At 36.5% G+C, this 57671-nt stretch carries 44 protein-coding genes and 1 tRNA gene (1 of these 45 running past the window's edge); 28 read left to right on the forward strand and 17 right to left on the reverse strand.

Annotated features, from left to right (window positions below):
* Positions 1-2: 2 nt before the first annotated feature.
* Positions 3-76 (reverse strand) — tRNA-Arg (locus tag NQ163_RS14150).
* A 426-nt stretch (positions 77-502) separates the two neighbouring features.
* Between NQ163_RS14150 and NQ163_RS14155 the strand changes: the two genes are divergently transcribed.
* The 3 genes from NQ163_RS14155 to NQ163_RS14165 all read left to right on the forward strand — a co-directional run bounded on the left by NQ163_RS14155 (position 503) and on the right by NQ163_RS14165 (position 3068).
* Entirely contained in the window at positions 503-1102 is a 600-nt protein-coding gene (locus NQ163_RS14155) for a YceI family protein (RefSeq protein WP_268190964.1), read from the forward strand.
* 164 nt (positions 1103-1266) lie between these two features.
* Positions 1267-2451 carry an alpha/beta hydrolase-fold protein gene (locus NQ163_RS14160; RefSeq protein ID WP_268190965.1) on the forward strand — a complete coding sequence of 395 codons (1185 nt, stop codon included), beginning with the start codon at positions 1267-1269 and terminating at the stop codon, positions 2449-2451.
* 56 nt (positions 2452-2507) lie between these two features.
* Positions 2508-3068, forward strand: coding sequence for a heme NO-binding domain-containing protein (locus NQ163_RS14165; RefSeq protein WP_268190966.1), 561 nt, complete (start codon positions 2508-2510; stop codon positions 3066-3068).
* 80 nt (positions 3069-3148) lie between these two features.
* Here NQ163_RS14165 and NQ163_RS14170 read toward each other — a convergent pair whose 3' ends face one another.
* The 6 genes from NQ163_RS14170 to ligA form a co-directional block, all read right to left on the reverse strand.
* Positions 3149-4561 (reverse strand): COG3014 family protein, encoded by a 1413-nt coding sequence (locus NQ163_RS14170; RefSeq protein WP_268190967.1) that lies wholly within the window; start codon positions 4559-4561, stop codon positions 3149-3151.
* Positions 4562-4609: 48 nt separating this feature from the next.
* Positions 4610-5194, reverse strand: a complete 585-nt coding sequence (gene lpoB, locus NQ163_RS14175) for a penicillin-binding protein activator LpoB (protein ID WP_268190968.1) — start codon at positions 5192-5194, stop codon at positions 4610-4612.
* Positions 5195-5261: 67 nt separating this feature from the next.
* Complete coding sequence (dapA, locus tag NQ163_RS14180; RefSeq protein WP_268190969.1) at positions 5262-6155, reverse strand: 4-hydroxy-tetrahydrodipicolinate synthase; 894 nt, start codon at positions 6153-6155, stop codon at positions 5262-5264.
* Between the two features lies 1 nt (position 6156).
* Positions 6157-6699, reverse strand: coding sequence for a DUF6913 domain-containing protein (locus NQ163_RS14185; protein ID WP_268190970.1), 543 nt, complete (start codon positions 6697-6699; stop codon positions 6157-6159).
* Positions 6700-6805: 106 nt separating this feature from the next.
* Positions 6806-7393 carry a 3'-5' exonuclease gene (locus NQ163_RS14190; protein ID WP_268190971.1) on the reverse strand — a complete coding sequence of 196 codons (588 nt, stop codon included), beginning with the start codon at positions 7391-7393 and terminating at the stop codon, positions 6806-6808.
* A gap of 14 nt (positions 7394-7407) precedes the next feature.
* Positions 7408-9417, reverse strand: a complete 2010-nt coding sequence (gene ligA, locus NQ163_RS14195) for an NAD-dependent DNA ligase LigA (RefSeq protein ID WP_268190972.1) — start codon at positions 9415-9417, stop codon at positions 7408-7410.
* 298 nt (positions 9418-9715) lie between these two features.
* Here ligA and NQ163_RS14200 point away from each other — a divergent pair, with 298 nt between their 5' ends.
* The 13 genes from NQ163_RS14200 to NQ163_RS14260 all read left to right on the forward strand — a co-directional run bounded on the left by NQ163_RS14200 (position 9716) and on the right by NQ163_RS14260 (position 31770).
* Positions 9716-10054 carry a LiaF transmembrane domain-containing protein gene (locus NQ163_RS14200; protein ID WP_268190973.1) on the forward strand — a complete coding sequence of 113 codons (339 nt, stop codon included), beginning with the start codon at positions 9716-9718 and terminating at the stop codon, positions 10052-10054.
* Between the two features lie 31 nt (positions 10055-10085).
* The gene (locus NQ163_RS14205) at positions 10086-10808 is read left to right on the forward strand and encodes a LiaF transmembrane domain-containing protein (RefSeq protein WP_268190974.1); all 723 of its coding nucleotides are present in this window, start codon (positions 10086-10088) and stop codon (positions 10806-10808) included.
* A gap of 5 nt (positions 10809-10813) precedes the next feature.
* A complete protein-coding gene (locus NQ163_RS14210; protein ID WP_268190975.1) occupies positions 10814-11869 on the forward strand; it encodes a sensor histidine kinase in 1056 nt (351 codons plus the stop codon).
* A complete protein-coding gene (locus tag NQ163_RS14215; protein WP_268190976.1) occupies positions 11866-12612 on the forward strand; it encodes a LytR/AlgR family response regulator transcription factor in 747 nt (248 codons plus the stop codon). The genes NQ163_RS14210 and NQ163_RS14215 overlap by 4 nt, the downstream gene beginning before the upstream one ends.
* 263 nt (positions 12613-12875) lie before the next feature.
* On the forward strand, positions 12876-15311 hold the full coding sequence (locus tag NQ163_RS14220) for an outer membrane beta-barrel protein (protein ID WP_268190977.1): 2436 nt from the start codon (positions 12876-12878) through the stop codon (positions 15309-15311).
* Between the two features lie 163 nt (positions 15312-15474).
* Positions 15475-20136: a hypothetical protein gene (locus NQ163_RS14225; protein ID WP_268190978.1), complete on the forward strand. Its 4662-nt coding sequence runs from the start codon at positions 15475-15477 to the stop codon at positions 20134-20136.
* Positions 20137-20194: 58 nt separating this feature from the next.
* Positions 20195-24352: a hypothetical protein gene (locus NQ163_RS14230; RefSeq protein WP_268190979.1), complete on the forward strand. Its 4158-nt coding sequence runs from the start codon at positions 20195-20197 to the stop codon at positions 24350-24352.
* A gap of 126 nt (positions 24353-24478) precedes the next feature.
* A complete protein-coding gene (locus tag NQ163_RS14235) occupies positions 24479-25186 on the forward strand; it encodes a DNA alkylation repair protein (RefSeq protein WP_268190980.1) in 708 nt (235 codons plus the stop codon).
* Between the two features lie 36 nt (positions 25187-25222).
* Positions 25223-25882 carry a DNA alkylation repair protein gene (locus tag NQ163_RS14240; protein WP_268190981.1) on the forward strand — a complete coding sequence of 220 codons (660 nt, stop codon included), beginning with the start codon at positions 25223-25225 and terminating at the stop codon, positions 25880-25882.
* Positions 25883-25911: 29 nt separating this feature from the next.
* The gene (locus NQ163_RS14245) at positions 25912-26244 is read left to right on the forward strand and encodes a cupin domain-containing protein (protein ID WP_120239589.1); all 333 of its coding nucleotides are present in this window, start codon (positions 25912-25914) and stop codon (positions 26242-26244) included.
* 166 nt (positions 26245-26410) lie between these two features.
* Positions 26411-27769: an MATE family efflux transporter gene (locus tag NQ163_RS14250; protein WP_268190982.1), complete on the forward strand. Its 1359-nt coding sequence runs from the start codon at positions 26411-26413 to the stop codon at positions 27767-27769.
* Between the two features lie 122 nt (positions 27770-27891).
* Positions 27892-30507, forward strand: a complete 2616-nt coding sequence (locus NQ163_RS14255; RefSeq protein ID WP_268190983.1) for a T9SS type A sorting domain-containing protein — start codon at positions 27892-27894, stop codon at positions 30505-30507.
* Positions 30508-30669: 162 nt separating this feature from the next.
* Positions 30670-31770 carry a lactonase family protein gene (locus NQ163_RS14260; RefSeq protein WP_268190984.1) on the forward strand — a complete coding sequence of 367 codons (1101 nt, stop codon included), beginning with the start codon at positions 30670-30672 and terminating at the stop codon, positions 31768-31770.
* A 47-nt stretch (positions 31771-31817) separates the two neighbouring features.
* Here the strand turns inward: NQ163_RS14260 and NQ163_RS14265 are convergent, their stop codons facing one another.
* The 6 genes from NQ163_RS14265 to NQ163_RS14290 form a co-directional block, all read right to left on the reverse strand.
* Complete coding sequence (locus NQ163_RS14265) at positions 31818-32132, reverse strand: ASCH domain-containing protein (protein ID WP_268190985.1); 315 nt, start codon at positions 32130-32132, stop codon at positions 31818-31820.
* 110 nt (positions 32133-32242) lie between these two features.
* On the reverse strand, positions 32243-32692 hold the full coding sequence (locus NQ163_RS14270; RefSeq protein ID WP_268190986.1) for an NUDIX hydrolase: 450 nt from the start codon (positions 32690-32692) through the stop codon (positions 32243-32245).
* A gap of 9 nt (positions 32693-32701) precedes the next feature.
* Complete coding sequence (locus tag NQ163_RS14275) at positions 32702-33127, reverse strand: VOC family protein (protein ID WP_268190987.1); 426 nt, start codon at positions 33125-33127, stop codon at positions 32702-32704.
* Between the two features lie 101 nt (positions 33128-33228).
* A complete protein-coding gene (locus NQ163_RS14280; protein ID WP_268190988.1) occupies positions 33229-34293 on the reverse strand; it encodes a Kelch repeat-containing protein in 1065 nt (354 codons plus the stop codon).
* A gap of 147 nt (positions 34294-34440) precedes the next feature.
* Positions 34441-35868, reverse strand: coding sequence for an SDR family oxidoreductase (locus NQ163_RS14285; RefSeq protein WP_268190989.1), 1428 nt, complete (start codon positions 35866-35868; stop codon positions 34441-34443).
* Between the two features lie 10 nt (positions 35869-35878).
* Positions 35879-36892: a TolB family protein gene (locus tag NQ163_RS14290; RefSeq protein ID WP_268190990.1), complete on the reverse strand. Its 1014-nt coding sequence runs from the start codon at positions 36890-36892 to the stop codon at positions 35879-35881.
* Positions 36893-37157: 265 nt separating this feature from the next.
* Between NQ163_RS14290 and NQ163_RS14295 the strand changes: the two genes are divergently transcribed.
* From NQ163_RS14295 to NQ163_RS14320, 6 genes are all read left to right on the forward strand, one after another.
* Positions 37158-39341, forward strand: coding sequence for a GH92 family glycosyl hydrolase (locus NQ163_RS14295; protein WP_268190991.1), 2184 nt, complete (start codon positions 37158-37160; stop codon positions 39339-39341).
* 48 nt (positions 39342-39389) lie between these two features.
* Entirely contained in the window at positions 39390-40208 is an 819-nt protein-coding gene (locus NQ163_RS14300; RefSeq protein WP_268190993.1) for an endonuclease/exonuclease/phosphatase family protein, read from the forward strand.
* Positions 40209-40303: 95 nt separating this feature from the next.
* Positions 40304-42853, forward strand: coding sequence for a phosphoenolpyruvate carboxylase (locus NQ163_RS14305; RefSeq protein ID WP_268190994.1), 2550 nt, complete (start codon positions 40304-40306; stop codon positions 42851-42853).
* 98 nt (positions 42854-42951) lie between these two features.
* Entirely contained in the window at positions 42952-43569 is a 618-nt protein-coding gene (locus NQ163_RS14310; protein ID WP_268190995.1) for a hypothetical protein, read from the forward strand.
* Positions 43570-43980: 411 nt separating this feature from the next.
* Entirely contained in the window at positions 43981-44712 is a 732-nt protein-coding gene (locus NQ163_RS14315) for a Crp/Fnr family transcriptional regulator (protein WP_268190996.1), read from the forward strand.
* Positions 44713-44816: 104 nt separating this feature from the next.
* Positions 44817-45524: a ferric reductase-like transmembrane domain-containing protein gene (locus NQ163_RS14320; RefSeq protein ID WP_268190997.1), complete on the forward strand. Its 708-nt coding sequence runs from the start codon at positions 44817-44819 to the stop codon at positions 45522-45524.
* On the opposite strand, the gene NQ163_RS14325 is transcribed toward NQ163_RS14320, so the two are convergent.
* Complete coding sequence (locus tag NQ163_RS14325) at positions 45476-46150, reverse strand: Crp/Fnr family transcriptional regulator (protein ID WP_268190998.1); 675 nt, start codon at positions 46148-46150, stop codon at positions 45476-45478. The genes NQ163_RS14320 and NQ163_RS14325 overlap by 49 nt on opposite strands.
* 187 nt (positions 46151-46337) lie before the next feature.
* Between NQ163_RS14325 and modA the strand changes: the two genes are divergently transcribed.
* From modA to modC, 3 genes are read left to right on the forward strand one after another with little or no spacing between them, the layout of a single operon-like run.
* A complete protein-coding gene (modA, locus tag NQ163_RS14330; protein WP_268190999.1) occupies positions 46338-47099 on the forward strand; it encodes a molybdate ABC transporter substrate-binding protein in 762 nt (253 codons plus the stop codon).
* Position 47100: 1 nt separating this feature from the next.
* Positions 47101-47796, forward strand: coding sequence for a molybdate ABC transporter permease subunit (modB, locus tag NQ163_RS14335; RefSeq protein ID WP_268191000.1), 696 nt, complete (start codon positions 47101-47103; stop codon positions 47794-47796).
* 23 nt (positions 47797-47819) lie between these two features.
* On the forward strand, positions 47820-48914 hold the full coding sequence (modC, locus tag NQ163_RS14340) for a molybdenum ABC transporter ATP-binding protein (RefSeq protein ID WP_268191001.1): 1095 nt from the start codon (positions 47820-47822) through the stop codon (positions 48912-48914).
* 172 nt (positions 48915-49086) lie between these two features.
* On the opposite strand, the gene NQ163_RS14345 is transcribed toward modC, so the two are convergent.
* Both NQ163_RS14345 and mnmA read right to left on the reverse strand, forming a co-directional pair.
* The gene (locus NQ163_RS14345) at positions 49087-49329 is read right to left on the reverse strand and encodes a DUF3820 family protein (protein WP_171593887.1); all 243 of its coding nucleotides are present in this window, start codon (positions 49327-49329) and stop codon (positions 49087-49089) included.
* A gap of 62 nt (positions 49330-49391) precedes the next feature.
* Positions 49392-50489 carry a tRNA 2-thiouridine(34) synthase MnmA gene (gene mnmA / locus NQ163_RS14350; protein ID WP_268191003.1) on the reverse strand — a complete coding sequence of 366 codons (1098 nt, stop codon included), beginning with the start codon at positions 50487-50489 and terminating at the stop codon, positions 49392-49394.
* Between the two features lie 176 nt (positions 50490-50665).
* Here mnmA and NQ163_RS14355 point away from each other — a divergent pair, with 176 nt between their 5' ends.
* Together NQ163_RS14355 and NQ163_RS14360 are read left to right on the forward strand one after the other, a co-directional pair.
* Positions 50666-52705 (forward strand): M13 family metallopeptidase, encoded by a 2040-nt coding sequence (locus tag NQ163_RS14355; RefSeq protein ID WP_268191004.1) that lies wholly within the window; start codon positions 50666-50668, stop codon positions 52703-52705.
* 646 nt (positions 52706-53351) lie between these two features.
* On the forward strand, positions 53352-54134 hold the full coding sequence (locus tag NQ163_RS14360) for an RNase H family protein (RefSeq protein WP_268191006.1): 783 nt from the start codon (positions 53352-53354) through the stop codon (positions 54132-54134).
* 608 nt (positions 54135-54742) lie between these two features.
* On the opposite strand, the gene NQ163_RS14365 is transcribed toward NQ163_RS14360, so the two are convergent.
* Entirely contained in the window at positions 54743-55489 is a 747-nt protein-coding gene (locus NQ163_RS14365) for a hypothetical protein (RefSeq protein ID WP_268191008.1), read from the reverse strand.
* Positions 55490-56687: 1198 nt separating this feature from the next.
* Here NQ163_RS14365 and NQ163_RS14370 point away from each other — a divergent pair.
* Positions 56688-57671, forward strand: the 5' portion of a protein-coding gene (locus tag NQ163_RS14370; protein WP_268191009.1) for a DUF6051 family protein. It continues 177 nt past the right edge of the window; only the first 984 of its 1161 coding nucleotides appear in the window; the start codon lies at positions 56688-56690; its stop codon lies beyond the right edge, outside the window.

Genomic DNA, 57671 nt, shown 5'->3' on the forward strand with positions numbered 1-57671 from the left:
AGTGAACACGGAGGGAGTCGAACCCCCAACCTCCACAGCCGTAATGTGGTGCACTATCCAGTTATGCTACGCGTCCGTTTTCCTTAAAGGCGCTGCAAATATAGGGGTTTTAGCTTGGTTTATGCAAGCCTTTTTTCTCTTTTTTTTGAAAGTTTTTGTCAGAAATATTCTAAGCGGTTTGTAAGTAGAAACTTACAAAATAAATTTTTTTTGGGTTTCACAGGATATTCTTTGTTCAGCTTCATTTTTAACATGGCATTAACAAGAATTCATAACCATTGCTAAGGAATATTTCCTTAAATTTATTTGGAATAAAACGAGCTTGATTTAAATAATTATTAAAAAAAAAGGACAATAATTATTTTAATCTTGCGGCTTCCATCTGGCAAAAGAAAGAAAATTATGACCAGATGAAAACAAATAGTGTATCGAGATTGTATTCCATACTGTGAATCTCTCATTCAAATCGATTCAAAAATCTTAATTATTAAAAAACGGAAATATGAAACGAACCATTTTAAGAAAAACAGCATTCCTTGTGGTATTGGCCTTTGTTTTTACACTTAGCGCTAGTGCAGATGGTGGAAACAAGAAATTAAATAGCGAAAAGAGCAAAGTTGAGTGGTTGGGTAAAAAAGTAACTGGTGAACACTCTGGCACCATAAAAGTATCGGAAGGAAGTTTGATGCTAAATGGAGACAAGCTTGAAAAAGGAAGCTTTGTAGTTGACATGGGTACAATTGTGTGTACGGATATCAAGGACGACGGGTACAGAGCCAAACTGGAAGGACACTTAAAATCGGATGATTTCTTTGGTGTAGAGAAATATCCTGAAGCAAAATTTGAAATGCTTAAGGCCAGGAATTTAGGTGAAGGGAACTATGAAGTACATGGCAATATCACCATTAAAGACATTACCAAGCCAATTAGCTTTAAGGTAAATATGCATCAGCATGGCAATAATTTGCATGTAAGTGGGAAAATTGTGATTGACCGAAGTAAGTTTAATGTACGATATGGATCGGGTAGTTTTTTCGATAATTTGGGAGACAAAACCATATATGATGATTTTGAGTTGACCTTAGACTTGTATCTGCAGTAGGTAGATTGGTTAGGAATTGAAACCGGATTCGAACTGAATTCGGTTTTTTCTTGATAATATCTCTGCATTAATCATCTTAAATAATTAGTTAATAAAGGAATGCTTTTTTCATATTGTAAATAATTGTATTTTAATAAGGTTAAATTCACTTAAACCCTACTTGTATGAAGCGAAGTATTTTTGCTGCATTATTATTGATTTTTTGTGTGAGTAGTTTATTTGCAAAGGTTAATCCCAAAAACCTTATTAATGCCAATGTTTATTCTACAATTTTAAAGGAAAAAAGAGATTTGAGAATTCTATTGCCAAATGAATTCAAAGATACTTATTTCAGTTACCCGGTTATTTATTTACTGGATGCAGAGTCTAACTTTGCTACAGGAGTTGAGGTGCTAAGTTTTCTGATGGACAATCATTTTATTCCACCGCATGTTGTTGTTGGTATTCCCAATACCGATCGATTTAGAGATATGACACCTGTTGATTCGGTTTTGAATAAAACCATATTTCCAAGCAGAGGTGGAGCCGATACCTTTTTACAAGTTCTGGAAACGGATATCTTTCCATTTGTAGCGAAGGAATACCGAGGCAGCTCTCGTCGTTTGGTAATGGGGCATAACTATAGTGGATTGTTTGTAATGCATGCATTCCTTTCACGTCCCGAATTGTTTGATCGTTACATGGCTTTTAGTCCAATTTTATGGTGGAACGATACCGCCATGCTTCATGATATGGACCTGTTTTTGACAAAAAAATCCAGTGTACGCAAGCATTTGTTTATGAGTTTTGCCAAAGAGGCCAAGAACATGCTGGAGGCTTGTAAAGAGCTTGCCAAATTATTGGAAGAGAAAGCTCCTGTAGATTTAAAGTGGAAATATGAATGGATGCCCGATGAAGATCATTATAGCTTGTATCGAAAAAGTTTAATGAGTGGAATGGAAGTAATCTTTAAGGATTACAAATACCCTAGCGTTGAAGATTTGGCAGAAGGTGGAGTAGGAAGTGCAAATGGTTTTTTACGAGATATCATGCTGAATTATGGTAGAAAGGAAAAATTGCCATACTCTTTGTTGGAAAGTGTTTGTTTGCAATTAAAGCAAGAAGCAAGATATGATGAAGCCATAAAATTTTTGACCTACACATCGGTTAATTATCCTGAAAGGGCAGAGCCATACTTTTATGCTGGTGAAATTTATGAATCCACGGATAAACCCAAACAGGCATTCAAGTTTTATGAGGCAGCACATCAAAAGGATAAGGGAAGATGGGATTATGAGCAAAAGTACCTGGCCATGCAAAAGCTATTGGAAGAAATGCGCAACAAGGAACAAAACAAAACCCCACTTTAATACTTTGGATAATAAAAAATATTTACTCTCGTTATAGGTAATAAAAACAGGATTGAATGAAAGGGATATTTTTTACTGAATTGCTGGAAATGGCAGAAAGAGAGTATGGCTCTCAGGCGGTAGACAAAATCATTCCATTTTTGGAAGCAGGAGATCATGGTGTGTTCAATGCCAATATGGATTATCCTTATACACAATTTCACGAGCTAATCAATCGACTGGCGGATGAAGTTCGAATTGCTCCATCAGATTTGACCAAAATCTACGGCGAGTATCTTTTTAGTCGCTTGATTATTATCTACCGTCCACATTTTGCAGGCAATTCAGATATTTTCGAATTCTTAGAGCAGATCGACTATTTTATTCATGTAAAACTTCAAGCTGATTTTCCTCACAAAGGCATACCAGGTTTTAAGGCTGAAAGAATCAGTCAAAATACATTTGCGGTAAGTTACCAGTCGAAATACGATCTTATTGATTTGGCTATCGGATTGTTTATGGGCTGTCAAAAATTCTTTAATGAAGATTTAACGGTAAATGCCGAAATCAAAACAGAATTCGATAAGGAATGGGTCTGTATTAGCTTGAATAGGTCGAAGGTTTTAACCAGAGCTTGATTAAAAATATTGTCGCAGTTTGAATTTATTCAAAATCAAAGCATTTCTTTTTCAAACTTATTTTAATGAAACTACACTTGTTAGTTTGATTCCATATTGTGGAAAGTATAGAAGCTGGTTTTTCCCGCTTTTATAATTACCTGAATGTTCTGATTACTCATAGAACCATTTGGAGAGCTAACTTGTAGGTTTAGGTTGTTCTCACCTTCTTTCAATCTGATTCTTTTGTAATGTATGCTGTGAGGCAAAGTTTGCCAGTTTCTGGTATCGGCTTTCTCGGTAACAGCATTTAACAGGCCAACAAACATTCCTAAAGTATCATCTTTGCTTCGGGCATAATTTTCCAAAGCTTTTTTAGTTGCCAGGCGCAATAAGGAGTTCGCCATTTCTCTTAGCATTCTGTCGCGTAGAGATTTAAAGGCAATGGCATTAATATCCTCTGCTTTTTCCAATTGATAATTGATTGTATCGTTCACCAGGATAGAAGCATTGGTAAATATTGGCATTCTTTCACGGTACTTTGGGAAAGCAACTCTAACAAATTCCAAATCGTTTAATGAACTTCTCTTGTCACTGTCCATATCGCCAATGTAGAAAGGAAAACTAACATCTTCACCTTGGTTTACCATGGTAAGGTATCCATCTCTGCTATTTAGCGCGCTAAAATTAATGCTCCATTCATCTTTTACCGGTCCTAAACCTGTAAGCCAAATAAAAATTAAATCCCCTTCATCTTTATTGCTTTTGATAAAATCGAAGCCAAATTTTTCTTTGTAAAATTCATATTCCTGGTTTAAACCGGTAAGGGAAGCAGTTCTTAGCATGTCCTCTTTAAGTTGCTGAGGAGCGGGAGTTCCAAAGTTTTTGGTGTAATTTTCTTCGTAAATCTTAAATGCATTTCGATATGCGATAAATGCATTGTTATAATCCTTGGAAGAATCATAGATTAAGCCCATTAAAATGTGAGCAAAGGCATCATCGCTATAGCGATTTTTATAGTTCCTTGGGTACTTGTCATTTAAAGCATAAAGTTTTTCGTTTACCCTTCGGCATTCAATTAATGCAGATTCTGTATTGCCCAATTCCAGGTAGCTTAATGCTTTGTAGAAGTTCAGCATTACATTTTCAAAATCTTCGGGAACGTAAGGTTTTGTTGCCGGATTGGTAAGAAGTGCCAAGGCTTCATTGGCAATGTTTTTTCTCTGGTCTTCAATAAATAAGTCGGCTTCGTTGAAATAATTTGTAGCCTTTTGGTAATCTTGTTGCATCCAGGCAAGGGTACCCTTATTTAAAAGATATAAAGAACGGTTTTTATTTCTTTTGTTTTTTGGATCCTGATCAAGCATTTTTTCAGCATTGGCAATATCTCCGTTAAGGAAATACTGATTGAATGCCTCATTTTGTGCATAGTAAGTTGCACATCCTGAAAAGAATAAACTGCTAACAAATAGAATTAAAATAAAGGCCTTGTTTTTAGGAAGCATATAGTTCATTGCCAAAGTAGAGAAGAGAAGGGAAGACGAATCTTCCCTTATTAAACTTTATCGATTAACGTATTTCTTGATTTTCTTATCACCAATCCAAACCAATTCGTTGGTTTCAAGATTGGTTAATTCAAGATTTAGTTGGTAATATCTTACCTTTTCTTTCTTGTAACTATCAATAATTGAGGTGATGTCTCCCTGAAGGATAAAGTCCGCTCCCAATTCGCGTCCCCATTTTTTAATGGTTTCCTTAGAAGCGAAATCTTGTTGATCTGCTCTTTCTTGTCTCAATTCTTCTCTTTTGGCACCAGCCTGAACCAAGCGCACACGGCCGTCGTTCAAAATTGCTTTTTCAATGTCTTTGATATAAGTATCAGCATCGATATGCTCAGAGCTTTTGTTCATGATTAAACCAACGGTTACCACTGGTTTTTTATTGAACTCTTTTTGATAATCAGAAATCCAACCTTGATTAAGAACCTGATCAATTAAAGCTTCGGCAGCCAGTTTGGAATCGGTATCGTTCCAACGACCACTTAAATCAATTTGTTGATCTGGAGAAACTCTTGTTACTTGTCTTGAACATGAAGCAAAGCTTACCAATGCAAGAGCGAAAACAAATAGGCGAAATGAGTGTTTCATATAACTAATCATTTTTGTTTGTAAATTCAATTTAAGTGTAACTATTAAACTTTATAGTTAGCAATATTTATGCCATACTATTAATCTCTTTTTTTAAATTATGTAATTTTTTGTAAAGTGATTCACTTACCGGAACAAGAGGAAGCCTTAAGTTGTTTAGTATGATTCCTTTTTGATGAAGGATGGCTTTTACACCTGCAGGATTGCCTTCTTCAAAAATACCTTTAATGATATCGAAAAAATGATAATGGCTTTGTAAAGCTTCGCTTTTTCGTTCCAATGCTTGTGTTACCATGCTGCTAAATTCATTCGGAAAAGCATTTCCAATAACCGAAATTACTCCTGAAGCACCCAATTGAATCATTGGATAGGTAAGTGCATCATCACCTGATATCACCATGAAATGATTAGGTTTGTCTTTGATGATTTGCATGATCTGTTCCATATTACCAGAAGCCTCTTTTACCGCAATAACATTACTTAATTCATTGGCAATACGAATGGTGGTATCGGCATTGATGTTAACACCTGTTCTGCCTGGAACATTGTAAATGATTACAGGTACCGGGCTTGCTGAAGCAATTTCTTTGTAATGCTGGTAAATTCCTTCCTGGCTTGGTTTGTTATAGTAAGGCGCAACTGATAAAATTGCATCGATTTTATCAAAGGAATTGAATTGATTGATTTGCTCAACAACTTCTCTTGTATTGTTGCCTCCAAATCCTACCACCAATGGTACTCTATTATCATTGGTTTCGATTACAGAATTGATTACAGCTGCTTTTTCATCTTTGGATAAGGTAGCTGCTTCTCCTGTAGTTCCCAATACTACCAAATAGTTTACCCCATTGGTAATCTGAAAATCTACAAGCTTGTGTAAAGAATCGAAATCAACATCACCATTGTCGAGAAATGGGGTAATAATGGCAATTCCTGTTCCTTCAAATTTATTAAGTGTCATTTTAGTCTTTTTTTATTAGTGATAGGTAGTTAAGGCTTTCTGTTATTAAATTATCAATGGATTTATTATTTCCCTGATTAATCATTAAATCCAAACGACCACTTTGATCCGATGCAGAACCCACTTTACAAGCTGCTGCTGACAATTCTGCCAGGTATCTGAATGAAATGTGGTCCGAATCTGATAAAATAAACAGCAGGTCGAATCTTTGCTTCATAAAGTTGATTAACTCTTCAGAAATGGGTTCACCCGACCATTTAACATCTTTATTGGTATAGAAAATGATTTTTTGAGCCACACCAAAATCAGGCAATTCATTTGCATTTATCCAACCAACCGCTTGAACTTTATATCCTTTTTTGCTTAAATCATCCGAAAATTTTTTCACTCTTGGGTAATTCTTATCATCGAGAGTATCGAATAGAATTCCAATGTTTTTTGCGCTTTGCAAGTTATGGAACTCCTTTTTTCTGGGATTTTTGCTTAGTTTATTATTTATGATGCGATCAGCAAGCTTTTGTTTGATATTTTGGATAAAACTCATTTTCAGAATAATAGTTTAAATTCAGACTTGTCGTCAAGAGGCTTTTTATGGCAAACTCATTTGAATTGACAAGTTATGAAAAATTTTTAAGCCTAATTTATGTAATCTATTTATATTTTTTAGGAGATCTATACCCTCCATTAAAAACTTTGCCAGGCTTTATCTTTATCTCATTTGCAAGATCATTCATGTTTTTTGCACTAATGCTTTTACAAGCTTTAATTGCAATTTTTGCACAAGCTATAGTGTCCTCAAGTGCATCGTGATGCTTTAAGGGAATATCAAAAAGATGTGCCAATGTATTGAGCTTATGATTGGGCATGCTTGGCCACAAATTCTTGCTAATTTGAACGGTACACATGTAATCAAAATCCGGATTGGGAATTCCATAAGTATTCAGGCAGGCACGCAGCACAGAAACATCGAAACTTGCATTGTGAGCAATCACCATACTGTCTTGTAAATAATCCTCCACTTCATCCCAAATGTAATTGAAACTTGGCTGGTTGGCTACATCATCTTCTGTAATGCCATGTATGCTCACATTAATCGGGTGAAAATACATTTCAGGAGGTGAGATCAGCCATTCCCGACTGTCAACAATTACACCATTTTCAACTTTAACCAAACCAAGCGAACAGGCAGAATTTCTTTTGCCATTTGCGGTTTCAAAATCAATTGCGGTAAAATTCATATGCAACTTTTAACTTAGGAATTGATCTTTTCTAAAAATTCATCTTCCGAAATCATTGGAATCCCTAGCTTCTCAACCTTAGCCAACTTACTAGGACCAATTTTCTCGCCAGCCAGTAAAAAGCTTGTTTTTTTAGAAATCGAACCAACATTTTTACCACCATGCAATTCAATTAATTCTTTCAACTCATCACGCGAGTGCTTTTCAAAACTGCCGGAGATAACAATGGATAGGCCTTCTAATTTATTACTGCCTTCACCGGAATCAGAAACTTCTTTTTCCAACTGAAGTCCATAAGATTTCAATTTACTGATTAATTCCTGATGGTATTCATCCGAAAAATATTCAACAATGCTTTCGGCAATTTTATTCCCGATTTCATCAACTTCTACCAACTCCTCTACAGTTGATGATGCCAATTGGTCGATGGAAGGAATGGCTTTGGCCAGTTTTTTGGCAACAGTTGCACCAACATATCTTATTCCCAATGCATACAATACTCTTTCGTAAGGAACTTGCAGTGAATCTTGAACACTGTTTAAAATTCTATCGGCCGATTTATTACCCATACGTTCCAAAGGAACAATATCTTGTTTCTTTAAGATGTATAGACCAGAAATATCCTGAATTAAGTTTTTTTTAAATAGCAGATCAATGGTTTCTTCTCCAAGACCATCGATATTCATCGCTCGTCGGCTAATAAAGTGTTCGATTCTACTTTTAATTTGAGGCGGACAACTTCTGTCATTCGGACAGTAGTGATTTGCTTCGCCTTCTTTGCGAACCAGTTTGCTGTCGCATTCAGGACAATTTTCGATGAATTCTATTTTACCAGCTCCATTAATCCTGTTGGCTTCATCTACACCCACAATTTTTGGAATAATTTCACCTCCTTTTTCTACATAAACGGTATCACCTTCATGTAAATCCAAATTGTTAATGATGTCGGCATTATGAAGTGATGCACGCTTTACTGTAGTTCCCGCCAAAAGTACAGGCTCTAAATTGGCAACGGGTGTAATTGAACCTGTTCTACCCACCTGGTAGGTAACCTGATTCAATTGAGTAGATACTCTTTCAGCCTTGTACTTGTATGATATTGCCCAACGTGGCGATTTTGCCGTAAAACCTAACTCTTCCTGTTGGTCAATCGAGTTTACTTTGATAACAATTCCATCGATAGGTACTGGCAAGCTATCACGTTTTTCATCCCATGACTTAATAAAATCGATTACTTCATCGATATTGTTGCAAAGAGCCGTATGAGATGGAACTTTAAAGCCCCAGTTTTTAGCGGTCTGCAGATTGTCAAAGTGCTCTCTTTTAGGATTGTTTACGCCCAATAAATAGTACAGGTAACAATCTAATTTTCTTTTGGCAACAATGGCAGAATTCTGCATTTTAAGTGTTCCCGAAGCTGCATTTCTTGGATTGGCAAATGGTGTTTCTCCAATTTCTTCGCGCTCCTTGTTTAGTTCTTCAAATACTGAAAAAGGCATTAAAATTTCGCCTCTAATCTCAAATTCTTCAGGATAATCATTTCCGCTTAACTGCAAAGGAACCGATCGAATGGTTTTCACATTTGCAGTTACATCATCACCTCTAACTCCATCGCCCCGGGTAACGGCCTGAACCAATTTTCCATTTTTGTAGGTTAAGGAAATGGATGTACCATCGTATTTTAATTCGCACACATATTTAATATCACCATCAATCAATTTTTTAATTCTGGTTTCAAAATCACGAATTTCATCTTCAGAATAGGTATTCCCTAATGATAACATCGGATATTTGTGTTCTACCTGATTGAATTCGAGGTTGATATCGCTACCCACACGCTGAGTGGGTGAATTTGGATCATTAAATTCAGGATATTTTTCTTCCAGTTCAATCAACTCTTTCAATAGCATATCGAAATCGAAATCCGAGATGCTTGGTTGAGATAAAACGTAATAATTGTGATTGTGTGTATGTAATTGATTGCGAAGTTCGTCAATGCGAAGTTTTGCTTCTTGTTGGTTCATAATCTAATTGTGATCAATTCGTGAATAGACTTGAAGAATAAAACATCTTCAGGAATTGTAAAAATAGTAAACCTTAAGCTTAATTTTACATGCTTTTGGCGGAATCTTTTATTGGTTTAATTAATGAATTGATGCACAGTTGGGAATAATGCCAAATTTATAGACACAATTAAATTATCTGAAATGTCATTTACCGATTCAGGTGTTCCGTTAACCGATTTGCCATGAAATTAAAAAGGCATTTGTAATAATTTAGTGATACAATAAAATTATTGGTGTGAAACCTAAATCAAACAATATGGATGAACATAGAAGAAATAAAAGCCTTTTTGTTGGCATTGGATTAATAATAGTTGGAGTAGTTGTTATGCTTGAGCGACTAAATTTTCATTCTGATTTTATCTGGACTTGGCTGTATCGTTGGGAGTCTATACTAATTTTAGTAGGCTTGCTATCAATTGTTATCAAGAGGAAAATTTTAGGTGGTTTTGTTGCTATTGCAGTTGGGTTTTATTTTCTGTTGGATGAAATGATTTTTATGCCAGCTGATTGGGAAATTTGGTTTTTACCGATAGCTTTAATTGTAGCGGGAGTGGCTTATATATTCCAACCTGTCTCAAAAGAATGTAAGAAATAAAGTATAAATTAACAGTTTAAAATATAAAATCATGAAACATCATCATAAAGATCAAGAATCCAGACAAAATAACAGAATAATATTTGGTGTTTTTTTAATCTTGTTTGGTTGCCTGTTAGTATTGAAAAATCTGGATATCTTTCCTTATTACATGAAGGATATTATTTTTTCATGGCCAGCATTGTTATTTGGATTAGGAGCACTCTTTTATGCCGGGAAAAAGGATAAAACGACTGGATTAATTTTAATGGGAGTTGGAGGAGTTTTTCTATTGCCAATTATCTTCGACTGGGGATTCCACTGGAAGGGATTATTCTGGCCTGTAATTCTGATTGTTGTGGGAATCTTTATCATTAGAAAAAGAAATGAATGTATGCCTGAAGGTAGAAAATTTGACAGTAATGATACAGGGTATATCGATGAACTGAATGTGTTTGGCGGAGGAGAGAAGATGATCAATACCAAAAACTTTAAGGGAGGTAAAATTACTTGTTTGTTCGGAGGATCAGAAATAAATTTAACGAATGCAGATTTGGCGGAAGGAACCAATGTGATAGATATTTTTGCCATGTTTGGAGGCTGTGTTTTAATTGTGCCTTCCGATTGGGATGTTAAGGTGGAAGTTTCGGCAGTTTTAGGAGGAGTAGCAGATAAAAGAATGCCAACTGCCAATTATGTGGTAGAACCAAAAAAGGAATTGGTTATTAAAGGCTTGGTTGCTTTGGGAGGTTGCGAAATTAAATCGTATAAATAGTAAAGATGAGGCATCCTTTATTACGAAATTTTTATGGAATACCAATCTATATTGGTGCGTGGATTTTATTCGTGTTGCTTCTTTTTCTAATTGGGTGGTATTTTGATGGAAATGACTTATATTCCTCCTTTGTAAACTCGTTTAGCTTCTCGTTGCCTCTATTTATTTTAGGAGCATGTGTTTGGTATGTAGTTCGTTACATTAGTATGGATGAATCCGGAATTTTGGGTTTTATACTTCATCATTTAACTGCAGGAGCGATTGTAGTTGGGATTTGGGTTTCCGCGGCATATCAAATTCGAATTGGCTTTTTTGGTGAAGATCCAGATGGAATTAACTATTTTATACCATTACATTGGCAGGTGTTTTTTGCATTCTGTGTATACGATTATCTAATATTGGTTTATTATCTGATAATTTATTACCGAAACTTTCAGGATAAAACCATTCAGGAATCAGAACTTAAAAACTTGGTGAAGGAAGCTGAATTAAATGCTCTAAAATCTCAGATTAATCCTCATTTCCTGTTTAATAGCTTAAATTCGGTTAGTTCGCTTACATTGTCAAGTCCGGAGCAATCGCGGGAAATGGTTGTTAAATTGTCTACTTTCTTAAGGTATTCATTAGGACAAGATTTAAAGGAGTTAAATAGTTTATCAAACGAATTGAATAATATTCGTCTGTATCTAGATATTGAAAAAGTGAGGTTTGGTGAAAGATTGGTGTTGAAATTCAATTCTACCTCAGATTGTGATAATTTGAAGATCCCAAATTTAATCTTACAGCCAATTTATGAAAATGCAATTAAGTATGGTGTTCATGAAAGTCTGGAGCCAGTAACAATTTATACCAATTGTGAATTGGTAAACCATGTACTAAAAATTACAATTAGCAATAATTTTGACCCAGAGTCCATTCCTCCAAGAGGCAATGGTATTGGATTAAGAAACATACAGGAGCGATTAAGTTTAATTTATGGAAGAAGCGATTTAATGAAGATTGTGAAAACCGAAAATCAGTTTACCGTACATTTAGAATTCCCACAAAATATACAATCATGATAAAAGCAATTATTATAGATGATGAGTCCTTGGCCAGAAATTTGGTATCTACCTATTTGGATTCTGAAAAGGATATTGAAGTTATAGGAGAGTACTCGAATGGTTTTGAGGGATTAAAAGCGATTAATGATTTACATCCGGATTTGGTGTTTTTAGATGTGCAAATGCCTAAACTAACAGGATTCGAATTGCTGGAGTTACTTGATAGACCTTGTAATATCGTATTTACTACAGCATACAACGAATATGCAATAAAAGCATTTGAGCACAATGCCATTGACTACTTGTTGAAACCATTTTCAAAAGATAGATTTCTTACCGCATTGGATAAAGCAAAAGAGAGAATTGCGAATTCTAATGACAATCAAGATCAGATTGAAAAAATTAAATCACACAACGATGAATCTGAAGAATTAATCAATAGAGTTGTAATCAAATCGAGAAACAAGATTGATGTAATTGCGGTTGATAAAATTAAATATTTCGAAGCACAAGATGATTATGTAATGATTTATACTGCTGATGGGCGATACCTGAAGCAAAAGACCATGAAATATTTTGAATCGCACTTAAATCCCAATGAGTTTTGTAGAATACACCGATCCTATTTGGTTAAAATAGATCAAATTTCACAATTGCAACCATATGAGAAAGACAATTGGGTGCTTGTATTAAAATCAGGAGAAAGTTTAAAGGTTAGCCGTAATGGATTCAAACTTCTAAAGAAGCAATTGGAAATTTAATCTGAACTGGCATCGAGAAATTCGTTATTGCATAATTGTAGTAACGATTTTTTTTGCTTAAAAATTACTAAAAATAGTAAGAATTGGTATTGGTTGTAGAATTTGTGATTTCCTAAATTTTAAGTGAAATGGTTTAAATGATGGATAAGTGGATTTATTTTTATTATAAATATTCAATATATTTTTGAAACAGTATTTCTATTTTCAACATAATCATATATATTTGTATTGCCCAACTACAGTTAACTAATCTAATTACTACAATGAACCTAAAATTTATTTACGCCAAGAGTGCGTTCATTATCATTTTAATGTGCATTTTCACTTCTCATGTGGCTTTTTCAAATAACCAATCAGATGAAAATGGGAGTTCTTCTTTAAAAGGGAAAATCGTTGAAAAACAATCAAGCAAACCACTCGAATTTGCCACGGTTTCTATTTATTCGTCTGGCAGTTCAAAGCTTGTAAAAGGAACAATTACAAATAAAAGAGGCGATTTTTTACTTGAACAATTAAGTGCGGGATCCTATTATTTTAAGGTTGAGTATATGGGATATACCACTTATAATAGTAATCAGTTTGATATAAAGAATGGAGAGAGTAAGATTCTTTCCAATCCTGTGAATCTTGAGCTTGAGACTAAAACAATTTCTGAAGTTAAGGTGGAAGGGAATAGAGAATTTTCCAAAGTGGAACTTGGTAAAACGGTATACAATGTTTCCAGATCTCCGGTTGCCGATGGAGGAACCATAAATGAAGTTTTAAATACCCTTCCCAGGTTAAGTGTAGATGCTGAAGGAGGAATTCAATTCAGAGGGAGTTCTGATGTTAAGATTTTGATTGATGGTAAAATCAGCGGGCTTTTGGGGATGAATCCGGCGGAAGTTTTAAATGGTATGTCTGCTCATGATGTTGATCGTGTTGAAATAATTAGTACATCTTCTGCCAGATATGATGCCACAGGAGCAGGAGGAATCATCAATATTATCATGAAAAAAGACAGAGTAAAAGGCTTTAATGGTAGTGTTGCAGCAACGGTAGGTACCAAGGATAAAAAGTCAGGTGGTTTTAACGGTAATTATCGTACCGGAAAAGTAAACTTCTTTGGTTCTTACAATTATAAAGACGACTGGGCAGGGCGTGATTACAATGTTCAGAGAGAAATCCAGAAAGAAGATGTTCATACTCTTTTATTGGAAAATGCTGATGTTGATTTTGGAAATCGATACCACATTGGAAAAATGGGTTTGGATTACCTGATTAATGACAATAATACATTGACCTTTTCAACCAAGTACCAGGATGTTCTTCAAAATTGGAATGGGCGCTACGATTATACTCGTACAAATGTTGTTAGTAGTGCGATGCCAACCGTTGATTATAGACTTAGTGCCGTGGATTTGGATTTGCAGTCGTGGGTATACAATGCATCTTTTATGCACAAATTTGCAAAGAAAGGAGAAACTCTTTCGATAGATTTGGCTTATACTGATAATGCTGCAGATAATTCCGGGAACTATTGGGAACACAGTTATCGTGATCTTTCCATTGAGGAAATAATTGCTAGTGAAGCTGTGACGAAGCTGTCTTCGGATTATTATAAAACCGCAAGAAAAGAGGCTGTTGCGCAGGTAGATTATGTGCTTCCTGTAGGGGATAAAGGCAAGTTTGAAACGGGTTATCTATATCGAAATAATGAAATAGATTATAAGGTTGGTTCATTAACTGATGATTTTAATTACGAAGAAAACATCCATGGTTTGTATGCAATGTATTCTGGTTCAAAAGGAAAGTTTGCCTACGAATTAGGTCTTCGTGCTGAATATTCTGACATCAATACCAATAAAGAATTTAAGGATGATTATTTAGATCTTTTTCCAAGTGTTCACTTGTCGTATCAGTTTTCGGATAAGAAGCAATGGCAATTGGCATATAGCCGGATGATTTATCGACCTAATTCTGGAATGTTAAATCCTTTTCAAAATCTTCGTGATCCGGAAAATCAAAGATTGGGAGTGCAGGATATTGAAGCCTACTACAATCACAATATTGAAATGTCGATGGCTTTCGATAGAGAAAAGGCCAGTTACAAGACCACTTTGTATGTGAATTATCAAAAGAATCTGATTAATCAATACCGATTCATTGAAGATAAAACCAATAGATCCATTGTTCAATATGGTAATTTTGATTCGAAATTTTTCTCTGTACTAGAATTTGAAGGATCAACCAAGCTAAATAAATGGTGGAGTTTGAGTGGATATGTGGCAGGTATATATGAAGAAACAAAACCAGGAGAAGGATATAACTTTGGAACCCGTGATATGTGGGAGGTTACTGGAAAAGTTACTTCAGTTATGAACTTTAAAAAGTGGTTTAAACTTCAGGCAAGCTTCCGTTATCAATCGGAAATATTGGTTGCACAAGGAAAGTATCAGAACCTTTACTATGTAGATTTAGGATTGAGTAGGAAAGTATTAAAAGGAAGAGGACGTTTGTCTTTTACGGCTAATGATATATTCAATACTTTTAGATTTAAGGTTCATACTTCAGATCCTGAGTTCTATAATAAGGAAATTAAATACAGAGAAACTCAAATTGCCAAATTAAGTTTTAGATACTTTTTTGGTAAGCGATATAGAATTATGAGAGCTAAACCTAAAAAATCAGGAATGCGACATTCCGAAAATGATATTTAATACGATTACAATTCAATAAAAAAAGCTTCATCCTAAGGTGAAGCTTTTTTTATCATTACTTTAATCAAAATTTATTTATACTCAATAAAAATAAATTTACTTTCTGCTTGACATTCAGCTCTGTCTTTCTTAATTTCTATTCTATTGGATAAATCGGAGGGATATGAGCTTGAAAATTTTGGATATTAAGAAGCTGAAAAAAGCGAGAGGTAGTGAAGAAAATAATAAACCTAAGTCAAAAAGTAGAAGAAATTTTCTGAGAGGTTTGGGATTTGGATTTCTTGCATTTCAACCTTCATTAGAGGCTTTGGGAAAGGCTCTTGGTAATGATATTCAATATAGAAAGAGGGGAAAAACCATTGCTTTTTACTCTGAGGAAGGAAATTCATGGAATATCAATTTGAATTCTTTTGATGGTAATCCAAAATTGATTTTTCGTAAAAAACAGGAAGATTATCATCTAATTCTGCGAAATGCTTTTTATCCGGGAACTGCTTTGCCAATAGATTTTAAAGCCGTTCTTTACAATGATTTATCCTGGAGAATAAAAATCACTTTTACCAAGCTGGATATATCGAAAGATCTTAATCTGGCAGATTGGATTAATGGAACTATCGAAATTAACTCATTAATTTATCTGCATGAAAGAATAGAATTGAATAATTGGTATTCTTTGGATATTGAAGATCATTATCATTTTATCATTGATAAGTTTTGGAAAATAACTTTACGCGGAAAAAATCTGGCAAATTACAAATTCAATGATGTTTTTGGAACTGCTGAACAAATTTGTTTAAGCATTCCGGTTGAAGAAGATCTTAGGTATTTTAATTCCAATTTTGAACCAAAACTAAAATTGAGTATCACAACTCAAAATGTAGAAGCATTTCTATCAAATTGGAAATTTAGTAATGGTTCAGAATTGAATAGCTGTAGTGAGGTACTGCATCAGGTTAAAATATTAAAATCTGAGAGGCTTTCAGGGAGGTGTTCGTCGGTAGTATTGGTTGATGAAAAGGATGTTAAGGAGGCAAATGGCTTTTTATTTCATAAGAGAATTAATGATGATCTGGAAGAATCGCTTAAACTTTATCGTTCCCAACTTGCAATTGAGCTAAATCAGCAATCAGAATACTTGTTTTTCATTGCCAGTATTGCAAATAATGGTATTTGGGCAAATTTTTCCGAGGCTTCTTATCAACTGATTAATTCAAATGAGAAAGCTGCATTTGAAATGCATGGTACCAATGGTAGAATAAATTCTGTAAATGGTTTGGCTCATATAGTTGCTACCAAATACCTCTTACCGGATGCCATTAGTTTGGCAGTTGAGTATCCGGAGAAGCCAGTTATTGAAATTGCATATCAGGATCAGAAATTGCAATCGAAAAAGAAGCTTGTTATTGATTCCCGATTGGGAAAGATTAAAATTAAAGAGAAGGAAATTATAAGATTGAGTGTGCTTAGACCTGAGGATATGTTATTTCTTCAGTTTGAGTTCTACAATTTCAAATACATAAAAAAAGATCAACAAAGCTATTTAGAAATTAACAATACGAAGAAGCCGGCAACTATGGTAGTTGTGTTTCCTCCTCAACATACATTGGAGCAAGCCTTTTGGGAAAACAATTCATTGCCAGGAGGTGAGGGGAATGAAAATGTAATTCTACCTGCTAAATACATTCGTAGTGGAAAAAGCAGATTGGTGTATTCGGTTCCTTCCAGTTTTAAGGGAATGCCAATTATTATGGAGGAATTGTTAAACTGGTCACGTTTTAAGTTGAGGGTAAATTATCGTGCCAGGGTATTGGAGCCAGTTAAAGTAGTAATTAATAAATTTCAGAATCTTGGTTCTTTTATCAATAAGAAAAGTACTAGCAAACCAAAAACGATTAGCAAACAGAGCTTAAACATTGCGAAATATTCAAAGAATCGTTTAAGTAGCAGATCTCTTTATAATAAAGATCAGTTATCGAAAAACTTACCTGCTGAAGCAAGTGGACAGCTGTATGCAAAGATCAACTATGCAGCATTAAAAGCCAATTTGTTGGAGATGAGAAAACCGAACCTACTGGAAACCTCTATTGAGGCGCCAACCAGACTATTCATTTCGCCCAATCAATTTGCTGGTTTTGCTCATCAGCAGAGGATTCATTTAAAGGATCATAAAGAAATCCCAAAAGGAAATATTCAGAATCTACAATTCAATAATCCATTAATAACCAATAAAGGGGAGTTGTCGGAACTGTGGCATTCACGCATGGGTGTGCGCTTAAAAAATGGGGAGATTGATGAAGATGGAATGGAAGGATTTAGAAGCATTCGTGCACTTTGGGCCAGGGATGCATTCAAAAAATTAACTCCTAAGCCACAAAGAAATAAGCCGTTTCGAACAGCCTTAGATGGAAGAGATCGACACAATATCGTTCATCAAACTTCGAATTTTACAATCAAGTCTTACATGCCAAGAGCTGTGCAGGCCAAACGATTTATGATGTCATCCTTAGGCGCATGGATTGATTTTAATGCAAACTTTAATTACCCGGATTTTCATGCACAACCTGATTTGGAGCTTTTGGAATGGGAACACCTATCAACTTTAGGTAGGGATCATTATGTAAAAGTAGTTGAAGCAGGATTCCTGTTTCCATTTGGACATACAGCTGCATTGGTAAAGGTTACCGAGAGAAAACCAGATAAGGCAACACGAGCAGCTGTGAATCGCCAAAGAATGTACATTGTGATTCTTGAGCCTGTTGTATATTATGAGATGAGGGATCAACAAAATGGGTTTATTCCGTTTCCTTTCCAAACCGTTGAGTTACCAGCTACACGCACACCAGATTTGGATGCGCCTGTTGATTTGGTGAATATGGGTGGGGATTACAACTTCTTGATTCGAAGTGGTGGTACGGATTTAATTTTTGATTTACTATTGGTTGATCAGGAAGGGCGAGAACAGAAAATTAAATTGCCATTGATATTTATAGGCAAGTCGGCTGCTTATAATGAAACCAAATCAGAGCAATTGGTAGATGTATACAACGCTGAGATGAATCGATTCAAGGCCGATTTCAACTTGCAAAAGGTGGCCTATTCTCCTTCATTGATAGAAGATGATACAACATTTGAGACAAGAGGAATCGATTTTGGAGCTTTGTCTCTTGAAAATAAAGCAGCTACAGTGCTGAAGTTTCATCCTAAGGTGAAGACTGCTTCGGTTAAGGTGAAGGCAATAGAAGAATTAACTGGAAATCCTGATCTTGTGAATATTGAGTTGCAAGATGATGAAAATGCAGCCAAAGTATTTGCCAAGCTTTTGGACAATTTAAAAGCCGATTTTTCAAGTGGATCAGATAAGTCCGGTGGATTTATGAGTCCCAATACACAGGTTACCTCCCTTTCGAAGTTGAAAGGACCTTTGGGAGGAGCAGTGGATCAATTGCAAAATTTGGAATTCGATCCGGCAGAATTTTTTGCCTCTTCGGGTGATATGCCTGTTGCCAAGCTGTTTGGTGTGGTGTCCATTTTCGATTTACTATTGGGCAATTTGAACTTTGGGGATCAAGGAAATCAACAGTCTGAAGCCTTAAGTGGAATCAGTCAGCAAATGGAATCCCTAAAGGAAGATATTCTGGAACAACAAGCCATTTTGGAAACCGCGGCTGAGGATGCCCAGGCAGCGATTGAACAGGAGATTCAGAATTTGAGAAATCAATTGGAGTCGAAAGTCAATGAATTGGAACAGCAATTGACCAGTCAGATTCCTCGAATCCCAAATTTTAATGCATACAAAACCGATAAGGCATTTGTGGTAGAATATCGTTGGATACCGGAAATGGAAGCCAGTAAGTCTTTATTTGGAGGATTTCTAACGGTAAATGTTCAAAAACCAAGTGAAGCATTGCAAGTGTTAAGTAAGCTAAGTAGGCCTTTCGATACTTCACAAAAAACACAGTTTGGTGTAAATGCATCTTTCACTGATTTTTCTATTGAGATCAAAGAATTGATTCGGGTTAGTTTTAAATCTCTGAAGTTTGGAGGAGGATCGGGTAAGAAAGCTGATGTGAAAGTGGAAATGGCGGAAGACGATTCAATTCTCTTCCTTGGGCCATTGAGTTTTGTAAATCAATTGCAGAATTTGATTCCTTCCAATGGATTTGCTGATGGACCATATATGAAACTATCACCTGCAGGAGTTAAAGCTGGCTTCGATTTGGCTATACCGAGTGTAGAGGTCGGTGTTTGTACCATTGCAAATATGACACTGGGAGCTGGAGTTCATCTGCCATTTACAGGAGCTCCACTTACCCTTTCCTTTAATTTCTGTAAGCGTGAATCACCATTCCTATTAACGGTTTCTGCATTTGGTGGTGGAGGTTATTTCTTGATGAAAACCAGCGTAAAAGGATTTGTTGGAATGGAGGCGGCTTTCGAGTTTGGTGCAGCCTTATCCATGAATTTTGGAGTAGCAAGTGGAGGTGTATCTGTAATGGGAGGTTTCTATTTCAGTATGGAAATCGTGGATGATCATACCGAAACCATACTAACAGGTTACATCCGTTTTAACGGATATTTATCGATACTTGGAATCATAAGTCTTTCCTTGGAAATTTATTTGGCTTTTGTCGCCATGTTCCAGAATGGAAAGGTTGAAAAATTATATGGTGAAGCCATTGTAAAAGTGAAGGTTGAAGTGTTATTCTTCAGCAAAACTGTGACTTTAACAGCTCGAAGAGAATTAAAGGGAGCCGATGCAGACCCAACCTTCCAAATGATTATGGAAGAAAACGATTGGCTGGAATATTGCCAGGCTTACGCTTAAACAATTAGCAATGAACAATTAGCAATGAACAATTAGCAATGAACAATTAACTTAAGCAATGAAACAAAAAATCATATTCACCTGTTTGCCACATCGAATTGATGAACAAGAAAAATTGCGATTTTCGGTGCAGGTAAGTTTGCGCCTCGAAAATGCAAGTTCAAGCACATTAGCTAGTTTTCCTGATATGGAGAATTGGCCTGCAAAGTTGAAGAACTCCAGCTTTAAGCTAAGGTTGAAGAATGGCAATGAATATGATATAGATTTGAATTCTGGTATTCTGGATGAAGACTTGTGGGACAAGCTGATGCACAAGGATATTCGTGTAGATGGTTTTCAGCAAGAAGATTTAACGTCCAGTAGAATTCATTCCTATCCAATCAAACATGTGCAGAGTTTTGTATTGGATACCTACAAAAGGCTTGGTGTTCAAAATCCGGATCGATTACTTGAACCTAAAGACTTGAGCGACCCGAAAAGTTTGGGACAGATTTCGAAATTTAAAAAGCGAGATACACCAAAACCACCGGAAAGCAATGCGACAACTGCTGCAGGAAGAAGGGTGTTTAAGGAATCCGATTTTTTGGATGTGGATGAATCTACTTCCAGACGATTGGATGAACTCAGAAGAAAGAATGGATTCGTTCCTTTCCAGCAACAGGCCAATCCTAAAATGGATTTTGCACAGTTTAGAGATTTTCATAAGACGGATCGCCCAACAAGATATGAGCCTTTGGCTAAGATCAAGAAACCTGAATTCGAGTTTCATGATATTCTGGCGGTGGTCAGTACTTATCCGCAAATTCAAAGAAAATTGGGGGTTGTGCTCGATTTTAGTATGGATATTCCCAATGGATTTCCTGCAAATCATTCCATGCGATTGATCGTTCAGGATATTGATTTTACAACGAATACTGAAGTCTCAGTTCCTTTGACGGCTTACCGCTATACCGAAAAAGGATTCTATGCAAAATCAAAGGAAGGTTCTGATATCAATTTGGGGTTTGTGAAAATCAATACCGATAAGTTTACCGCATTTCAGATTGATACCGATGGACTTGCCTTGAAGGTAAACCAGATGGTGGACAATAAGATTCAGGAAGAGGTGAAGTTGAAAATTGTGGAGTTGGATTTGGGTAAAAGTAAACGATTCAAAAATGGAGTAATCCCTGCTGATAAGCCTGAAAAGGAAGGCCTGCCAAGCTTACGATCGGCAGGTATTGGAATCGCACGAAATGGAATGGGACAGCATTTAAATGCCCGATTTATTAAAGCAAAACAACTGCAAGCCAAAATCATCGATCCATCGAAAATGGATAATAGTTTAAAGCTCATTCTTTCGGATGAAAAACTACATGCCGAAGATTTGGTACAAGGATATAGAATGGATGTTGCTTATTCGACAGAACCTGAGAATTGGCATTCTTTGCACATGAGGAAAGAATCCTATTCCTACTTCGATTCCAGTAATGTGGAAGAGTTTATTGATGATATAAATGCTGATGAAGGATTCATACAAACCGCCGCAGCCGAAGATACAGAGAATGCCAATGAGTTGTTTGTGGGAGAAAACATGATTCGCTGGGAAGGATGGAGTTTATCGGTTCCCAAACCTGGTTTTGCCATTAATGAAGCTGAGGATGAAAATGTAGATCCATCAAAACGCGTGGACTATGTGAATACATCAAAGAATGTGGAGGCAAAGAAATATGAGTTTGATTCCACCAGGGAGTTTCGACTACATACCAAAACAGAAACGCTTAAGGGAACATTACCAAGATTGCGTTTTGGAAAGGATTATATGCTACGTGTGAGAACTGTGGATTTGGCAGGCAATAGTGTGCTGCTCGATTCTCAACCTGAAAAAGTAAGTGAGGCTGTTATCCGTGGTTTTAGATATTATAGGTATGATGCTTTGATGAATCCGGTATTGCTTTTGGGATCGGAATTGAAAGATGGAGAGGCTTTGGAAGAATTGGTAGTTCGAAGCAATTACAATATGAGCACCGAGGAGTTCCAGGGGCGTTATGGAAATGTGGATTCAATTGAAAACACAAAGGCAACAAGACATTTCTTGCCACCAAGAAATTCACAATTGATTGCAGAACAGCATGCCAGGTTCGATAAGGCTTTCGGGAACAATCCTGAACTTGCCAAGGCGCTGTATGAACTGATCAGTTCGAAAGAAGTGCAGTTGGAAAAGGGTGAAAACGGAAAGGAAAAAGTGTACAAGGGAGATCAGGTGGATTTGATTTATTTGCCTGATCCTGCAGCAGCAGGTATAGCTCTATTTCTAGCTGATGGATATGATGAATCGCATTCACAAACTTTTGAGCCAAGATTGTTTAGTTTCTTTGGGAATGAGGAATTGAGTCCGAATGATACGGATATCAATCTTTCTGATGAGGAGTGGTACAAAGCCAAATCCTTACGAATTCAGTTGGTGGAAGGAAATACAGCATTTCATTGGAATGCAGCAGCACGTGTGTTAATGGTATCCTTACCAAAGGGAGAAAGAATTAAACTGAGGTTTTCTACTTTTTGGAAAGAGAAGGATCTGGAGGAGTTTTCCGGGATGTGGCAGTTGCTGCAGGAGGACAATCCGGGGAATATTACAAAACTTAAAGAACTGGCAAAAACAGGAAGGCATTGGATGATTAGTCCGGCGCGGGAAATTGAGTTGACTCACGCAGTTCAACAGCCTGTGGATGCTCCTAAAATCGAAATCATTAATCCGGATAAGAATTACGACGATACGCATGCATGGCTGCATACAAGGTTTTCAGTTCATGGATTTTCAACTCATAAGGTAGAATACAAAGCACGCTGGAAGGACAGAAGAGATGATCCAAGAACGGTTGAGCCCGATTGGGTAGACCATTCGGATAATGTTGAAGAAATGGATATTCAATATCACGATAAAACTGTGGATAAAGGAAATCTTCCAGAGAAGAAAGATCCTTCCAAACAAATTGCCATTCAGGGACAAGGCAATCAGCTTAAGCCACAATTAAAAGTGGGTCTGGCAAGCGAATTCAGTGGTGCATTACAGCACAAGTTTGGAGATACCAAGCACCGATATGTAGATTATCATCCTGAAGCCACAACACGATATGCTGAGCATTTCGACAAGCTGATCAAATCGGAAGGTTTGGAGATCACAAGGGATGGAGAATGGTTCGAAAAGGTAAACATCTTAAGTTCCGATAGACCGAAAATACCATTTGTTGATTATGTGATCCCAACATTCGAGTGGAGAAAGACAAAAACAGCCATGGTAATGCGTCAGCATCGTTTGGGTGGAGGCTTGCGCGTGTACCTAAAGCGCCCTTGGTTTTCAACTGGTGAAGATGAAATGTTGGCTGTAGTTTTGCCGGGATCGGATCCATCGAAGATATCGCAGACCATTGCTGCATTGGGAACACCAGGATTTAATACCATGTTTACCCATTGGGCACAGGATCCCATTCGCCCATCGAAACTTGGAAGCATGAACTATCCGGGCATCAATGATTTTAGACACAATCCAAGTGTTGACAAGGGATTGGTATATCCCGGCAAGGAGAATGTAAAAGTAAATGCAATTTGTTATCCTGTAGCGTTTGACAAGGAAAGGAAGTTGTGGTATGCTGATTTTGCCATTAACCATGGCAAGATGTATTTCCCATTCGTAAAATTGGCTCTGGCCAGATATCAAGAACACTCGGTTCGTAAGGCGGGGCGTGATGTGTGCTTGTCGTCCATTGTGATGGCCGATTACATTCAATTGGTACCAGAGCGAATTGCAACGCTTACCTTTAAAAAGGACAATATGAATTCTCGATTTACCCTTCAGATTGAAGGAGTAATATCCAATGCATTGTATCGAAATGGGAATACAGGAAACTATTTAGACATTAGCTTCCTCGATCCAGAATTGGTTCAGCCAGTATACGGAAGTGTAAACGATGGTAGGAATGAGGAGAGTTTGGAGGATGAGGGAGTGAGAATTGCAATATCAGGCAGCGTGGTGAAAAACAATTACTACACGATTGTTCGTGAATTTAAGTTGAGCAGAAAGTATAAAGACCAGCCTTTGCAGGTAATTGTACAAGAATTTGAGGGAGCACCTCCAGTCAGTAGAAATATAAGAAGTATTGCAAGTGGAGCAAATGAAGAAAATCAAGCACGATTGGTTTATGCTGATGTGTTTAAAATAAACGCAAAAGACAATTAGCAATGATCAATTATCAATGAACAATTGTAAGGGCAAGGCTTGATGTTGTTAGCTTATTAAGTTTAGTATATGTTACTAATTAAACCAGATTAAACGTAAATCTCAAGAAATAAAATTAACAGTACAATGACCAAAGATGAAGTTTTCAAAGAGTTGGAATCTTACGGAAACGAAGGAACCAAAAATGTTCTCATAAAACATGGAGCTCGTGAACCATTTTATGGTGTAAAAGTTCAGGATTTGAAGAAAATTGTAAAGAAGATTAAAAAAGATTATCAGCTCTCATTGGAATTGTATGATTCAGGAAATTCCGATGCCATGTATTTGGCAGGACTAATTGCGGATGAGAAAATGATGAGCAAAGAGGATCTTCAAAAGTGGGTAAAAGGAGCTTATTGGTACATGATTAGTGAATACACTGTGCCTTGGGTTGCGGCAGAGTCTCAATTTGGTTTTGAGTTGGCTTTGGAGTGGATTGAATCCAAGGAAGAAAATACTGCAGCTGCAGGTTGGGCTACATTATCGAGTTTAGTGGCTGTAAAAAACGATGAAGAATTAGATGTGGGTCTGCTTAAAAGTTTGATGACGAGAGTTGAAAAGGAGATTCATACTTCATCGAATCGGGTAAAATATACAATGAATGGTTTTGTAATCTCAGTGGGTGCTTATGTTTCTGCGTTAACGAATTTGGCTATGAAGCATGCAGAGAAGATTGGTAAAGTAGATGTTTACATGGGAAAAACATCATGCAAAGTGCCATTTGCTCCGGAATACCTGCAGAAAATAATTGATAAAGGAAGGGTAGGAAAGAAGAAAAAAACAGCTAGATGCTAATAGAATAATTTAAACTTTAGTAAAAACAATGTTATCATGCAAACAAAAACCATCCTAATAGTAGAACAGTTTAGAAAGAATTCTAATGAGGCCAATGCCAGAAAAATGTCGGCATATATGAAAAATCATTTCCCTTTTCTGGGTTTGCCAAAACCACAAAGAGTTGAATTGAGTAAGGATTTTTTAAGGAAAATTACCAAAGAGAAAATGATTGATTGGAATTTGGTCAATTATCTGTGGGAACTTTCTGAACGAGAATTTCAATACCTGGCTCTGGAATATCTTGCGAAATTAAAGAAGCAGCTTGAAAAACCAGATATTTCGAACATAGAGCAATTGATCGTTACAAAATCGTGGTGGGACTCGGTTGATGTCTTGGCTCCGCTGGTAGGTGTATTGTGTAAAAAATATCCTGAATTAAAGACTGAGGTTCTGGATGATTGGATCATTAGTTCGAATATTTGGTTGAAACGTGTATCCATTCTATTTCAATTAAAATACAAGAATGATGTAGATACAGAATTTCTTTCAAAGACAATTATTGCAAATAACCTGAGTAATGAGTTCTTCGTGAACAAAGCCATAGGTTGGGCATTGCGACAGTATTCAAAATTTAATCCCGATTGGGTCAAAGAATTTATCTCCAAGTATCCTTTATCGCCGCTAAGTATACGCGAGGGCAGTAAATATTTGTAAATTTCCGGCAAATTTAAAACTTATTTCAAATGCAAGACATCTATCCGGAAATGATTAAAAATTTGCCTGAAGCTGATATTCCTTTTAATGGAGTTCGCGGTTGGGTAGCGCAAGGAGAAAACCATCAGATTGTATTTTTTGATATTGAACCAATTGGTGAAGTGCCTCGCCACTCGCATGGAGCACAGTGGGGAATGATGATCGATGGAGATATGGATCTAACAATTGATGGTGAAACCAAAAAATATAGAAAAGGCGATCATTATTTTATACCAGATGGGGTATTACATTCGGCTAAATTTAATCGAAGAACCATTGTAATGGACTATTTTGCGGAAAGTGATCGATATAAACTGAAATAATTCTTTAAAGCTTGACGTCTTTTTTTATTTAACTTTTTTCGCATAAGTTTACAGGCAATCAGGGACTTTTTGCCTGTAAACAAATACCACTTACCGACTTTTAACAAAATTTATTTGGGATTAGTCTGTGTTAACAGGCATTCTTGGTACATTTGTCGCACTTTCTATGGATAAAAACAGCCAAAACGTATACGAATTAGAGAATGTCAAAATAAGCAGCTTGCTGTGGAAATATTTTTGGCCTGCATTTACAGGAGTTGTAATTAACTCGCTGTATAATGTGGTTGATCGTATATTTATAGGCCAAGGTGTTGGATCAATAGCACTTTCGGGATTAAGTGCGGTGTATCCTATTATGCTTATTCTTATGGCATTTGGGATGTTAATAGGATTGGGGGCAGGTGTTAGAATATCAATAAATCTTGGTAAGAAAGACTTTAAAAGAGCAGAATGGGTTTTGGGAAATTCTTTTATCTTAATGCTTATTGTATCTGCATTAATTACCATTTTAGGTTTTGCCATTAAAGATCCGCTTTTGCAATTGTTTGGAGTTTCGGTAGATACCAAGGATATTGCAAATGAATACTTAAATATCATTTTATATGGTGCTGTTTTTAATGTGGTTGGTTTTTCTTTGAACAATTTGATTCGTTCTGAGGGAAATGCAAAAATTGCCATGTACTCCATGTTAATTAGTGCAGGTACCAACATTGTTCTCGATCCAATATTTATCTTTCTTTTGGATATGGGAGTAGCTGGAGCAGCTTATGCTACCATTATATCTCAGCTTATATTGTGCATTTGGGTGATCAAACACTTTAGAAGTGATCGATCGGTAATTAGGTTGAGTGCCACTAATTTTAAATTGAATCCACAAATCATTTGGTATATTATTTCCATTGGATTTGCACCATTCTCTATGCAAATTGCAGGTAGCTTTGTGCAAGGATTGTATAATGTGCAGTTGATTAAATTTAGCACTGATGTAGCCATAGCAGCCATGGGGGTAATCAATTCGGTTGCCATGCTAATTGTTATGACCATTGTTGCTATTAATATGGCAGCACAACCAATTTTTGGTTTTAGTCATGGAGCCAAACATTTCGATAGAGTTAAAGAGACTTTAAAAATTTGTATGATTGCTGCAACAGGTATTGCTGTTTTTGGATGGATAATGGTTCAAATGTTTCCTGAAACCATGGTGTTGGCTTTTAATAGCACCGACAAGGAATTATTGGAGGTGGGTGCCAAAGGACTTCAAACCTTTCTAATCGCTCTTCCGGTGGTTGGATTTCAGATTATTGTAGGAAATTACTTTCAATCCATAGGAAAAGCAGGAGTTTCAGCATTGCTTACCTTAATGCGACAAGTAATTCTTTTGATTCCTATTCTTTTTATACTACCCAATTATTTAGGACTTGATGGAGTTTGGTTTGCAGGACCAATTTCAGATGTTGGTTCAGCTATGGTGGCTGGAATCTTTATCATCAGAGAGTTCAGAAAGCTGAATAATCAAATTGCTTAGTTCCCATATTTTCCGATAGAACAGATTCATCATTCTAAATAAGCAGGCTTATGAAATATTAATCTGCTCAATCCCTTGAATTTTTGTATTTTATACTTCGATATGTCAAATGAAGGGACAAGATGAGAAGTGTATTGGTATTTCTGTTTTTCTTTTTACTGTTTGGTTGTTATTCCCAGGATGTTCCACTTGTTAATGAGCAACATCCAAGAATAGAATTGAGTCAGGAGCGCTTTGACTGGTTAAAAGCGAATATATCCAGTGGAGAGTGTCAGGAAACTTACCAGCGATTTAAAAGTGCTTACGATAGAAATTGGGTTACCAGTTCAAAAACCTATATGGTTGGATCGGATTCTACACAATGGAATTATGAGTTTGGTTCGAGTGATGCATTCCAAATGTCGCGTATGACTGCCTTTCTGTTGAAAATGGGAACAGATGGATTGGCTTTGAAGCGTTGCGAATTCATCATTTCAAGATATGTAGACTACCTGAACTCCTTAAACTTCGACAATTACTCAGGAGATACCAAAGAGAACCTCCTTAGGAACAATTGCAATTACGGAGCCATTCTTCTCGATTGGACTTACAATGATGTTCCTCAGCGGAAGAGGCAACAGCTTTCAAGAGCTTTGTTCCGGGTGTTGGAATACTTTATGGACAATTATGTCCTGACTCCTTCAGGCAATAGTTATGTAACCAGTCACAACATATACAATTGCGGAATTACCATGCATGCAACCTTGGCTTTGCACGGAGCCGATGGTTTATCGTCAGGCCAGATGTCGGATGTAAATTCCTGGTACAAAACCTTGGTAGGCAAATGGGAAAATGGCATTTTACCAGCCTTTGCTCACTTTCGTGATGATGATGGAGGTTGGAATTGGGGCGCTGCTTATTCCATGTTCGGTTTGCCTCGTCAGTACCAGTTTTTTGATGACATGAAAATCGGTACCGGAACTGATTACTACCAGGAACAAGCCTGGATAAGAGAATCCATCAATCAATACTGGTATTTCTATCGTCCGGATAACTATACCATTCATTTGGGTGATGCTGTAATTGATTTAGATCAGGCCAACAGGGTAATGTATCGTCATGCAGCCGAATTTGGCGACGAAAGAAGTCAGTATTTGGTTCAAAAATATGGAGCAACTCAATACCTGAACAATTCGAACCTGGTATTCCAGAAACTGCTATTTAAAGATTTTGAAGCAGCAACGGTTTCGCATCCCGAACCTCCTTTAGATTGGTGGGCCGACAAAACCGGATTGGCTGTTAGCCGAACTTCGTGGGATGAGGATGCCACCATGCTCTGGTATTACTGTGCTCCAGCCAAACGAGCCGATCATGAGCACAGAGACAACAACCATTTTGTAATTATAAAAGACAAACCCCAGATTTTGGATGCTGGTCATTACGATTCTTATGCCACGAATCATTATAACAATTACTACTCGCGTACCATTGCACACAATTCCATTTGTGTATTCGATGGATCAGAGTCTTACCGTGCCTTTGGGCGATCCGTTTCGAATGATGGCGGACAAATATGGACCGATCGATTGGAGAATGTGGGAGAGCTTACCGATAGTGATCACAAAAGAGGAGAGTGGCTAAAGTTTGCTTCTGGCGATGAGTATGCCTATTATATCAGCGATGCGGCAGATTCTTATGCATCCGATAAATTGGATCGATTTGAACGCAGGTTGTTGTATCACAAGCCTGATAGGGTAATTGTGTTGGATCATTTGCATTTGCGAAATGTATCGTCGCAAGAACGAAAGGCCAAGTACATCAATCACTTTGCCAATCGTCCTGATATCAATGGTCAGGTGGTAAATACTACGATTACCGATAAAATGATTACCTATAATGGCAGAGATTACAAGGCCTCGCATGGGAATGGAAATGTTGCCATTCGTACCTTATTGCCAGATTCAACAACTACTACTTTAATTGGAGGTAGTGCTTATGAGTATTGGGTAAATGGAACCAACTATCCGCCAGACAATAGTCCAAATTTCAATTCGGCACATCCTGGAACATGGAGAATTGAAGTTGAACCAACGAAGGTAATCGAGGATTTGGTTTATCTGCATACCATTAAAATTGGAGACAATCAAAATCCGTCGAATGCAGGTGGCGAACTGTTTGAAAACGAAAGCACAATTGGTGTTGATTGGGAGAATCACCTGTACCTGTTTCATGCGAAAGGCGATACTTTAAACTCTTCTTACTCGGTAAATCCGCTTGACGGAAACCGAACCATAAAGATTTTTGCTTTGGATATGCAGGCCAATACTTCTTATGGTGTGTTTTTAAATGATGATTTGGCCAGAACAGGAGACTCCAATGAGAATGGTATTTTTGAGATTACAGTTGATTTGGCTGAAGGAATGTACAATTTGGTGGTTCGTGATACCATTGCGGGAGATCCCAATCCAGATACCGATCCAGACCCGGATCCAACTCCCGAACCAGGAGATGAGGAAGAAGGAGAGGTGAAGGTATATCCAAATCCAAGTGATGGAATTTTTACCGTATTGATTGAACACGATGAGGTGAGTGAGTTTCAGTTGAGTACTTTCGATTCTACCGGTAGGAAGGTGATGGAATATTTGAATTCGGGCAATCGTGTTGATTTGAACTTGAATGGATTATCTTCCGGGGTCTACTATTTGCTCATTCAGTATCTCGATAAACAAGTGAAGCGGAAGATTGTACTTGTTGATTAAATTCTGAACCTCCCAGTTTTATTAGCCCCAAGGGAAGAAGTGCCAGTTAATTGTTAATTTGAAGTATTCAATGAGTAATTTGATCAAAGTTTAAGATGATTGAATAAGTTATCTTATAGCCTGCAATTTTCTCTTATCTTTGAGTGAATAAATTCAAATCTCATGAATAAATCTACAATCCTATTGGCGCTGATATCAATTTTTGCACTATCATGCAATCAATCAAAAGAGAAGAAAATGACTCAGGCAGCCTATTCCATTTATGTAGGTACCTACACCGATACCGACTCTAAGGGAATCTATAAAATCACGATGAACAAATCGGGAAAGTTTGGCGAACTGAGTTTACAAGCTGAGACCAAGAATCCATCTTTCTTGTGTTTTGCCAATAAAGGTAAAAATTTACTTGCCATTAATGAGATCAATTCATTGGATGGAGTAGGGAGTGTTGAAAGCTATAAGATAGGTGATCAGCTTAAGCTAATTAGTAGGAAATCGAGTGGAGGAGCACATCCTTGTTTTGTTACAGAAAAGGATGGAATTGTGTTAACGGCAAATTATACAGGAGGAAATACGGGTTTATTGCGAGTGGATGAAAAGGGTAAGCTTTCTGAGCTACTGGATGTAAATCAGCACGAAGGATCAGGAAGTGTTGAGGGCAGACAAGATGCACCGCATGCTCATAGCATCTGGTTTCAACCTAATAAAAATAGAGCGATTGCTGTAGATTTGGGCAGCAACGAATTGTGGATTTCTACCATTTTGGATGATAAATTTATCAATGCAGAGCGCATTGCAATGCCTGAAGGGGCAGGGCCACGACATTTGACCTTCCATCCCAATGGCAAGTTTATTTATGTGATTAATGAACTAAGCAATACAATCACCATTCTAAACGGAGAAAGCCTACAAAATCTTGATAATGTACATACCTTGCCAAAAGCTTTTGCAGGAAGTAGTTTTACTGCAGATATTCACATTTCATCCGATGGAAAGTTTCTGTACGGTTCTAATCGCGGGCACAACAGCATTGTGATATATGCAGTATTGGAAGATGGAGGATTGGAATTGATAGGACATGAATCAACGCGTGGTGATCATCCTCGTAATTTTAGCCTGAGTCCTGATGGGAAGTTTTTGATTGTAGCCAATCAGAATACCAATAATTTGGTTTGTTTTAAACGCAATAAAAAAACAGGCTTACTCACTTTCGTTGATGAGACAAAAGCAGCTAAACCTGTTTGTGTATTATTCCAAAAGTAAACCTGCTCCTGTAAATTTGGAATTTACAGCTTGTGAGAAAAGGATTTTTAATCCGTTTCAATTGTAGAGAATTCAATCAACATTAAATGGTCTGTTTGTTTTAGGTCAGGATAAAATCCAAGCAAAACAGACCATAATTCTTCTTTCGAATCAAAACCATCCTTCTCGATTTCTTCTATTGTGAGTTCGTCAAAACTCTTGTGTATCACTTTCGTGATTTGTATTTCGATTGAAGGCTTGTCATCAAATATGGCTTCGCCTTTACCCAATTGCGGAGCAGGTTCATCAACTCTTGCAGTTTGTATTTTGTTTCCGTTTTTAATGGCCTCATAAAAATCGGAATGGAAGTGGATTTGGGACATGTATTAAATTGTTGGTTTCATGCAAAGATTGCAAATGTAAAAAAAGAAAGCGCAAAGAATCATTTGAAATCGTCGCGCTGTATTATTTCTTTAGTACTTTCAGAATGGAGCTATATGGTATTCACTTCAATATTTTTGTTTAAACGACAGTTTACTTCTGCAAAAACCAGGTTTTGAATATCAGGATAGGTTAAATCCTCAGGCAAATCTTTAAAGAAACGAATTTCTGCAATCTCAGATTTAGGCAATTCTGCCAAATAAGTAATATTGGCAAAGAAGATTCGTCCATAATTGATTTCGCCTTTCCAATCACATGAATAGTCTACAATCAGTTTAAGGCTAAATTCTTTGGCTCCGGTTTCTTCGTACAGCTCTCTTCTGGCTGCCTGTAGTGCGGTTTCATTCGCTTCAATATGTCCTGCAGGCATTTCCCAGGTCTCACGCATTCTATGGCGCACAAATACCCATGTATTTTGGTATTTCGAACAAACGATGGAATACTTTAAATTTTCTTCCGGTATGCTTAAGGGATCTAAAAAATTAACGATTGGTTTTGTCATGTATGTATATTATTCAGAGGTTGATTTTCCTTTGTACATCTCACTAAATGGACCTTCAATGGGTTCCCAAAGTTCTACTTTATTTCCTTCCGGATCAAGAATCCAGCCAAATTTTCCATATTCGAATACTTGCATCTCTCCAACAACCTCAACACCTTCTTCTTTTAGCACTTTGAGCAATTCCTCAAGGTTCTCAACACGATAATTGAACATGAAATCTTTCTTCGAAGGCTGAAAATACTCAGTGTTCTCATCAAACGGTCCCCAAATGGTAAATCCACTCTCTTCAGGCTTACTTGTTTTTTGCCATTCAAATACACCACCATATTCATCAGGACACTGAATGCCCAAATGTCTGTTGTACCATTCTCTTGTGCTTTTGGGATCTTTGGTTTTGAAAAAGATACCGCCTATTCCTGTTACGCGTTTTTTCATAGAGTAAAGATTTTCTAAGATTTCGGATTCTTTTAAAGATAAATAAAAAAGTCCTTTGAGTTTAAACCCAAAGGACTTTATCTTTTTGAAAGCTACAATCGTTAATTATCATTGTCATCTTGATCCATAAGGGGATTGAATTCCCAAGTATCGTCAAAGTAATAACCAGAACCAGGAAGAGTACCTGTAGTGATAAAACCTCTATTATCCAGGCTAAACGCAACTGCATCTGTTCTTGAATTAATTTCCACTTCTAAAGGTGTTTTCTCTTCCCAATGATCCAGTATTGGATCGTATTCCCAAATAGATCGTTCTAAGCCTGAATTTATTCCTGTAGCAACATATCCTTTGCCATTGATTACAAATGAAACGGCTTGTGTGCGCATAACATTTTCCCATCGATCATCTTTATGTAAATTTTTTTTTCTAGACCATCCGTTAAATGTATTTGTTATAGATGCAGGATCATACTCCCATACCTGGCGCATATTATTTTCACCAGAAACAATGTATGCTTTGTTGTTAATTACAAAGGCAGTCGAATTTCTTGTCCTTTCTCCATCTTCATTATCAAAATTGACTTTGCTCCAAATTCCATTTTCGAATTTGTAGAAATCTTTAAGGTTGCATCTGTCATCATCTCCTATGAATCCATAGCCAGTTCCAACATAGCCAATGTCATTTATTGAAAAAGCAACAGCACCTTGTCTTGCTGAAGGGCCATTGTTCATGTCAATTGGATTTGGATTCCAAGTCTCTGTTGTGGGGTCAAATTCATAAAAATCTGATAAACGTTCATCTTTATCATTCACTCCTGAACCAACGTAAGCTTTTCCATTGGCAATAAAGGCCACAGCCTCACTTCTTGCTTCTCCTGGGAAGTCACTTTGAATTTTAGTCCAAGCATCATCTAAACTATATTTGTAAAATGATTTTATGCATTCTTCTCCAATGTTACCAGATTCATTATCAGAGATTTCACCTATTATGCTAGTTTTGCCCGTTCCTACATAGGCATAATCTCCAATTACAAAACTTACCGCTCCACCACGGCTTTCTCCCTCAAAACTTGCTCTTTTGATCCAGTTGCCTTTAAGGCTTTCACTATCGGAACATGAAAATAAAGAAAAAGCTAAAACTAAAATTAGTAATATTCTTTCCGTCATAAACATTATTTAGTTAAGATTTATTCGGTAAAGATAATTATTACTATGGAATAATTTACCTGTCAAGTGTGTCAAGTTTAGTATAGCGAAATTGTAAAGTTAAGCTTGGATATTTTTAAGATTAAAGCTGGAATGTAAAGTTTGAAATCATTTATTGTAATTTATAATGCCATTAATCATTCCTTTAAATATAAAAACATGGAAAGGATAACTCAAATACCAATACAGTCTTCCAGCCAGGCCTTTGGGTCTGAAAATGGCTTTTTGCTGCAGGTGGTTTTGATTCATTGAGAATTCGAGCCATGCTTCTCCCGGTAATTTCATTTCAGCATAGAGCAGTAACCTTTTATTTTCCTTATCGGCCAATAATACTCTCCAAAAATCCAACGAATCTCCAATCTCTATCTCCGATGGATGTCTTCGTCCACGGTTTAGGCCAACACCTCCAAACAGCTTATCCAAAAAGCCGCGAAATTGCCATAGCCAATTTGCATAATACCAGCCACGATCTCCACCTAAAGCCCAAACATTATCCAAAACCAATGGCTTGTTATCCACAGGAAGAATTTTAGTATCGAAATAGCAGCCAAAACTAGGAGGTTCTACATACTTAAAGTTCTTGTTGGATAATCTTCCGCTACTTAAGGCATCTTTCCAGGATGAGATTACCATTTGCTGTTTTATCTTCCCCATGGCTTTTTCAATCGCTTCTTTGTATGAAAGTGGATTGATGTCAAGCTTTTGGGCAAAATCATTAGGTCGGCAAACGACTTCAACTTTCATACTATTAACCAGGTTTACCGCTAAATTATAGGATGTTGAAGTAATAAAAAATAACCAGTAGGAAGAAAGACGAGGCGTCATTATGGGTAAAATGATAACCTTTCTGTTGAGTTTACGAACCTGAGCATATTGCAGCAGCATTTCCTTATAGCTTAGAACCTCGGTTCCGCCAATATCAAAGGTCTGGTTCAGGCAGTGTTTATTGTATATTACCTTGTGTAAATACTCAATAACATTGCGAATGGCTATGGGTTGACATTTCGTTAATAGCCACTGTGGAGTTATCATGATGGGAAGTTTTTCTACCAGGTCGCGAATAATTTCAAATGATGCACTACCAGATCCAACAATTATTCCGGCTCTTAAAATGGTCACATAACTGCGACTCTCTTTTAGGATCTCTTCAACTTCTTTTCTCGATTGTAAATGTTTGGATAGTTTCTCTTCATTGGCAATACCACTTAGGTAAATAATCTGTCGATTTTCCGTTTTCTTAAGGTAGTTTACAAAGTTTTGTGCACATCTTTTTTCCAGAACATCAAATCCTTCAGTACCATGTAGCATAGAATGAATCAGGTAGTAGCTTACCTGAATATCTTTGGGAATTTTCTCTAATGATTTTGGAAGTAGAAGGTCTACTTCCAATATTCTAACGTTTGGATGGAAATTTTCTTTATGTGTAAAACGTTGTTTGTTTCGAACACAGCAATACACAATATGACCTTGTTCCAAAAGAACAGGAAGTAATCGTTTACCTATATAACCATTGGCGCCGGTCAATAAAATCTTCATATGCCTACTGTTAGTTCTGTTTTGCTAATGCTTCTTTCTTAAGATCCTCTATAAAATCGGTTTTTATCCAATACAAATCAAGATTACCATTTTGAGGAGAAATAGCATTTTGCTTCATCACCTTAAGATTAGGTTTTTCCTGACGTATTTGCTTGTTATTAGAAAAGATAAAATATTTTCCATCAGGAGACAAGGAAGGTGACAATGCAAATGTGTTTGGGAAATTTACTTTATTCCCCATATTCATTAATGAAGTCCAATTGTCATTTCCTAAATTAAAGCTGATATAGTAATCTGCCCGACCAATACGATTCCCTTCAATCAAAGTACAAACAATAAGGTAGCTTTCATCAGGAGCAATCATCGAATTGTATTGCATATTGGTAGGATTTACTTCTTTGGGCAATCGCTCTGGTTTTTGGTATTTCCCATCAATTAATTTCGATCGATATATGACTTGTACATTTTTACTTTCTTCGTGAGTATAGTAAATGGTACCATCATTGGTTAATGTAGGGTAATATTGCCCTGAGTCAGTATTTATTGGTCCTTCTAATTCATATGGTTCCGACCATCCCTCAACTGTTTGATCCATTACCCAAATGTTTTGATAGAACCATCCATCTTTTGCTTCCTTTCCTTTGGGCGGTCTTGTTGACATGAAGAACAATTTCTTTCCATCACGAGTAATAAATGGTTCAAGATCTTTGTAATCCGGATTCCCCGAAAAGGAAGCAAACTCAGGCTCGGTCCAAACATCGTTTACCATTTTTGAAGTGGCAATATAATAGTCGGCGCCGTTTCTGATGGTATAGTATATTTCTTTTCCGTCGGGACTCATGGTAAAATCTCTTTCATGCAGATGGCTGGATACAAAGTTGGGGGCAAATAACCTGGCGGTGCTGTCAGGTTTTATTTCTCCCAAATATTCTCCTTTACGGATCTTTTTAAGATCTGATTGTTTTTGTTGAGTACATGAGCAAACAATTACAAGAAGTACTACAGTGTAAATTAATTTTTTCATTGAGTTTTAGGTTAAAGTTGGTAGATATCTAAAATACTAAAATATTATTCATTTGTATCTTAAAAAAGGATGCTCTGATAATGATGAAGTCATTAATTGGTTTTAGAGATCCATTATTTTAGATTAAATCTGAAAAAAATCACACAGCTTTTGTGTGAATTATAGGATATGAATGCTCGTTTTGTTTATATTTGGAGCATATTTCCAAAAGCCAATTTACTATTTACATCTTCTGATTAATCTTGGAAGATAAACTTTACTTATTATGAGATTATTAGCCTTCTGTTTGGCAATGATTGGTCTTTTTGCGTGCAGTAATGAGCAGGCAGAGCCTCGGAAATTAACTAGCTATGCAAATACTTTCGTGGGTACCGATGGACCTGGTAATACCTACCCTGGAGCAGTAATGCCTTTTGGTATGGTACAACTGAGTCCCGATAATGGTTTGCCGGGTTGGGACAGAATTGCAGGGTATTTTTGGCCTGATTCAACCATTGCAGGATTTAGTCATACACATTTATCGGGAACCGGAGCAGGGGATATGTATGATATTCTTTTGATGCCTTTAAATAGTCGTTTTACTGATAATTTAACACCAGAAGGAGATTACCGTCCATACTCTAAATTTTCTCATGAAAAGGAGGAAGCTTCACCGGGCTATTATAAAGTGGAATTATTGAGTTCTGGAATTACTGCTGAGCTTACCACTACAAAACGTGTAGGTTTCCATAGATACAGTTTTCCTGAAGATTCGGATTCTAAAATCATACTGGATTTGGGATACAAATTGAATTGGGATAATCCGTACGATACTAAAATAATTGTTGAAAATGATTCGACCATATCGGGATACAGAAAATCAAATGGTTGGGCAAGAGATCAACATCTGTATTTTACGGCGCAATTTTCAAAATCTTTTAAATCTGTAGAATTGTTTGAAGGAGATAATAAGTCAGCAAATATGATGGTTAACTCTCCTAAAACCAAATTGATTGCAAATTTTGAAACAGAAAAACCAGAAGAAATTTTGGTGAAAGTTGCCTTATCTTCTGCTTCAATTGAAGGAGCAAAAAAGAATATGGAGGCAGAGCTAACTCATTGGGATTTTGATGGAGTAGTAAAGCAAGCCGATCAGGAATGGGAAAACTTATTATCTCAAATTGAGATTGAAGCCAGCGAAGAACAAAAAGAATTGTTTTACACCAATTTATATCACCTGTATCTTACACCAAGCTTACATTCAGATATTGATGGAATGCACAAAGGTGCAGATGGAAAATACCACAAAGCAGAGGGTTTTGATCGCTATGATACCTTTTCATTGTGGGATACATACAGAGCAGCACATCCATTATACACCATTCTATGTCCTGATAAAGTGGAAGATTTTATCAAATCTTTTCTAATTCATTACGATGAAACAGGTTTGTTGCCAGTGTGGTCAATGGCAGGAAATGAAACCAATATGATGATTGGATATCATGCGGTTCCGGTAATTGTTGATGCCTATTTTAAAGGCATTGAAATGGATGTTGAAAAAGCTTACAAAGCTTGTAAAGAATCAGCAATGGAGAAAGGCCGACAGATTGATGAGTATATGCATTTGGGCTATGTCCCTACTGATGAGGAAGGCGAAAATTGGTCTGTTTCAAAGACATTGGAGTATGCTTACGATGATTGGTGTATTGCACAGTTTGCAAAAGCTTTAAACAAAGAAGCGGACTACAAATACTTCTTAAATCGAGGAGAGAATTGGAAAAATTTGTATGATCCAAAATCAACTTTTTTCCGACCTAAAGATCCTAAAGGAAACTTTGTTTCTCCATTCGTACCTAAGGAGTATACCAATTACTTTTGTGAGAGTAATGCCTGGCAGTATTTCTGGTATGTACCACAAGATGTGCCAGAATTCATAAAAACCGTTGGCGAGGAAAAGTTTTCAGCCAAGCTTGATTCCATGTTTAGCTATTATCCTACAGCAGATGATAAACTGCCAATTTTCAGCACGGGAATGATTGGTCAATATGCCCACGGAAACGAACCTAGTCATCATGTTGCCTATTTGTACAATTATATCAATCAGGCAGAGAAAACACAGGAAATGGTTCGCAGAATTATCAATACCCAATACACTACTCAACCCGATGGATATTGTGGGAATGAGGATTGCGGTCAGATGTCTGCATGGATGGTATTCTCATCTTTAGGAATATATCCGGTAAATCCGGCGAATGGAGTTTATGATATTACTTCACCTTGGGTTAAAAAAGGGATTTTACATTTGCCAAATGGTAAGACTTTTACCATTTCAACTCAGAACCAGGGAAAAGAAAACCACTACATCGAAAAGGTATTGCTAAATGGTGAAGAGTACAAGGAATTAACCATTACTCATCAGCAAATCATGCAAGGAGGAGAATTGCATTTTGTACTTAGCTCATCTAAATAAAATTATATAAGGCCGTGCAGTTGTACGGCCTTTCTTTTAATGTATATTATGAAAAAAATACTCATAAGCACCATACTTTTTGCATTCTGCTATGGTTTGCATGCTCAAAAATTAATGACTTACAACCTTCGATACGATAATCCAAATGATGGGATTAACAAGTGGGAACTTCGAAAAGAAAATATCATTAATCTAATTAATGGATATTCTCCTGATGTGTTTGGCACACAGGAAGGCTTGTGTCACCAGCTGGAATTTTTAGATGAAAATTTAACAGACTATTCTTACCTTGGTGTTGGAAGAGATGATGGGAAAAAGAAAGGTGAATATTGTGCTGTTTTTTATAAACATTCGGCTTATAAAATTATAAAAGAATCAACATTTTGGTTGTCACCAACTCCAAATAAAATATCGGTTGGTTGGGATGCTGTTCTTGAAAGAATATGCACATATGCTTTATTTGAAGATAAGAGATCAGGAAAGCAATTTTGGGTATTTAATGCTCATTTCGATCATGTTGGAAAAAAAGCTCAATACGAAAGTGCTAAGTTAATCTTGAAGCACATTCAAAAATTGAATCAAAATAATTTACCGGTTGTTTTAATGGGTGATTTAAACCTAAAACCAGAAAGTGAAGCCATAAAGTATTTGGCAGAAAATATGATTGATTCTCACCTTAAGGCAGAAAAAAAATCAAACATTGGAACCTTTAATGCCTTCAAACACAACGAACCTGTAACAGATAGAATCGATTATATCTTTGTGGATAAATCAACAAAAATCCTCAATTATAAAATTATTGATCTTAAAGTAGAGGGTAGGTATCCTTCTGATCATTTACCGGTAATGATTGAAATACAAAAATAAATTTGAAAGTTTCTGATTGTATCCTTTAGTCCAATTCACTCTTTTTGTTATCTTGAATCAATAATTAAGAGAGGGAGGATAATAATAAAAAGCCTATGCAATCAGAAACATTTCAAAACGAAGTTGAACTTCGGTACAAATTGTACAATAGTATCTTTCTAACGCTTCCGTTAGATGGGATTCATGGAACAGGTATTCTTATTCCCCTTATGAAGGATGAGTGTCGTAAGGGATTAGAAGAAGGAAAATCTCCTGTTGAGATTTTAGATCATTTTTTCGAAAAACAAACCAATTTTAAGAGCGAAACGGAACAACTGGATTTCATGTTTCGGGTAATTAGCTACATTGAGCGTCAGGTAGTATTACTGGATGCATTGGAAGATGCAGCTTTTCTGGATTTACATGATGCTCGGCGAGTAGGTAAAATAGAGTCTATCAAGAGTCGATTATCAAGTGATGAAAGAAAAGAGAAGATTGGAGAAGCGCTAAAAGATTTGGCGGTTCGTATTGTTTTAACAGCACATCCAACACAGTTTTATCCAAGTACAGTATTGGCAATTATTAATGATTTAATCGATGCCATTCAGAAAAATGATCTGTTACAGATTAAAATGTTGCTTACCCAATTGGGTAAGACTCCTTTCTTTAAAAAGGAACGACCAACCCCATATGATGAGGCAAAAAGTTTAAGTTGGTACCTCGAGAATATATTCTATCAATCGGCTTCAGAATTGTATGGTGATTTAATGAAAGAAGTGAGTAATCCGGAAGAGCAGGATGGAAATATACTTGCTTTTGGATTTTGGCCTGGAGGAGATCGTGATGGAAATCCATTTGTGAAGGTGGATACAACCATTGCTGTAGCTGATAGATTGAGAAGCATTCTGCTTGCAAATTATTACAAGGATATTAGAAAGCTAAGAAGAAGATTAAGCTTTAAAGGAGTTTATGAGAAAGTAGTAGCCTTGGAAGAAAGAATACTGCAGGCGGTGAATGGAGAAGATACTTCTTCCAGGATTCAGCAGGCAGAGATTCTTCAATCATTGGCAGTGATCGAAAAACAATTGATAGAAGAACATGACGGTTTCTTTGTAGAGTTGTTGCATGAATTTAGGAACAAGGTTTTGTTATTCGGGACCCATTTTGCTGGAATAGATATCAGGCAGGATAGTAGAATTATAAAACAAGCATTTGATGTACTTTGTTCCACAGCTCCGGAATTGAAGGATCAAAATTGTAGCTTGACATTTGAAGATCTAACAAAACTAGATACTCCGGTTTCATTATTTCAGTCTGATGATGAAGTTGTAAAAGATACTTTAAGTCTTTTTGGAACCATTAAAGAAATTCAACAAAGAAATGGAGAGAAAGCCTGTAATCGAGTAATTATCAGCAATTGTAGAGGAGAGGATGATGTAGCAAGAGTTTTTGCTATGGCTAAAATGTGTGCTTGGCAGAATGAAATACCATTGGATATAATTCCACTTTTTGAAACCATTGATGATTTAGAGAAAGCTGCAATTACCATGCGAAAGCTGTATGAGAATGAAGAATATGCAAAGCACCTTGAATTCAGAGGTAAAAAACAGACCATTATGTTGGGATTCTCTGATGGAACAAAAGATGGAGGATATTTTTCGGCCAACTGGAACATTTACAAGGCCAAGGAGAATATTACCAAACTGTCACGCGAAATGGGAATTACAGTTGCATTTTTCGATGGTCGTGGAGGACCTCCTGCTCGTGGAGGCGGAAATACCCATAAGTTTTATTCATCATTAGGAAATACGATAGAGAATAGAGAGATCCAAGTGACCATACAGGGACAAACCATTAGTTCAAAATTTGGTACGCATGACTCTGCAAGATTTTACCAGGAAAGATTACTATCGGCTGCACTTGAAAACAGCTTGTTCGATGATCCTGAGAAATTACTTTCTGATACGGATCGTGTGATAATGGAAAAGCTTTCGGAGTATAGTTTGGCAGAATACCAGAGGTTCAAGTCTTCGGATAAATTTGTGCCGTACCTGGAAAAAATGAGTGCGCTTAATTATTACGGAAAGGCAAATATTGGAAGTCGACCTGGCAAAAGAAAGCAATCGGAGAAGTTAAACTTCGAAGACCTGAGAGCGATTCCATTTGTTGGAGCCTGGAGCCAGATGAAGCAAAATGTACCAGGATTTTTTGGTGTAGGTTCATCTTTAAAGAAACTTGAAGAAGAAGGCTTGTTTGAAGATGCCAGGAAGTTGTACCAATCATCGCTATTTTTTAAAACTTTGGTGGCAAATAGTATGCAATCCATATGTAAGTCGTACTTTAATTTAACCGAGTACATGAAGAATGACGAAGAGTTCGGCGAATTTTGGTGTTGGATTCATGATGAATATCAATTAAGCATAGAAATGTTACTGAAGGTATCTGATCAGGATGAGTTGATGCAAACCGCTTTATTCTTAAAAGATTCGATTAACCTTAGAGAAGAAATGGTATTGCCATTGATTACAATTCAACAGTATGCTCTTATAAAAATTCGAGAATTAGAGAAAAAAAATGTAACAAACGCTACAAAATACAGTATATTGCAAAAGTTGGTCATCAGATCTCTTTATGGTAACATAAATGCAAGTCGAAATTCTGCTTAAAAAATTGTTTAAGAAAAAATGAACAGTTGGCAATTTTAAGACATGTTGATCGTTTAATTGTAATCAGAGCTTAAATTAATAATAGAAACCCAATTAAAATGCACAAATCAATTCTTACGTACTGTTTACTGTTTTTATTTTCGTTAACATTATCGGCACAGGAAACTGAACCGACTAAACCGGAAGCGAAGCCATCATTGGATCATGGTACAATAAGTAGCCAATTCCAATATTTGACAAAAAAATCGAGTAATTGGCAAGGTCATGAAGTGATTAAGGTGGAGATGTTGAATAAATATCAGTCAAATGTTCAAGATTCTCTAAACCAGTTAAAATCAATTCTTAAAAAATCTGAATCGAAAGTCGGTAATCAAGGAAGTGAAATCGATAATCTTAATACAGAAATTCAGAATTTAAAAAAGCAGTTGGATGAAACCATACGTATGAAGGATAGTATGAAGTTTTTAGGCATGGAGTTGCCTAAATCTACTTACAATACTTTAATGTGGGTACTTATTTTAGGTTCGCTGGTAGTTGCTGGGGTATGCTTTATGATGTTTAAACGTAGTAACGTAGTAACGGTTGAAACCAAGCAAACTTTGGAAGAGGTTAGAGAAGAATTTGATACTCACAGAAAAAATGCCTTGGTAAGAGAGCAAAAGTTAGCTCGTCGTCTTCAGGATGAGGTAATAAAAAATAAAAATTTGGGATTGTAAATACACTCCTTAAAAAATAGAAAAAACGAGGCTGTACACCATTTGGTGCAGCCTCGTTTTGTATAAAGTGTTTTGTGATATGCCTGACTTTACAAAGCGTTATTCATAAGTTTCTTGGCGCAATAAAATCCTCCAATTACTGATAAAGTAATTAGGCTTAATGCAAACTTGCAGTAAAAGCCGCAGTAAAAACTTTCTTGAGCTCCACATTTAAATGCAGAACATCCTACTGCTATTAAAATCAGGTAATCTATAAACAGAATACAAGCTAACAGAGATGTTGTAAACAACAATTTTTTCATTTTTCTAATTATTAGGTTTCATAATCAAATTAGTACTTCCCATTACAAAGTTACAACAGCTTAATATGCATATATTCAATAAGGAATGTGATTGTTTTATCTTATCTTTGTGATATATCTCACATTACCATTTAGCATGTTTAATCAGCCAGATTATAAGATCTTTTCCAATTGTCAAACCTGTGACGATCGCTCGTGTGCTTCACAAACTCTATCGGTTTCTGAGTTAGAATTGTTAAGCAAAAATTGTAACGAAGCTAAGTTTGAAAAAGGAGAAACTATCCTGGCAGAAGGTTCAAGAACTTCGCATATTATTTATTTAAGAGAAGGTTTGGCAAAGGAGTATGGAAAGAACAGATTACAGGAAGAATATATATTGCAGGTTGTTAAGCCGCATTCCTATCTGGGTTTACATTCTATTTTTAGCGATACCAACAATCATTATTCTTATGCAGCATTAACTCCTGTGCGTGTTTGTTATATTGATTTGAATGTATTCTCTCAGTTTATAAAAGAGAATGGGCGTTTTGGATATGAAATACTTTCTTCGGTATGTAACGATAGTTTGAACAATTACCATCGCTTTATTGATCAGCACCAGAAGAAAATTTATGGAAAGCTTGCAGATGCCATACTTTATTTTGCGATTGTTATTTTTGGGAGAAATGAATTTAGTTTGCCCTTAAGTCGTAGAGAACTCGCTCACATGATTGGGACCAGTAGAGAAAGTGTTTCCAAACAAATAGGTGTTTTTGTACAAGATAAAATCATTTCAGTTGATGGTAGAAACTTGAAAATTCTTGACATGAAACGTCTTAAGAATATTAGTAAGGTGGGATAGAAAATCTCTTTTTTTTTAATGCAATAAATACCAACATCTAGGTATTTGCATCCTCATTAATAAATCCCAATTTTGAACTATTCTAAATAAGTTTAGTTCGTATTATGAGTTTATTGCAGAAGAATTGGTCGTGGTTGATAGTATGCTTGCTGGCATTATTTCCTTTGATAAAGATTTTTTCATTGATTAGCTTCAATTTTGAATACCCTGAATTCGATTTTATTCTTTTCGATGATATAGAACAGGATGAACAAGTAGCCCTTAAAACCGGAAGAGATATTGTTCCTGGAATTGAGCTTGCAATTGAACAAACGGGTGAGTGGGCCATACGATGGCTAATAGCTGTTTTACTGATTACACCATTTAAGATTGTGTTCGGCACAAAAAGTAATCTATTTGTTAGGCAAGCAATGGGAATATCATGTGGTGTTTATGTATTTCTGCATGCTTTCTTCTTTATGTATCACGAAGGATTCTTTTCTATTTTTTCAGATTTACCTTTAATTCTATCAGGAATTTCTGCAGGAATAATATTTGCACTGGCAATTACTTCAAATCGTCGATCGATGAAGTTGTTGAAGCGACATTGGAAAACATTACACCGATTGGTTTATTTTGCTGCCATTTTGACCATAGCTCATGTTGTTCTTTTAAATAAAGATTGGGAATTGTATTCTAGCTTATTCAGTATTGGACTCATAGTAAGGTTTGGTCCGGTTCGTCAATTTTTCCAAACGCAAAACCTAAAAGTATTATTGTTGAATCAATTTAAGGCAGATGGTTTTCTTACCAAAATTCGCCGCCTGTCATAGATAATTACTCCATTTCGGTCTAATTCATTTAGAGTTGTTGTTACAGTTTGACGAGTTGTAGCAGCCAGGCTAGCTATGTCTTGATGAGTTAGGTTTAAACGAATTTCTCTTTCGTCACCAATTTTAATTCCATGCTCTTCAATCAAATCGAGTAATAAACATTTTACCCTTTCAGGAGCTGATTTAAACCACATACGTTCCAATCTGCTTCGAACTTTTTTAAGTCTGAAGCCAATTAATTTGGTAACCTTTAAACTAAGGCGAGGATGCGTTGACAGAAAATGCTCAAAATCTTGAATATTTACATAGCAAATTTCAGCATATTCAGTTGTAGCTGCAATTTGTTCTCTTTTGCTCTGTCCTGTAATTGCCAATTCTCCAAATATTTCACCAGGACCAAGAATGGCATAAATGAACTCTTTTCCATTATCCGAAAAAGATGAAATTTTAACCTTTCCTTTTTTAAGAAAGTATACCGAGTTTGCTTCGTCATTTGGAAGATAAATGGTTTGGTTTTTAGTAGCCTCTAGCATTTTCACTTTCTTTCTCAAATCCATTTTTTCAAGAATAGATAGTGATCCCAAAAAATTGAAGTTTTCAAAATACCATAGGATTCTGTCCTGCATAACTAGTTGATTTGGTGTGTTAATAGGTGATGTCAAGATACGAAATTTATCTAAAATGAATCAAAATAAGAATTGCTAAATATTTGTTAATTATTAGTTACTGAAGATGAATTGGGAATCATATTGTTTTGAGTAGTTCAGTATTCTCCAAAAATTACTATTTTCAACTTTTGCTAAGCATTTCTGCATGAATAAAACCATAATTGTAATCATACTATCGATGTTTGTTCTTTCTTGCTCGAATAGAAAGAATAGAAACAATGAAGTCACCTTATTTGCAGCTTCCAGTGTAACAAATGTTGCTGAAGAAATTGCTGGAAGCTTTGAGAGGGAAACAGGCATTAAGGTCAAGCTCAATATTGCATCGTCGGGAATATTGGCCAGACAAATTGAAAGTGGAGCTGATTTTGATTACTACATTTCTGCGAATAAGAGTTGGATGGATTACATAGATAGTTTGAACTTGGTTGAAAAGGCCACAGTAAAGAATTTGGCCACGAATCGTTTGGTTGTCATTGTTCCTTCAGGAAACGATAAAAAGCCAAATAGAGGAGAGATTGAAAATAATTTTCCGAATTTATTTGCCGGTCGTTTATCTATTGGTGATCCGAAGCATGTTCCAGCGGGTAAGTATGCAATGCAGGCCATTAAATTTTATGGATGGGAAAAAGATCTTACTGATCGATATTTACCAGCAAAAAATGTAAGAGATGCATTGTTGATGGTTGAAATGGGGGAAGCTGAAATGGGCATCGTTTATGAAACTGATGCCACGAAATCTAAAAAGGTCAATATCGTTTATCGATTCCCTCTTACTGCATGTGAATCCATTGCATATGCAGGGGCAGCAAAAAAGAAGAGATCTGAAAGTTTAAATTCATTTTTGTTGTACCTTCAATCGGAAGAGGTGAAAAGTATATGGAGAACAAACGGATTCAATCTGGATTAATATGAATGAATTGCTAAACTTTAGTGAAGATGAATTGCTGGCAATCGGACTTTCGTTTCGTGTTGCCTTTTGGTGTGCTGTTTTCATTCTTCCTCCATCGGTTTTCTTGTCTTGGTGCTTGGCGCGCAAACAATTCAGAGGAAAATCAATTGTAGAAGGTTTTTTGAATTTGCCTTTGGTTCTACCGCCTGTTGCAACCGGATTTATCCTTTTGTTGTTGCTGGGAACAAACGGATTAATTGGCAAGTATTTGAACGAATGGTTTGGAATAAAGTTGGCATTTAGTTTTTATGCAGCTGTAATTGCTTCAATGGTGGTTTCATTTCCATTGGCAATTCGAGCCATTCGCTTGTCAATCGAAATGGTGGATCCAGGTTACGAGGAAGCAGCAAAAACCCTTGGTGCAAACTCATTACAGACTTTTATTCGTGTTACTTTGCCATTGGCACTTCCTGGAATTATAAGTGGTTTTGTTTTGGCTTTTGCCAGATCGTTGGGAGAGTTTGGTGCCACCATTATTTTTGCCGGAAACATATCTGGTGAAACCCAAACCATACCCTTGGCGCTTTTTAATGAAATTCAGGTTCCCGGACATGAAACAGCAGCTTTCCGATTACTTTTGGTAGCTGTGGTATTTTCATTTGCAGCCATGTCTTTTTCCGAGATTTTGGTAAAAAAACTTCATCATCGTAAATAATTAATCAAGAGATATCACTTAATATGCATGCATTATCGGCCAGATTAAAAGTTCAAAAAGGAAATTTTTCTCTTGATGTAGAGGTTAATTTTTTGAAGGGAATTACTGGGATTTTTGGTCCTTCAGGATCGGGAAAAACCACTTTAATGCATTTGATTTCAGGCTTGGAAAATCCAGATGAAGGGCATATCGAGATTGATGATAGCTTGATATTGGATACCTCGAAAAATTGGAATTTAAAATCCCGTAAAAGGAAGATTGGATACGTATTTCAGGAAGGAAGATTGTTTCCTCACATGACAGTGCAAAAGAATCTCTTGTTTGGAAGTGTTTATGCTGATAATGATCAGCAAATCATTCATTTTGATGAGGTAGTAGATCTATTGGAAATACGTGAATTATTGGAGAAAAGACCAAAGAGTTTATCGGGAGGTGAAAAACAGCGTGTTGCCATTGGAAGAGCTTTGTTAAGCGCTCCCAAATTGCTTTTGATGGACGAGCCTTTCTCTTCATTAGATGTTGCCTTACGAAGACAAATTATTCCCTACCTGATTCGAATCAATAAAAAGCTTGGTATGCCAATGCTGGTTGTGAGTCATGATTTGCCTGATTTGCTTAGTTTGACACAGGAGTTGTTTTTACTGCGAAATGGCAGTGTAGAAGGACATGGCAATTATTTTGACTTGATACAGTCTGAAAAATCGCTGGATATCATGCGCGGTGCTGGTTTAATGAATGTAATTCCTTTTAAAGTGGAATTGCATGATGTGGAGAATGGATTAACGCATTTAATTAATCGTGATGCCAGCCATGAAATTCATGTAGAACGTGAATTAATTAACGATTGCTGCAAAGTGGGAGATGAGTTGAATGTCTCTTTACGTCCTGAAGATATAGCGATTACCTTGAATGAAATAAGCGACATTTCTATTCGCAACCAACTGAAAGGAAAAATTACCAAAATCATTAAAAAAGAGAACAGAACCTATTGTCTTGTCGATGTTGGATTTCTTTTAATTGTATCCATTACACAGGCCTCTCAACAAAAAATGAACCTGGATGTCGGAACCGAGGTGTATTGCCTGTTTAAATCTATGGCCCTACAAATCAATTTGTAATTACGAATTAATAATTACGAATTTTAAGCTCCAAGTAACAAGAATCAAGTTGAGCGACCAGAAAGCATCTGTTTGCCTGTTAGCATTTGTATTAATAAATTTCAAGGGGGCTTTGCATGATCAAAACAGTCTCCCGAACTTTGTAACTGCTAACTGCTAACTGCTAACTGTATTACTGGTATTTTTTGCACAACGGACGCAACATGCCTTCCAGTCCATTCAATTTAATTTCGTACATAGATGCCAGCATTTCGCCTAATTTTCCAGGAGGAAATCCTTTCTCACGAAACCATACCAAATAAGGTTCTGGTAAGTCGATAAGGTATCGACCTTTGTATTTGCCAAAAGGCATTCGCATTTGAATCAGTTTGATCAATTCTTCGTTTAGTTCTGCTTTATTGATTTCGTCAGTCATCTATAATATAGTTAGTACTGTAAAGACGCATGGCCATGCGTCTTTACAAATTCAATTTGTGATTAATCGTTATATTCGGCAAAGCCACCACCAATAAGTTTGTTGTCAATGTAAAAGGCAACCGGTTGTCCGGGTGCCATTGCCCATGCCGGATTTTCCAGATCAACCAAAAGTTCATTCTCATTCAAAATTGTAATCTTCGAATAGCCATTAGGATTTAGGCCAAGACCTCTTACCACTGTGGTAATATTGTTTTGCTTGATATCCTCAATATTGTGGAAATAGTAGCCTGAAATTCTTAGTTGAAGCTTATTTAAATCGGCTTTTTTCTCCAAAATTAAGGTGTTGTTCTTGGCATCAATTCGACTGACCATTAAACCGGTTTTTTCTTCCAGCTCAATACCTCTTTTTTGGCCTACTGTATAGTAAGGATAACCATCGTGTGTTCCCAATACTTTACCATTTACATCTACAGCCTTTCCTTTCCCAATCTTCTCATTCAAATCAGGAATCATTTCCTGAAGAAAATCACGATAGTCTTTTCGATCCATAAAGCAAACACCCATACTTTCCTTTTTCTTGGCCACCTCTTCGAAGCCGTAAGATTTTGCAATTTCCCGAACTTCAGGTTTTGTGTATTTTCCAAGAGGAGTTAGTGTTCTGGAAAGAATGTCTTGTTGAAGATTCCAAAGAAAGTAGGATTGATCTTTGGCAGGATCTTTCCCTTTGTTGATGTAGAACAATCCGTTTTCATCCTCAATGGTAATGTAATGCCCCGTTGCAATGTGATCACAATTCAATTCATCGGCTTTTTCGAGCAATAATTTCCATTTCAAATTCGGATTGCATTGAATACACGGACTAGGTGTGCGACCAGCCAAATACTCATCTAAAAAGAATTGGATGATTGTATCCCTAAACTCTTTTCGTGCATCGATAACATGATGTTCTAAGTCAAGTTGATGTGCAAGTTTTTGAGCGTCAACAATAAAGTCAGGGTACTTGTCATTCTCATCATAAGAATGATTGTTTGCATAAAACCAAAGTGATACACCAATTACTTCATATCCCTGATCTTGTAACATCATAGCAGTAACCGAGGAATCAGTTCCTCCACTCATTCCCAATATTACTTTTCCCTTGCTCTCTTGTTGATTCATCCTGTGTAGTTCTAATTACGAATGCAAACATATTGCTTTCGCTCAAGATTCGCAAAGAGTCTTATCCCGAGATTTGTCCTGCTTATCGAAAAAATAGGTGTATTGTTCGTAATTTTTATAAATTCGGCAGCTTAAAGAAAACCAAGAATCAAAACTAAACTATAAAAACAGTAAACATGAAAAAACTAGCATGGGGAGCATTAGGCCTTGGAGCCGCTCTTGCTATTACAGTTGCATGTTCACAGCAAGCACAAAAAGGCATTGGTGTGATCAAAAAAGAGGACATGAACTTATCGGTTAAGCCAGGTGAGGATTTCTTCGAATACGCTAACGGAACCTGGATGAAAAACACTCCGATTCCTGCAGATAGAAGTCGTTACGGCGCTTTTGATATCCTTGGTGAAAAAGCCAACGAAGCAGTTCACACTTTGTTGGAAGATGCAGCGAAAGCTGAAAATGCAGAAGAAGGAAGTAATCTGAAAAAGATTAAAGATTTCTATGCAACAGCAATGGATGTAAAGAAGATTGACGAAGTTGGTATTAAGCCATTGTTGCCAGAGTTCGAAAGAATTGCAAACCTAAAGAATGCAACAGATCTTCGTAAGGAATTGGTTCACCTACATCAAATGGGAATTAGCGCTTTATTTGGTGCTGGTGTTGAGCAGGATATGAAAAATACTGAGGTAAACCGCATGTATTTGTCAGAAGATGGTCTTTCATTATCCGATCGTGATTACTATGTGGTTGATAACGAAACCAACCTGAACATCCGTAAAGAGTTTGTGAAGCACGTTGCCAAAATGTTCGAATTGATTGGCGAAAATGCTGAGGTTGCGGCAAAAAATGCAGCGAGAATCATGAAGTTTGAAACTCGCATGGCAGCTAAATTCAATACTCGTTTAGAGAACAGAAACTATCCTGCAATGTACAACCCTAAGCCGGTTGAGACATTGATGAAAGAATATCCAAACTTCGATTGGGCAACATATTTCAAGGAAAGAGGTGCTGATATCAAAGAGTATGTAATTACTATGCATCCAAGATACATGGCAGAATTAAACCAGATGTTGGTTGATGAGAAAATGGATGATATCAAGGTATACCTAAAATGGAAAGTTTTAGATGATGCAGCAGGTTCTGTTGGAACTGAATTGGAGAAACAAAACTTTGCTTTCTACGGAACTACTTTAACCGGAGCTACAGAACAAAAGCCACGTTGGAGACGCATGTCGGATGCTACAGGTAGCGTATTGGGCGAAGCTGTTGGTCAATTGTACGTTGCAAAATATTTCCCACCTGAAGCAAAAGAAAGAATGGACAAGTTGGTAAACAACTTGAAAATTGCTTTGCGCGGAAGAATTGAGAAATTGGATTGGATGAGCGATTCAACAAGAACACAAGCATTGGCTAAATTAGATGCTTTTGGTGTGAAGATTGGATACCCAAACAAATGGGAAGACTACTCAAAACTAGAAGTGGGTACTGACTCTTACATCCAAAACTTGTGGAGATCAGCTCGATTCTACGATGCTAAAAACATTGCAAAATTAGGACAGCCTGTTGATACGGAAAAATGGGGCATGACTCCACAAACTGTTAATGCATACTACCACCCATTGTTGAACGAAGTGGTATTCCCAGCGGCAATTCTACAGCCTCCATTCTTCTATTTAGATGGTGATGATGCTGTAAACTACGGTGCAATTGGTGTAGTAATTGGTCACGAAATGACTCACGGTTTCGATGATTCTGGTCGTAGATTCGACAAAGATGGTAACATGAGAGACTGGTGGACAGCTGAAGATACAGAGAAGTTTAATGCAAGATCAGAGAAGTTGGTGGAGCAATTCAACGGATTCTACGCATTCGAAGACCTTCATGTTGATGGTAAACTAACGCTTGGTGAAAATATTGCTGATTACGGTGGATTAACTGTTGCTTTGGAAGCTTACAAAATGGCTTTAAACGGTGATCAGCCAGCAGATATCGAAGGTTTCACCAACATGCAGCGTTTCTTCCTGGCTTACTCGAAAGTTTGGAGAGGAAACACTCGCGACAAGTACCTAAGAAAATTGATCAAGGAAGATGTTCACTCACCAGGTAAATACCGTGTAAATGGTGGATTGTTCAACATTCCTGAATTCTATGAAGCATTCGAAATTGCTGAAACAGATCCATTGTACCGCACCGAAGAACAACGTGCAGTAATCTGGTAAAACACAGCTGTCAGTCTCTATAGACCTGACAGCCTTTTAAAATATAGCCATCTCCATTGTGGGGATGGCTTTTACTTTTGTATATAGACAGAAAGGTTTTTAAATTTTTAATAAACTAGATAGCGGTACTCTGTACCTTTAGATTTGATAATTTGTTAAATGTTCTACAAGTATTAAGGTGCTCTGCACCGAGCTAATGTTCAATCCACATTAACCTGAATAGCAGCGGAGCTGCGTAATCTTTATAGTTTGATTATTAAAATGTATGCCTAGGTGCAGAGCACCGCAATTTTTATTACTGTTGGTGTTTATCTTTATTAATCATGAAAATTTTTATTGAAGTTGGACCCATCCCTTAGTCCTTCGTATCGAGAAATATACCAAAATTTATTTAGCCTCGAAGAGGCGTTAGCAATAGAGTAGGGCAACGCCTTACTTTGGAGTTAATATGAGAATAGAAGCCCTGAAAGGGCGTAAGCTTACGCCCTTTCAGGGCTAGAAAAAATGTAATATATCTAGTCAAAGGGCGATGCCTTTTGCTATTGCTTTAAAACTTTCAGTCTTAATTTATAAAAAGACCATAAATGCCACCCAAAACACAAGCTATATTAATCCTAAAGCTTAAATTGCAGAAAAAGTATTCAAATTGGAAGTAATAAAAATCAAGCTAAAGCTTAAATCCATAAAAGAAGATCGGGTGGAATGTTTTCTTTCCGATGAAAATGAAAATCTTCGTTTGTTTTATGATCCAAATAGGGGAGAGATTGATTTTGAAGAAGAGTCGAATTTAGCGGCAAGCATTCACAAGCTGCAATTTCAGTTCGAAAAGGTGGTGCGTTCTGCCATTAAAGGAAAGCTGAAGCCCAATCAAACCATCAACTGTGTGTTTATAGAAGGTTTTCGATTTTTAAAGGAGGCCGATTTCAATACCTACATTAGAGTTGACCGACGAAAAGATGAGCTACAAATTACTACCAGTAAGACCGAAACCAAAGACATTCATAAAATCTATGCCGATGGATCACACTCCACGGAATTCAATCAATCGGCCTATGGCGGATTTACCGAAGATCCGGATGGTACACAGCAGATCTACTCCCGGATGATTGAAGGAGGAAGCAGCAATATGATGGAGCTACTTGCCATATTGGATGGATTACAGCGCCTAAAATCGGTCGAGAAAATACAGGTCAATACCGATAGCCGTTTTGTGATTCGAGGCTTGGTGCAATGGGTGCATTTTTGGCAATACAACCATTGGCAGACTGCCTTCGGTCGTGATGTTCAATTTGCCGAATACTGGAAAGAGGTGAACGAACTTTGCAAAGGAAAACTGATGGAGTTTAACTGGATAAAAGGACATTCGGGAAACGAAAAGCAAGATTTTTGTCACCGCCTGGCCCGAAAAACAATGAACAGTGATCAATGAGCAATTAACAATGAATAATTAACAATGGGTTCATTTACAAAGAGCAGCAGTTACTTATTTTCATTAGTTTAGTTACGAAGAGGCGTTAGCAATAGAGTAGGCCAGCGCCCTTTGCTATTGTAGTAAAACTTTCAGTCTTAATTAATAAAAATCAATATTTCTACTTCACCCCTAGGTTCCTTCTCCTTGAGGAGCTACTCTTTATATGCATCAATAAAATGTAGATTAGATGGTGTAACTTCTACGGAGTGCCAAGCAAATTTGCATACCTAATCTACTCATGTTTGCGCTACGCACTATTATTGGGACATGTAAATGTTGCCTGTAGGGCATATATCTTTGTAGCCCAGGATAAAGTCGTGATAACCACTGCCATCCTGGGTAAAGTTAGAAATTCAAATCGGTCGCACAGGAAGGCATTAAAAATAGATTCCTACTATCATGCAACGGAACTCTAAAGCATTTTTTGATAATCTTTTAACACATATAATAATCCCTAATCTGAATTTATTAAGAATGTTAGGGTGAGGTGTCAGAGTGAGCATAAAAAAAAGGGGCACACCAGAGTGTGCCCTATGCATTAGCCCTTAAAATTTATAAAAATGGAATTAATCTTCGGTGGTTTCATCCTCAATGCCATCATTGGCATTTCGGGTTTTACGAGCACGCGCCTTAGCGTTTACCTCTTCAATTCTTCGCTTGATGGCATCCAATAAAACATCATACTTATCAGGCTGTACCATATTCCAGTTGTTCAAATGTGGTAAGAGCTTTTCGTTAATGATGTTGCGAAGAATGTTCTTCTGACTCGATGGAGCAATCACATCTTGAATTTGAGATTCCTTTGCGTTTAGCTCCTCGTAGCAAAGCTCCGCATCTTTTAAGGATGCTTTAGCCTTTACAAAGCAGTCGTTCACACCAACCAATTTCCTTAGCTTGGCCTTCATAACAGGCTCTTCAAGTTTTGAAAACAGGATATTGGCATTGGTAAACTGCCCTTCGAAACTTAATTTGTGAAGCTGATGATTGTACTCGCCCATTAAATCCCAAATTTCGTTGGCACTTGCGGCAATTTCTTCATTGTCCATGTTTTTGTTGGCAGTGATAAAGCCTTTCATACAGGCAAAATCATGGTCGAAAATATCATCCAGTTCCTTTAGCCTGATATTAATAGAGCCTCTTTTACTATACTTAATACTGTTTTCCAATACCAAACGTTCTTGCTTTACTTCAGCAATAATTTGCGTAAGAAGAGCATCTTCGCTGGTATCTATCTTAGCATTTTCTGCTTCAATGGTTTTGCCGATACTATTGATCTCATCACCACTGCAATAATAATAAATAGTTGTTGACATTTTTTTTAGATTTTTGTATTAAGGACTAAAATCAAACAAAATTTACGAAATATAATCCAGGGGCAAATGTTAATTGGTGTTAAAAATGTATGATAAGTGAAATAAAGTAATAATGTCTTTGTTAACTGAACCAATTATTATAACTTTATTAGTTTTGTTATATTTTTAAGATAAATATTGATTTGAGGATCATATTGTCATCCAAATACCATCATTATTGATTTAGAGATGATTTTGTGACAAAATATTCACCCAAATGACTTGGGCGAAAAATAAAACAGAAAATTTGTCTTCCAAAATGAATTTGATGATTCTTTTGTACAAAATAATGAGCCAATATGGATGCAGAGGCCAATTTTGTACAAAAAAATCGCCTTAATTGATCTTTAAGAAGAATTTTGCACAAAATATTTATAAATACTGATATTTAGGCCAAAAATTGTACGAAATAAGCATCAATATCGATCTTTGATCCCAGAATTGCACAAAATTTTGACAATTATCGATCCTGAACGATAAATTTGTACAAAATCCCACATCCCAACGATTAAAACGCCCGGATTTGTACAAAATAAGCACCCATACCGATATTTAAGCTCCCGTTTGTGCAAAATATAGGCCACAACTCATTTGCTGATTATTTTGTGTGAAAACTATGCCAAATTGATGTTTGTGCTTATTTGCTTTTAGAAATATGTTGATATTGGTGTTGCTTGAAATGTTGGCGAGATATTTTAATACAATAGAATTGGTTTGTGTAGATATGTTTTTTGAAAAATGTGTGATTGTTGGTGGGGATTTTTGTAGATTTGGGTTCTTAGATAAAGATTGGTTGACTCCCGCTAGCGCAGATTTGTAATCTGAGCCAAGTATGTAAATAAACTATTAGCAGGGATTAAAAATCTGCGCCAGCGTGTGTCTTATCGATATTAAAATATCTTAACCCTCGCTAGTCCTGATTTGTAATCAGGGCTCATGGTGTAAAGAATTTCCAATTCGTTTTTTGAGGATTGGAAATCCCAAACTCGAAACCTGTAAATTCACAGGCGCAGAGCAGCTTAGTTGGTGATCATTTCGCTAGTGTTCTGCATGTTTTTTCATCAACGAAGAGCAAGTGCCTTTTCGATATCAAAAATATCTTACATAAACGGCAATAAAGAAGTGTTAAAATGAGTTAGTATTCTAAAATTAAGGAGTTATGAATAATAGAACAGAGTTGAAAGAGTGTGAATTTGAATCCTTATCCTATAAAATACTTCCTGGAGTTATCGACTACCATTGTGTATCTCATCATATGGATTTACAACATGAATCGCCTTTTTATACAGAGGTAGGAACCATTAACCACAATGTTCATGTTAAGGATATTTCCATTGAAGAAAATCGATCTTTCAAGTATCATATAATAAAGCCTGCAGGAGTAGAATCTACTAAAAAAGTAGTGTTTCTTTTTCATGGTTTTAACGAGAAAGACTGGGATAAATATCTGCCTTGGGCCGAATCGATTTGTGAAGGTACGGGAAGCAGCGTAATTTTATTTCCAATTGCTTTTCACATGCAGCGAGCACCAAAACATTGGAGTAACAAAAGAGGCATGTACAAGTTAAGCGAGGAGCGAAAAAAGAGATATCCTAATGTGCTGAATTCTACCCTGTCGAATGTTGCCATAAGTATGCGATTGCATTCAATGCCACAACGTTTTATTTGGTCAGGCTTGCAGACTTATTATGATATCATCCAGTTTATTGAAGAGTGCAGGGAAGGCAAGCATCATTTTATCAGCAAGGATTTTGAATTTGATATTTTTGCCTATTCCATAGGAGGCTTTTTGGCTCAAATCTTAAAATTGAGCAATCACAAGAATTACTTCGCCAATACAAAGGTATGTCTGTTTTGCAGCGGTGCTACCTTTAATCGTTTATCCCCGGTTTCTAAATTTATTCTTGATAGTGAAGCCAATGTTGCCCTGTATTCATTTTTGGTTGAGCATTTTGAGAAAATGTTACAAAAAGACAACTTGCTACATCATTATATAGAGGAAGATCATTTGGAAGGGAAAATATTTTATGCGATGTTGGATTACCAGAAAATGAGATGCTTTAGAGAGGAGTTGTTTAAAAAATATGAAAATCAAATTTATGCAATCACACTAAAAAAAGACATTGTAATTCCTTCCTACGAA

The sequence above is a fragment of the Marinifilum sp. D737 genome, from assembly GCF_026672275.1.
GTDB lineage: Bacteria > Bacteroidota > Bacteroidia > Bacteroidales > Marinifilaceae > Marinifilum.

Excerpts from the sequence above, each read along its gene's own strand:
- NQ163_RS14155 (WP_268190964.1), top strand. The coding sequence starts at position 503 with ATGAAACGAACCATTTTAAGAAAAACAGCATTCCTTGTGGTATTGGCC.
- NQ163_RS14160 (WP_268190965.1), top strand. The coding sequence starts at position 1,267 with ATGAAGCGAAGTATTTTTGCTGCATTATTATTGATTTTTTGTGTGAGT.
- NQ163_RS14165 (WP_268190966.1), top strand. The coding sequence starts at position 2,508 with ATGAAAGGGATATTTTTTACTGAATTGCTGGAAATGGCAGAAAGAGAG.
- NQ163_RS14170 (WP_268190967.1), bottom strand. The coding sequence starts at position 4,561 with ATGAACTATATGCTTCCTAAAAACAAGGCCTTTATTTTAATTCTATTT.
- lpoB (WP_268190968.1), bottom strand. The coding sequence starts at position 5,194 with ATGAAACACTCATTTCGCCTATTTGTTTTCGCTCTTGCATTGGTAAGC.
- dapA (WP_268190969.1), bottom strand. The coding sequence starts at position 6,155 with ATGACACTTAATAAATTTGAAGGAACAGGAATTGCCATTATTACCCCA.
- NQ163_RS14185 (WP_268190970.1), bottom strand. The coding sequence starts at position 6,699 with ATGAGTTTTATCCAAAATATCAAACAAAAGCTTGCTGATCGCATCATA.
- NQ163_RS14190 (WP_268190971.1), bottom strand. The coding sequence starts at position 7,393 with ATGAATTTTACCGCAATTGATTTTGAAACCGCAAATGGCAAAAGAAAT.
- ligA (WP_268190972.1), bottom strand. The coding sequence starts at position 9,417 with ATGAACCAACAAGAAGCAAAACTTCGCATTGACGAACTTCGCAATCAA.
- NQ163_RS14200 (WP_268190973.1), top strand. The coding sequence starts at position 9,716 with ATGGATGAACATAGAAGAAATAAAAGCCTTTTTGTTGGCATTGGATTA.
- NQ163_RS14205 (WP_268190974.1), top strand. The coding sequence starts at position 10,086 with ATGAAACATCATCATAAAGATCAAGAATCCAGACAAAATAACAGAATA.
- NQ163_RS14210 (WP_268190975.1), top strand. The coding sequence starts at position 10,814 with ATGAGGCATCCTTTATTACGAAATTTTTATGGAATACCAATCTATATT.
- NQ163_RS14215 (WP_268190976.1), top strand. The coding sequence starts at position 11,866 with ATGATAAAAGCAATTATTATAGATGATGAGTCCTTGGCCAGAAATTTG.
- NQ163_RS14220 (WP_268190977.1), top strand. The coding sequence starts at position 12,876 with ATGAACCTAAAATTTATTTACGCCAAGAGTGCGTTCATTATCATTTTA.
- NQ163_RS14225 (WP_268190978.1), top strand. The coding sequence starts at position 15,475 with ATGAGCTTGAAAATTTTGGATATTAAGAAGCTGAAAAAAGCGAGAGGT.
- NQ163_RS14230 (WP_268190979.1), top strand. The coding sequence starts at position 20,195 with ATGAAACAAAAAATCATATTCACCTGTTTGCCACATCGAATTGATGAA.
- NQ163_RS14235 (WP_268190980.1), top strand. The coding sequence starts at position 24,479 with ATGACCAAAGATGAAGTTTTCAAAGAGTTGGAATCTTACGGAAACGAA.
- NQ163_RS14240 (WP_268190981.1), top strand. The coding sequence starts at position 25,223 with ATGCAAACAAAAACCATCCTAATAGTAGAACAGTTTAGAAAGAATTCT.
- NQ163_RS14245 (WP_120239589.1), top strand. The coding sequence starts at position 25,912 with ATGCAAGACATCTATCCGGAAATGATTAAAAATTTGCCTGAAGCTGAT.
- NQ163_RS14250 (WP_268190982.1), top strand. The coding sequence starts at position 26,411 with ATGGATAAAAACAGCCAAAACGTATACGAATTAGAGAATGTCAAAATA.
- NQ163_RS14255 (WP_268190983.1), top strand. The coding sequence starts at position 27,892 with ATGAGAAGTGTATTGGTATTTCTGTTTTTCTTTTTACTGTTTGGTTGT.
- NQ163_RS14260 (WP_268190984.1), top strand. The coding sequence starts at position 30,670 with ATGAATAAATCTACAATCCTATTGGCGCTGATATCAATTTTTGCACTA.
- NQ163_RS14265 (WP_268190985.1), bottom strand. The coding sequence starts at position 32,132 with ATGTCCCAAATCCACTTCCATTCCGATTTTTATGAGGCCATTAAAAAC.
- NQ163_RS14270 (WP_268190986.1), bottom strand. The coding sequence starts at position 32,692 with ATGACAAAACCAATCGTTAATTTTTTAGATCCCTTAAGCATACCGGAA.
- NQ163_RS14275 (WP_268190987.1), bottom strand. The coding sequence starts at position 33,127 with ATGAAAAAACGCGTAACAGGAATAGGCGGTATCTTTTTCAAAACCAAA.
- NQ163_RS14280 (WP_268190988.1), bottom strand. The coding sequence starts at position 34,293 with ATGACGGAAAGAATATTACTAATTTTAGTTTTAGCTTTTTCTTTATTT.
- NQ163_RS14285 (WP_268190989.1), bottom strand. The coding sequence starts at position 35,868 with ATGAAGATTTTATTGACCGGCGCCAATGGTTATATAGGTAAACGATTA.
- NQ163_RS14290 (WP_268190990.1), bottom strand. The coding sequence starts at position 36,892 with ATGAAAAAATTAATTTACACTGTAGTACTTCTTGTAATTGTTTGCTCA.
- NQ163_RS14295 (WP_268190991.1), top strand. The coding sequence starts at position 37,158 with ATGAGATTATTAGCCTTCTGTTTGGCAATGATTGGTCTTTTTGCGTGC.
- NQ163_RS14300 (WP_268190993.1), top strand. The coding sequence starts at position 39,390 with ATGAAAAAAATACTCATAAGCACCATACTTTTTGCATTCTGCTATGGT.
- NQ163_RS14305 (WP_268190994.1), top strand. The coding sequence starts at position 40,304 with ATGCAATCAGAAACATTTCAAAACGAAGTTGAACTTCGGTACAAATTG.
- NQ163_RS14310 (WP_268190995.1), top strand. The coding sequence starts at position 42,952 with ATGCACAAATCAATTCTTACGTACTGTTTACTGTTTTTATTTTCGTTA.
- NQ163_RS14320 (WP_268190997.1), top strand. The coding sequence starts at position 44,817 with ATGAGTTTATTGCAGAAGAATTGGTCGTGGTTGATAGTATGCTTGCTG.
- NQ163_RS14325 (WP_268190998.1), bottom strand. The coding sequence starts at position 46,150 with ATGCAGGACAGAATCCTATGGTATTTTGAAAACTTCAATTTTTTGGGA.
- modA (WP_268190999.1), top strand. The coding sequence starts at position 46,338 with ATGAATAAAACCATAATTGTAATCATACTATCGATGTTTGTTCTTTCT.
- modB (WP_268191000.1), top strand. The coding sequence starts at position 47,101 with ATGAATGAATTGCTAAACTTTAGTGAAGATGAATTGCTGGCAATCGGA.
- modC (WP_268191001.1), top strand. The coding sequence starts at position 47,820 with ATGCATGCATTATCGGCCAGATTAAAAGTTCAAAAAGGAAATTTTTCT.
- NQ163_RS14345 (WP_171593887.1), bottom strand. The coding sequence starts at position 49,329 with ATGACTGACGAAATCAATAAAGCAGAACTAAACGAAGAATTGATCAAA.
- mnmA (WP_268191003.1), bottom strand. The coding sequence starts at position 50,489 with ATGAATCAACAAGAGAGCAAGGGAAAAGTAATATTGGGAATGAGTGGA.
- NQ163_RS14355 (WP_268191004.1), top strand. The coding sequence starts at position 50,666 with ATGAAAAAACTAGCATGGGGAGCATTAGGCCTTGGAGCCGCTCTTGCT.
- NQ163_RS14365 (WP_268191008.1), bottom strand. The coding sequence starts at position 55,489 with ATGTCAACAACTATTTATTATTATTGCAGTGGTGATGAGATCAATAGT.